We start from the raw sequence: 56949 nt of genomic DNA, 5'->3' as shown, positions 1-56949 counted from the left end.
GACATCCACCTGTTCGGCATCCTCGCGCTCGACCACGGCGGTGCCGCGATCATCGGTGTCGGTGGCGAACCGCCGCGTGCCGTGTCGCTCGGCGCGGACGTCACGTCCGGCGCGAAGCTCGCCGAAGTCCGCCCCCGCTCGATCATCGTCGAGCGCAACGGCGCCCGCACCGAAGTCCAGCTGCCCGCCAATACGCCGTCCCCGGCGATCTACGTGCGCTGAAGCCGAAGGCGACGGCCCGACCTGCGGTCAGGCCGTCACTGCACCATGTTGTTCAGCTCGATGATCGGCAGCATCACGGCCAGCACGATCACGAGCACGATGCCCCCCATCGCCAGGATCAGCAGCGGCTCGAGCAGGCTCGTCAGGAACATCGTGCGACGCTCGAGCTCGCGCGCTTCGCCTTCGGCCGCGCGATCCAGCATCGTCGTCACGTCGCCCGTCGCTTCACCGGAACGGATCAGGTGCACGAGCACCGGCGGAAACGTCTTCACGTTGTTCAGCGCGCGCGACAGCGCGGAGCCTTCGCGCACGCGCACGATCGCGTCGTCGATGTTCGCGCGCATCGCGCGGTTCGACAGCGTCTCGCCGGCCGCCTGCAACGCGCGCAGGATCGGCACGCCCGCCGCGGTGAGGATGCCGAGCGTGCTCGCGAAACGCACCGTGTTGTAGCCGCGCACGAGCTTGCCCGCGAGCGGTGCGGTGAGCACCCAGCGGTCGAATGCGAGGCGCGGCCCGTCGCGCGACAGCGTCGCCTTCACGAACCACACGACGAGCACCACCGCGATCAGGATCGCCCACCACCAGTGCCGCACGAAATCCGACAGCGCCATCATCACGATCGTCAGCACGGGCAGCTGCTGCTTCGTGCTCGCGAATACGTTGACGACCTGCGGCACCACGTAGCTCAGCAGGAACGTGACGATGCCGAATGCGATCAGCGTGACGATCCCCGGATACGTGAACGCCAGCAGGATCTTCTGCTTCAGCGCGTTGCTCTGCTCGATGTAGTCGGCCAGGCGCGACAGCACGATGCCGAGCTTGCCGGTGTGCTCGCCGGCCGCGACGAGCGCACGATAGATTTCCGGGAAATCGCGCGGATGCTGGCCCAGCGCATTCGCGAGCGAATGGCCGCCGAGCACTTCGGCGCGGATCGCGGCCATCAGTTCGCGGATGTAGTCGCGCTCGGCCTGCTCGGTCAGCACGCCGAGCGCCTCGTCGAGCGGCAGCCCGGCGATCAGGAGGCTCGCGAGCTGGCGCGTGAGGATCGCCTGTTCGCGCTGCGACAGCTTGCGGCCGAACGCGAGCCGCTGCGACCGCGCCCCGCGCGTCGCGCTGGCGGCCGGCTCGACGACGAGCGGCGTGAGCCCCTGCGTACGCAGCTGGCCGCGCGCGGCACGTGCGCTGTCGGCATCGATGACGCCTTTCTGCGCGCGTCCCGCCGAATCGATTGCTTCGAAACGGAATGCCGGCATCGCGCTATGCGCCTCCCGTCACGCGCAGCACTTCCTCGAGCGACGTCGCGCCCGACGCGAGCCAGCGCTCGGCGTCGTCGCGCAGCGTGCGCATCCCTTCCGCACGGCCGGCGGCGAGGATCTCCGCGTCGGCCGCATTGCGGTGGATCAGCGAGCGGATCGACTCGTCGACCAGCAGCAGCTCGTACACCCCGCGCCGGCCCGAATAACCCGAATGCCCGCACTTGTCGCAGCCGACCGGATGCCACACGGTGCGGCCTTCTTCCTGGCGTTCTTCCTTGCAGACGGGGCAGAGCTGCCGCACCAGCCGCTGCGCGAGCACGCCGAGCAGCGACGACGCGAGCAGGTAGGGTTCGACGCCCATGTCGGTCAGACGCGTGACGGCCGAGGCCGCATCGTTCGTGTGCAGCGTCGCGAGCACGAGGTGGCCCGTCAGCGATGCCTGCACCGCGATCTGCGCGGTTTCGAGGTCGCGGATTTCGCCGATCATGATCACGTCCGGATCCTGGCGCAGGATCGAGCGCAGCGCACGGGCAAAGGTCATCCCGATCCGCTCGTTCACCTGCGTCTGGCCGATGCCGCCGAGGTCGTATTCGATCGGGTCCTCGACGGTCATGATGTTGGTCGTCGCGGTTTCGAGCCGCGACATCGACGCATACAGCGTGGTCGTCTTGCCCGAACCCGTCGGGCCCGTGACGAGCACGATGCCGTGCGGGCGCGCGATCAGCTTGTCGAACTGCACGAGCGTGTCGCGGCCCATCCCGAGCGCTTCGAGGTTCAGCCGCTGCGCATCCTTTTCCAGCAGACGCAGCACCGCGCGCTCGCCGTGCCCGGTCGGCAGCGTCGACACCCGCACGTCGACCGGCCGCCCGCCGACGCGCAGCGTGATGCGGCCGTCCTGCGGCAGGCGCTTCTCGGCGATGTCGAGCTGCGCCATGATCTTGATCCGCGAGATCAGCGCGCCGTGCAGCGCCTTCTTCGGCCGCACGACGTCGCGCAGCGTGCCGTCGACGCGAAAGCGCACGACCGAGGCGTTCTCGAACGGCTCGATGTGGATGTCCGACGCCTGTTCGCGCGCCGCTTGCGTGAGCAGCGCGTTGATCATCCGGATGATCGGCGCGTCGTCTTCCGATTCGAGCAGATCCTCGACTTCGGGGATGTCCTGCATCAGCCGCGACAGGTCGACTTCGCCTTCAACCTCGCCGACCACCTGCGCGGCGCTGCCGTCCTGGCGTGCGTACGCATGGTTGATCGCCTGCGCGAGCTCGTCGGCCGGCACGCGATGCACGGAGATCGAGCCGAAGTTGCGCGCGATTTCCGCGAGCGCGGCGTCGCTCGTGCGTTCGCTGATCCACACCTCGAGCGTGTCGTCGAGCTGGTGCGCGATCAGCACCTGGCCGCTCTTCGCGAAGCCGTACGGCAACAGTCGCGCAGCGAGCGGCGACGGCGGCTGCCGTTCGCCCGGCGCGCCGTCGTGGGCGGAAGAGGCGTGCACGTCGCTCACTGCGACGCTCCCGGCGTCGCCGTCAGCGGCTGTTGCGGCACGGCCTGCTGCGGCACGCTCTGCGGCTGCGCGGGCGTCGCTTCCGGCAACGGCTGGGCCGGCACCGGCGCCACCTGGCGCTGCAGCTGCTGGCGACGCATCTTGTCGAGATCGAACAGGTTGCCAGCCGGCGTGCCGCCCTGGCTCGGACCGATCGGCATCGGCGGGACGACCGGATCATCCTTGTCGCGGATCACGTTGTTGTCCGACTTGTACGCGCCCGACACGCCCTGGATATAGTCGTAGCGGTTGGCCGTGACTTCCTGCGCGGTGCTGCGGTCGGAGATGATCACCGGGCGCAGGAACACCATCAGGTTGGTTTTCGCGCGTAGCTTCGATTCCGAACGGAACAGCTGACCGATCCACGGAATGTCGCCGAGCAGCGGCACCTTGCTGTTCGATACCTGGTAGTTGTCCTGCATCAGGCCGCCGAGCACGATGATCTCGCCGTTGTCGGCCAGGATCGTCGACTGGATCGAGCGCTTCGTGAAGGTCGGGCCGGTCTGCGCGTTCGTCGTGCCGCTGACGACCGCCGAATCCTCGGTATAGAGCTGCAGCTTCAGGATCCCGCCGTCGGTAATCTGCGGCTTCACGTGCAGCGTCAGGCCGACGTCGCGACGGTCGTAGGTATTGAACGCATTGTTCGTATTGCCGCTCGTCAGGTTCGAATACGAGCCGGTCGGGATCGGCACGTTCTGGCCGACGACGATCTTCGCTTCCTCGTTGTCGAGCGTGATCAGGTTCGGCGTCGACAGCACGTTCGCGTCGTTCACGCCCGCGAAGTATTGCAGCAGCGCGCCGAGCCCCTGCACGCCGAACATGTTGTGCAGCCAGCCGATGTTGAGGCCTGGGGTCAGCGTAGCCAGGTTGGCCGCCAGGCCGGCCCCGGTGGTGCCCGCCGAGCCCGTCGTCAGATTGACGATGCTATTGCCCATACCCAGCTGGGGGCTCAGGTTCGTGCCGCCGAGAAACTGGCCGCTCGCGACCTGCCACTGGATGCCGAGGTTGCCGGACGTATTCGAGTTCAGCTCGACGATCAGCGCTTCGATATAGACCTGCGCGCGCCGTGCGTCGAGCTGGTCGATCACCGAGCGCAGGTTCCGGTACACCGGATCGGACGCGGTGATGATCAGCGAGTTGGTGGCCGAGTCGGCCTGGATCATCCCGCCCGGCTGGTTGTCGTCGCCGCTCTTGTCCTTGTCGCCGCCGAGCAGGCCGCCGGTGCCGAGGCCACCGCCGGACGAGCCGCCGCCATACCCGGACGAGGACGACGAGCCGCCGAGGCCGCCCGACGGCAGCGGCGGGGTGCCGGACGTGCCGGTCGAGAAGTTGCCGCTCGACGACGAGCCGCCGCTCTGGTTGAAGCTGTTCGCATCGTTGGACGACGCCGACGAGCCGCTGTCGCTGCCGCCGCCCTTGCCGAGCATCCCGCGCAGCGTCTTCGCGAGCTTCACCGCATCGGCGTTGCGCAGCGGCACGACGTGCATGTTGCCCGGCACGCCGCTCGGCGCGTCGAGCTGCTGCACGAGCCGCTTGGCGGCCGCGAGGCGCGACGCGCTCGATGCGCGCAGCATCAGCGAGTTGGTGCGTGGGTCGGCCGTGACCGACACCTTCAGCGTGGCGTCGCTGTTGCCGATCGCGCCCGGGTCGAGCATTTTCTGCAGTTGCGCGGCGAGGTCGATCGCGTTCGCGTTGCGCAGCGGAACGACCTGCACCTGCGCGCCCGCGGCGCTGTCCACGCCGGCGATGATCTGCGCGATGCGCCGCACGTTGTCCGCGTAGTCGGTCACGACGATCGTGTTGTTCGCGGGATAGGCGGTGACCGTGTTGTTCGGCGAGATCAGCGGCCGCAGCACGGGCAGCAGGTTGTTCGCCGATTCGTTGTGCAGCTCGAATACCTGCGTGATCACCTGGTCGCCGCGCGCCTGCGGCGCATTGCCGACGTAGGTCGGCACGCCTTGCAGTTTCGCGTCGGCCTCGGGCACGACCTTCAGCACGCCGTGATCCTGCACGAGTGCGAAGCCCTGCATGCGCAGCGCCGACTGCAGCGTCTTCAGCGCCTGGTCTTCCGGCACCGGCCGTTCGGCCACGAGGTTGAGCTGCCCCTTCACACGAGGGTCGACGATGATGGTCTTGCCGGTTGCGGCGCCGATCGCCTTGGCGACCTGGTCGATATCCGCATTCACGAAATTGAGCGTGACCTGAGCGTAGGCGGCCTGCGAAACGATGATGCCGGCGACGATCAGGGTCGTGGCGACACGCCGCATAACGAAGCGATTTCTTGTCATGGATGAATGGGTCGATGCCGGCTCAGGCCACTTCCGGCGGTAGTGCTGGGATCCAAGTCCGAAAGAGGCGACATTAGCAGTTTTTCATGTCCGAAATATCACATTGATCCGAGGACTGTCTCACATACGACATGTATCCGGCGAACCGTATGCAATCTGTAAGATTCGACGCTATTCTCGGCGCATGCGGTCCTCGCCCCCATTTCACGATGAACCGACACGGAAATGCGGTATAACCGGGCGGCCGTATTCCTGTATGTCGCAAGCTGACGGACTGCCGGTATGATACGGGCGGCACGTTTCTCGTCGCACGAATAACAGGCACGGGTTTTCCCGACCCTCACGCATTTTCTTGTCGATTTCGCACCATGAACAGACGGTTCGTTTCGATCGTGTTGATCGCCGCCGGCGGGTATTTCGCCAGCGCGAACGCTCGCGCGGACTGTTTCGACGAAGCAGCTAAATATCAGCAGGTCAATCCGCTGATCCTGCGCGCGATCGCGTGGCAGGAGTCGCGCAACCGGCCCGGCGCGCTGAACAAGAACACGAACGGCTCGGTCGACTACGGCCTGATGCAGATCAATTCGATCCACCTGCCGACGCTGTCGCGCTATGGGATCGGCCGCGACACGCTGATGGAGCCGTGCAAGAACGTCTATATCGCCGCGTGGCATCTCAAGCAGAAGATGAACCGTTACGGCAACACGTGGCAGGCGGTCGGCGCCTATCATTCGGAAACCCCGTCGCTGCGCGACAAGTATGCGCGGCAGATCGCCGGCATCCTGACGCAGTGGAAGCTGCTGCCGCCCGTGCAGTGACGCCGCGCCGCAGCGCGGCCTGACCCGGTACCGGCCGGCCGGCGCGCGTTTGATGCACAATGCGGATCTCACGCCGCATTTCGCCCGCCCGCGGGACGATCGCGCCCCGGAAGGGCGTCGCGGCCGCTTTTTCAATTTTTCCGTTGGTGCATATCGCTATGAATCCGGCAATGAACCAGCCGTTGCCCGTCACCGTGCTGTCCGGTTTCCTCGGCGCCGGCAAGACCACGCTGCTCAATCACATCCTCGCGAATCGCGCGGGCCTGAAAGTCGCCGTGATTGTCAACGATCTCGCGGCGGTCAACATCGATGCCTCGCTCGTGCGCGACGCGCAGGCGCTGTCGCACGTCGAGGAACGCCTCGTCGAGATGTCGAACGGCTGCATCTGCTGCACGCTGCGCGACGACCTGCTCGTCGAGATCCGCACGCTCGCGTCGGAAGGCCGCTTCGACGCGATCATGATCGAATCGACCGGCATCGCGGAGCCGATGCCGATCGCCGAAACCTTCACGTTCGTCGACGATGACGGCACGTCGCTGTCGAAAATCGCGCGGCTCGACACGCTCGTCACCGTGGTCGATGCCTACAACTTCCTGCGCGACTACGGCTCGGATGATGCACTCGCGACGCGCGGCATCGCCGCATCGGAAGAGGACGACCGCACGCTCGTCGAGCTGCTGATCGAGCAGATCGAATTCTGCGACGTGCTGGTGATCAACAAGGCCGACCTCGTCGCCGCGGACGACCTTGCCCGCCTGCAGCACATCCTCGCGCGACTCAACCCGCGCGCGCACCAGGTCGTGTCGACGTTCGGCAACGTGCCGCTCGACGAAGTGCTGAACACGGGCCGTTTCGATTTCGACGAGGCCGCGAACGCGCCGGGCTGGCTCGCGTCGCTCGATCACGATCGCACGCATTGCGACGACCCCGACTGCCATGACGAACATCATGCGCACGTGCACGGCGAAGCCGACGAATTCGGGATCGGCAATTTTGTTTACCGCGCGCGCCGGCCGTTTCATCCGGCGCGACTCTGGGCACTGCTGCATCAGGAGTGGCCGGGCGTGCTGCGCAGCAAGGGCTTCTTCTGGCTCGCGACGCGCAACGACATCGCGGGTTCGCTGTCGCAGGCGGGCGGCGTATGCCGGCATGGCCCGGCGGGGCTTTGGTGGGCCGCGCAGGATCGCGCGGAATGGCCGGACGACGACGAGCTGCTCGGTGAAATCCGCGCCGAATGGCACGGCGATCTCGACGATCGCGCAGTGGGCGATCGCCGGCAGGAACTCGTGCTGATCGGCATCGCGCTCGACGCGGATGCATGGCGCGCGAAGCTCGATGCATGCCTACTGACCGATGCGGAATTCGCGCTCGGCGCGGCCGGATGGCAGGCGTTCGACGACCCGTTCCCGGCGTGGGATGTCGATTCGCACGACGACGACGATCACGGCGACACGCAGATCGTGCACGCGTAACGCGTTGTAAAAAACAACCGTTAAATCTTGCAAGAGGGGCGCGGACTGTGGCGAAAATGCTGCGTGCGCCCAACAAAAAACCCGCCGAAAGGCGGGTTTTTCTTGGAACAGGCGCTGGTTTAACGCTTGTTGACGGCGTCCTTGAACGCCTTGCCAGCCGTGAACTTGACCGTCTTGGCTGCCGGGATCTTGATGGTTTCGCCGGTCTTCGGGTTGCGGCCCGTACGTGCTGCGCGCTTGCCCGAACCGAAGCTGCCGAAGCCGATCAGCTGAACCGCATCACCCTTCGACACGGCCTTCTTGATGACTTCGAGCAGCGTGTCCAGCGTTTCGCCGGTTTGAGCCTTGCTGGCGCCCGTTTGGGCGGCGACGGCGTCGATCAGTTCCTGTTTGTTCATTAAGGTTCCTTTATCAGGTTAGGTTGACACGAACAGCGCGAACGCGCCGATTATACGTGCGCGAACCGTGCCGTCGAGAGTCAGACTCCGACGACACAGCGCCGAATCCTGGCCCGCGCGACGCGCCCTCCGGTGAGCCGGTGGCCACCCCGCGGTACGGCGTTGCTATGATAGCGCAGCGCAAACCCAATAACGACAAGGGTTTCAAAGATTTTCATTGGTATTTCGCCGAATGAATCACTGACTGCCCGTTTTTTGACCAGCGCCAACCGGACAGGATACGCAGCGTGGTCCGCCCGTGCGCCGCGCCGTTGGCTTTTTCCAACGACCGGTCGGACGGCCCCGCGCAATCCCTTGCCAGGCTTGGCTGCCACGTTTTTTGTTTCGCATGACCGACCGACTTGTTCCCGCCACGCTCGCGCGCCGCGACGACGGCACGCTCGTCTCGCCCGAGTTCGCCGATCTCCATCGCGGCGCATCAGGCGCGCTCGCGCATCGCATGTTCGTCGCGGGCAACGGGCTGCCGGCACGCTGGCAGGGCCGCCGCACGTTCACGATCGTGGCGACCGGATTCGGCGCGGGCGGCAGCTTCCTCGCGGCCTGGGCCGCATGGCGCGACGATCCCGCGCGCTGCGAGCGGCTGCATTTTGTCGCAGTCGAACCGCATCCGTTCTCACGCGACGACCTGCGCCGCGCCGCTTTGCATATCGTTGCGGACACAACCATATCGACGGATGTCGATGCACTTGCCGACGCGTGGCCGATGCTCGTACCGGGCCTTCATCGGCTCGAATTCGACGAAGGGCGCGTGGTGCTCACGCTTGCGTTCGGCGATGCGATCGACATGCTGGGGAAGATCGTCGCGCGCGCCGACGCGTTCTGTCTCGACCGCTTCGCGTCCTCGAGCGACGCGGATCTCCCATCGGCCGACGTGGTCCGCGTGCTCTCGAAAATCGCCGGCGAACATGCCACGTTTGCAGCGCATGCGGGTTCGAACGCGTTGAAGCACGCACTCGGCCAATCGGGTTTCACGTATCGCGAGGTCGACGATCTGCTCGTCGGCGAATATGCGCCGCGCTGGCGCGCGCGCCGGCACGAGCCGCCGCTCGCGCTGCCTGTTGCGACGCGCCGCGCGATCGTGATCGGCGCGGGGCTGGCGGGCTGCGCGGTCGTCGAGCGTCTGGCCGCGCGCGGCTGGGAAGTCACGCTGATCGAGCGGCACGAGCGGATCGCGAGCGAAGCGTCGGGCAATCCGGCCGGTGTATTCCACCCGCTGATGACACGCGACGACAACGTCGCGAGCCGGCTCACGCGCGGCGGCTTCCTGCACGCGATCGCACGCTGGCGCGCACTCGAACGCGCGGGCCATGCATTCGCGCGCAGCACGCACGGGATGATCCATCTCGCGGAATCCGCTGACGACTTCGAACGGATGCGCGAGGCATTCGATGCGTTCGGTGCGCCGTCCGACTATGTCTCGCTGCTCGACGTCGAGGCCGCGCGCGCGCATCTGAACCTGCCGGTCGCGCAGGGCGGCCTGCTGTTTCCGCACGGCGGCGCCGTCTGGCCGGCCGGCCTTTGCGCGGCCCAATACGCGGCGGCCGGCGAGCGTGTGCGCTTGCTCGCGTCCACCCGCGTTGCACGACTCGAACGGCGGGGCGACGCGTGGCATGCACTCGACGATGCGGGCGGCACGCTGGCCGAAGCGCCCGTCGTCGTGCTGGCGAATGCCGGCGACGCCGCGCGTCTCGCCGGGCTGCAACATGTCGCGCTGCAACCGGTGCGCGGCCAGCTCACGTTGCTGCCGGCCGGCAGCACGGCACCGCTGCCGTGCCCGACGATCGGCGACGGTTACGCGGTGCCGCTCGACGACGGCACGCTGCTGATCGGCGCGACGTTCGAACCCGACGACGTCGATGCCGCGATGCGCGCGGCCGGCCACCTCGAAAATATCGAGCGCGTACGGCATCTGCTGCCGGGCCTGATCGGCGACCTGCCGGATCCCGACACACTGCGTGGCCGCGTTGCGTTCCGCTGGGTCGTCGGCGACCGCCTGCCGCTGCTCGGCCCGCTCGCGGACGAAGCGGGCGCCATCGCCAAGGCACGCGCGCTGATCGGTGCGCAGGCGCGCGACCTGCCACGCATGCCCGGACTCTACGGCGCATTCGGCTTCGGCTCGCGCGGCCTCGTATGGGCGGCACTCGGCGCCGAACTGATCGCCTCGCAACTCGAAGGCGAGCCTTGGCCGCTCGAACGCGAACTTGCCGATGCCGTCGACCCCGCACGCTTCCTGATCCGCGCGTTGCGCGCGCGCCGCGTCGGCCAGGCCGGCTGACCGCTCACCCGAGCCGCTCACAGTTTCCCGACTTTTTCGCGCAAGGTTATCCACTCGACGCTGTGGATAACCGCGCGAAATCCGCGCGCGCTTCGTGTGTAATCACAGTGGACGTAAACTGGGCAACTCGGCACAGCTTTGAAGAGGCCCGAAAGTTGCTCAACTCAAACCTCTGTGCACGAACAGTCTGTGCAACGGGTTATCGGCTCTGCAACGCCTTGATCTGTCGACGTAAACCGAAGTTATCCACAGAACTGTGCGTCCTTTGTTAACTTCTACTACGTATATATACAAGTAAACCTTTGAAACCAAAGACCTGCGGTGCCGCACAGCGCCGCGAGTCGATTCAATGGGTTCCAGACCGAAAAAGCTGTGGCACAATCGGTTTCCTTCGCGTTCATCCGGCCAGGCGCCGGACATGCTTCAATGGAACGGTCGGCACGATTTCGAATCTGAATCTTCGAGACTGCGCAGTCCGTTCACACACCAGGCCGACAATCCAGATCGGCAACCTGAACGACTTTCCGCCCTGTGGTGGAAAAGGCGGATCCCATGTCCCGCCGTCGTCGACACAACAATCACATTCGGGGCGATACCCAGCCGGCGCGTATCCATTTCTGACGCTTGACCCCGCGTCGCTGGCGGTTGCTTCCAAAGGAGAAGTCACCACGATGAAGTCGGCGTTCTCATTCCTGCCCAACTGGCCGCTTACGCCGGATGCCGTGTTCTGGGCCGGGCTCGCGTTGTTTGCGGCCGGCCTGTGTGGCGAGCTTTGCTATCGCGCATGGCGTCTGCCTCGCATCACCGGTTATGCGGTGATCGGTCTCATCGCCGGATCGTTCGGGTTCGGCGTGATCGATGCAAGCACCGACGAAACGTCCCGGTTGCTGATCGACGTCGCGCTCGGCCTCTTGCTGTTCGAGCTCGGCAGCCGTCTCGACCTGCGCTGGATCCGGCGCAATCCGTGGCTCGTCGCGTCGAGCCTCGCCGAAGCCACGCTGACGTTCGTGCTGGTGCTGTTCGTGATGCTCGGGCTCGGTGTGTCGGGGATGGTCGCGTTGGTGCTGTCGGCGATCGCGATCGCGACGTCGCCGTCGATGGTGATCCAGCTGAAGACCGAACTGCGCGCGGAAGGGCAGGTGTCGCAACGCCTCATCACGCTCACCGCGCTCAACAGCGTCTATGCGATCGTGCTGACCAAGCTGGTGACGGGCTGGCTCCACCAGGAAGCGTACGGCAACGTTTTCGCGACGATCCTGCAGCCGCTCTACCTGCTCATCGGTTCGTTCATCGTCGCGTATGTCGTTGCGCGTTCGTGCAACTACCTGTTCCGCCACATGACCGCGACGATGCGCGACGAGCATTCGTTCGTTGCGTTGTTCGGGCTCGTGATGCTCGCGATCGCCGTCGCCCAGGCGCTGAAGCTGTCGACGCTGCTTACGCTGCTGCTCGCCGGCATCATCGTGAAGAATCTCGAAGCACGTCCGCAACTGTGGCCCGAGCACTTCGGCACGGCCGGCTGGCTGCTGACGGTGGTCCTGTTCGTGCTCACGCTCACGTCGTTCACGTGGGGCGACATCGCGCTCGGCGGGCTGCTCGCGATCGTGCTGATCGTCACGCGGCTCGTCGCGAAGCTGGCCGGCGTCGTCGCGTTCGCGAAGCCGAGCGGCATCGGGATGAAGCAGGGCATCGCGCTCGGCATCGCGCTCACGCCGATGTCCGCGCTGTCATACCTGCTCGTCGACGACACCTACCAGCTCTATCCGAATTTCGACCCGCACCTGCGCGCGATCGTGATGTGCACGATCGTGATCCTGCAGCTCGTCAGCCCGTTCATCGTGTACCGCTGCCTGTCGGCGGTCGGTGAACGCAGCGACGGCAACTGATTCCGGAACCTGCCATGGCACTCGAAACCTTCGTCAATTCCGAGCCGTTTACGTTCGGCGTCGAACTGGAGATCCAGGTCGTCAACACGCACAACTACGACCTGACCAAAGCGGCCTCCGACCTGATGCGCCTGATCCAGGGCGAGACCTTCCCGGGCAACATCACGCCGGAAATCACCGAGAGCATGATCGAGCTGTCGACCGGCATCTGCCATTCGCACGAGCAGGCGGTGAGCGAGCTGCATGCGATCCGCGACGTGCTCGTGAAGGCGGCCGACCAGCTCAACGTCGGGCTGGCCGGCGGCGGCACGCATGCGTTCCAGCAATGGAGCGACCGGCAGATCTACGATGCGCCGCGCTTCCAGTACATCTCCGAGCTGTACGGCTATCTCGCGAAGCAGTTCACCGTGTTCGGCCAGCACGTGCACATCGGCTGCCCCGATCCCGACAGCGCGCTGTTCCTGCTGCACTCGATGTCGCGCTTCATTCCGCACTTCATCGCGCTGTCCGCGTCGTCGCCGTTCGTGCAGAACGTCGACACCGGCTTCCATTCGGCACGCCTGAATTCGGTGTTCGCGTTCCCGCTGTCGGGCCGCGCGCCGTTCGTGCTGACCTGGGACAGCTTCGAGGAGTACTTCACGAAGATGGTGAACACCGGCGTCGTCAACTCGATGAAGGACTTCTACTGGGACATCCGGCCGAAGCCCGGCTACGGGACGATCGAGGTGCGCGTGATGGACACGCCGCTGTCGGTCGACCGCGCGGCGGCGATCGCCTGCTACATCCAGACGCTCGCGCGCTACCTGCTGACCGACCGGCCGCTGAAGCTGTCCGAGGACGACTACCTCGTCTACACGTTCAACCGTTTCGAGGCGTGCCGCTTCGGGCTCGAGGGCACCTGCGTGAATCCTCAGACGGGCGAGCGCCGCACGATCGCCGAAGACATCCTCGACACGCTCGACCGGATCGCGCCGCATGCTGCCGCGCTCGGCTCGCGTGCGGCGCTCGACGAGATCGGCGCGCTCGCCAAGGCGCGCGTGAACGACGCATCGTGGTTGAGAACCGTTTTCAAACAGGAAAAATCGCTCAATGAGACGGTCCGCCAGCAGTGCTTACGGTGGCGCGAGTGAAAAAATGTTTTGCAGATTACGGGGTCGACCGAATCGCGATTCACTGAACGACCGGCGGCCGCGATTGCCGCCGAAATCGTTGCCGGTTGTCCTGAAAATCTGTGGATAACTGGATATTCCGCTGCAAAGTCAACGATCTGTGCACGGGATAACCCGGTGGATCATTGCGGTTGGCCCGATGGCCGATCCGAACAGGAAAATGCCCTCGTGCACCGTTCGGCGGGCGTTCGACATTGCAGGCACAACGAAAAATTTTGGTTATCCAGTGATTTTCCACAGAATGAAGGGGATAACTTAGCTGTGCGATTTTCCGCTCTCGCTTAGAATGTCGGCTTTGCGGACACCGGAACGACGCGTGTCTTACCGGTCGCCGCGAACGCGACCGCCGCGTGTGCCCTCGCGACGGCCGTGCTGACATACTCGCAAGAGCATGTCTGTTTTGAGATAGACATTCGATCTCCACACTACGGCCGCTCGGCAAACCGGGCGGCGGCAAAGCGAAAAGACTATGAGCGAAGGCGTTTACGGGAATCAGGCTTCGGGACGTGTGACCCACAGCCTGCTGCGGTTGAGTACGGCCATGCGAAGCCAGGCATGGGATTGGGCGGAAGGCGCAGGCCTCACGCCGACGCAGGGCGAGATTCTCGTGCTGCTGCTGCAGCGCAAGGGCCCGATGCGGCTCGGCGAGATCGCGCGCGAGACGCAGCTGACCGCGGCGACCACGAGCGATGCGGTGAGCACGCTCGAGACGAAGGGTCTCGTCGAGAAGCGCCGTGCGCTGGACGACGGCCGCGCACTGGCCGTGCGCCTGTCGGCCCGTGGCCGGACGGCCGCGAAGAAGGCGCTGCAATGGCCTGAATTCCTGACGAAAGCGGTCGGCAAGCTCGGCGCGGACGAGCAGGGCACACTGTATCGCGCGCTGCTGAAGACGCTGCGCGAACTGCAGGTGGCCGGTGCGACGCCGCCGCAGCGCATGTGCTTGACGTGCGCCCACTTCCAGCCGGGCAAGCTGTCGAAGAAGACCGTGCATCACTGCGCGGCGCTCGACATCTCGATGTCCGACAGCGATCTGCGTCTCGACTGCTCGGTGCAGGAAGAGGCCGACGCGGCGACGCAGAAGAAGACCTGGAAGATTTTCGCCGGCTGACGTCCGTCGATCGACCGGGAGGCCGATGATGAACGCTGAAGTCGTGGCGATCCGCCACGTGCATTACGAGGATCTCGGGAGCTTCGAGCAGGTGCTCGGCGAACGGGGCCGGCGGGTGCGCTACGTCGACGTCGGGTCGTCGCGGGTCGAGGTGCTCGACGTGCTCGAGCCGTCGCTACTCGTCGTGCTCGGCGGGCCGCTCAGCGTGTACGACGATGCGCAGTATCCGACGATCGCGCCGCTCGCGGCGCTCGTGCGCAAGCGCATCGACGCCGGGTTGCCGATCCTCGGGATCTGTCTTGGTTCGCAGTTCATCGCCCGGGCGCTCGGTGCGCGCGTCTATCCGGCCGCGCAGCACGAACTCGGCTGGACGCCGCTGACGCTCACCGATGCCGGTCGCGCGTCGCCGCTGCGTCATCTCGATGGTGCGGCGACGTCGATGCTGCATTGGCATGGCGACACGTTCGACCTGCCGGGCGGGGCGATTCATCTTGCCTCGACCCCGGCCTGCCGTCACCAGGCGTTCGCATGGGGCCAGCACGTGCTGGCGCTGCAATGCCATCCGGAAATCCGCACCGACCGATTCGAGCCGTGGCTGATTGCGAACGCCGGCGAAATCGCGGCGACGCCCGGGATCGACGCGCGCCAGTTGCGCGCCGATACCGCGCAGCACGGCCCCGCGCTCGAGGCGGCCGCGCGACGCATGTTCGCGGAGTGGCTCGACAGCGTCGGACTCTGACGCCGCCAGCGGCGCCGCCGTTCGCCGCGAAGGGATTGCTCGGCCCGCATTCGTTGCAGGCCGGCGCATCGCCGTATGCGTTGCCTTTTCTCCATTGCCGGCAACCGGCCGCCGGCCGGACCTGACCATCCGCTTACTGCCGGGTGCGCCATCTGCACGCTTGCCGCCTGCGTGCTACGCTCGTTCGCTCTTTCCTTTCCTGGCGAGCGGCCTCCATGACTGCGCTGTTTTCCCCGTTCACGCTGCGCGGCGTGACCCTTCCGAACCGGATCGTGATCTCCCCGATGTGCCAGTATTCGGCCGAACGCGGCGAGGCGACCGACTGGCACATGATTCACCTCGGCCATCTCGCGCTGTCGGGCGCGGGGCTGCTCTGCATCGAGGCGACCGCCGTGGAACCCGACGGGCGCATCACGCATGGCGACCTCGGCCTCTGGGACGACGTGACCGAAGCCGCGCTGAAGCCGGTGCTGGCCGCGATCCGCAAGCATTCGCCGGTCCGCATCGCGATGCAGTTGTCGCATGCGGGGCGCAAGGCGTCGAGCAACGTGCCGTGGCAGGGCGGTCAGCTCGTGTCGGTCGCCGACGGCGGCTGGTTGCCGCATGCGCCGTCGGCCGTGCCGCACAAGGATGGCGAGACGCCGCCGCTCGCACTCGATGCCGCGGGCCTGAACCGGATCCGCGAAGCGTTCGCGGCGTCGGCGAAGCGGGCCGCACGGCTCGGCATCGACGCGATCGAGGTGCACGCGGCCCACGGCTACCTGCTGCACCAGTTCCTGTCGCCGCTCGCGAACCGGCGCACCGACGAATACGGCGGCTCGCTCGAAAACCGCATGCGCTTTCCGCTCGAGATCTTCGAGATCGTGCGTGCGGCGTTTCCGGAAGACCGGCCGGTCGGCGTGCGCGTGTCCGCGACCGACTGGGTCGAAGGCGGCTGGGAGCTCGACGATACGATCGCGTTCGCGCACGAACTGAAGCGCCGCGGCTGCGACTGGATCGACGTGTCGTCCGGCGGCGTGTCGCCGCTGCAGAAGATTCCGCTGTCGCCCGGTTACCAGGTGCCGTTCGCGCAGGCGGTGAAGCGCGCGGTCGGCATGCCGACGATCGCCGTCGGCCTGATCAACGAGCCGGCGCATGCGAACCGGCTCATCGAGGCCGGCGATGCCGATTTCATAGCGATGGCACGTGCGATGCTGTACGACCCGCGCTGGCCGTGGCATGCGGCGGCCGAGCTCGGCGCGCAGGTGACGGCGCCGCCGCAATACTGGCGCTCGCAGCCGCGCGAGCACAAGGCGTTGTTCGGCGACATCGCATTCGGCCAGCGTTGAGCACCGCGCGCGCAATATTGCGCGTGATGTTGAACGAAGCAATCGTGAACGTGTAGGATGCGGGTGATTCGCCGCATGCCCCGACGCGGCACCAACCGGTGCCGCGTTTTCGTTTTGCGCGGCGCCAGGCCGTGACCGCGGCCGTCTTCCATTCAAGTCGTCTTCACAAGGATTCGTTCGATGAGTTCACGCAGGATCGCGGTGCGCCGCTCGGGAGTACACGGCAAAGGCGTGTTCGCCGTGGCGCCGATCAAGGCCGGCGAGCGCGTAGTGGAATACAAGGGCGAACGAATTTCATGGAAGGAGGCGCTGCGCCGCCACCCGCACGACCCGAGCGAACCGAACCATACGTTCTACTTCGCACTGGACGAGGGCGGGGTGATCGACGGCAAGATCGACGGCAACAGCGCGCGCTGGATCAACCACTCGTGCGCGCCGAACTGCGAAGCCGAGGAAGTCAAAGGCCGCGTGTACATCCATGCGCTGCGCGACATCGGGCCGGAAGAGGAACTGTTCTACGACTACGGCCTCGTGATCGACGCGAAGCTGACGAAGGCGCTCAAGCGCGAGTACGCGTGCCATTGCGGTGCGGCGTCGTGCCGCGGCACGCTGCTCGCGACGTCCGACGAGGGCGGGAAGAAGAAAAAGAAGAAGGACAAGAAGGACGCCAAGTCCGAGTCCCGGTCGAAAGACAAGAAAAGCAAGAAGTGACGCAGGCGGCGGCGCATCGTGCGCTGCCGCTGCCGTTTCTGCAGACGGCTGCCGCATCGTGCAGCCGTGCTTCCCGCCTTCCTCGTCCGGCGCGCGGCCCGCTCAGCGGCCGCCCGCCGCGAGTCCCTCGGTCTCTCAGTGCGTCGATGCGGCGGCCGGTGTTTCGCTGGCCGGCTGCTCGGTGCGCGCGACCAGCGGCACCCTCACCACGAAGCGCGAGCCGCCTTCGGATGCATCCTCGTACGACACGGTGCCGCCGTGCATCGCGATGATGTCGTGCACGATCGCGAGGCCGAGCCCGGCGCCCGTCTCGACACCGTTGCCGCTTTGCGCGTCGCCGCGGAAGAAGCGCTTGAACAGGTCGGCCTGCTGGTTGGCGGGCACGCCGGGGCCGTTGTCCTCGACGACGATCTCGGCGGCCGGCTGGCCGTCCTCGAGTGCGCCGCGCGCAACGTTCACGGTGATCCGTGCGCCGTCCGGCCGCGCGAGCGGGACGTACTTCAGCGCATTGTCGAGCAGGTTCGCGATCACCTCGCGCAACAGCACGGGGTTGCCGCGCACGAACAGCTTCTCGTCGTCACCCGGATCGTCGGTGCGCTGGAAGCCGAGGTCGACGTGCGACGCAAGGGCGCGCGGCACCCATTCGGCACCCGTCTCGAACGCCATCGCCGCGAGGTCGACGTCGACGAACCGCGCAGCCTGTTCGCCCGGCTCGGCACGGGCGAGCGACAGCAACTGGTTGGACAGCCGCACCGCACGGTCGGCGGCCGCGCGCAGTTCGCGCACCGCGGCGAAGGTCTGGTGCGGGTCGCGCGCCACGGCTGCCTGCTCCGCGTGCAGCTTCACGGCCGTGAGCGGCGTGCGCAACTGGTGTGCGGCATCGGCGATGAACTTGCGCTGCGCGTCGAGCGCGGTCTTCAGGCGACCGAGCAGCGCGTTCATCGCGCTCGTCAGCGGCCGGATTTCCAGCGGCACCTCGGTTTCGTCGACCGGTTCCAGCGACGTGTGGGTCTGCCGGTTCAGCGAATCGGCCAGGTGCGTGAGCGGGCCGAGCTGCTGGTTCACGACGCGCCACACGATGCCCCAGCCCGCGAGCAGCAGCAGCAGCAGCGGCATCATGATCGCGACGAGGAACTCGGCCGCGATCCGGTAGCGGTGCCGCACCGGCTGTGCAACCTCGACGACCATCGGCTTGCCGCCTTCGACGTCGTCGACGCGCACCTGCGCAACCCGCACCGCACGGTTGTCGTATTCGGCCTCGAACACGTACGCGTGATGCATGCGGCGCACGTTGATGCCCTGGAGCGGCAGCTTCGGATCGCCGGCGAGTTCCTGTTCGCCGTCGCTGATCCGGTAGATCAACGCTTCGGCGGGATCGGAGAACATCGCCTGCGCAAGCGGCGGCACCGTGAACGGCGCGTCGGGGCCGGCGATCTGGATCTGTTTGGAGATGGCGGTCGCGAGATCGGCGAGCGAGCGGTCGATCACGTGCTGCGTGTATTGCCACGCGAGCCAGTAGGCGATCAGGCCGCTCATCAGCGCGAGCATCGACAGCGGGGCGGCGAGGCGCCGAAGCAGCGAGCGGCGCAGGCTGGTGGTCACAGCCGGATCAGGAGACATTTCGACGGGCAAATGGATAAACGCCGCTCACGGGGAGCGGCGCGGTCGTGCGCCGGGCGGCGACGCGGAGCAGCGCGCACACGCGGGCGGCACGGGGCCGCCCGGCGTGCGGTGCCGCGCTCAGACGCTCGCCGTCTGGCGGATTTCCTGCAGCAGGTAGCCGAAGCCGCGCACCGTGACGATTTCGACACGGCACTGCTCGAGTTTCTTGCGCACGCGGTGGACGTAGACTTCGATCGCGGTGTCGCCGAGATCGCCGCCGAAGTGCGTGAGGTGATCCTGCAACTGGGCCTTGCTGACGACGCGGCCGTGACGCAGCAGCAGCATCTCGAGCACCGCGAATTCGCGCGGCGACAGTTCGAGCGGCTTGTCGTCGTTGAAGATGCGGCGATCGACGCCCGACAGGCGGACGCCACCGAGCGACACTTCCGGACGCGGCATGTCGCTGTGCGGGCCGCTGCGGCGCATCACCGCGCGGATGCGCGCTTCGAGCTCGGCCGGCTCGAACGGCTTGAGCATGTAGTCGTCGGCGCCGGAGTTCAGGCCCTGGATCCGGTCGTTCAGCTCGTCGCGTGCGGTCAGCACGATGACGGGCGTGTGGCGGTTGGTCTGGCGGAAGCGCGTGAGCAGTGTCATCCCGTCGATGCCCGGCAGGCCGAGGTCGAGGATCACGAGTTCGTGGCGGTTCTGTGCCAGCGCCTGTTCGGCAAAGATGCCGTCATGCACCATGTCGACGGTGAAGCCAGCCTGCTCGAGGCTGCTCTGGATACCGCGTGCGATGGGGCGGTCGTCTTCAATCAGAAGGAGTCGCATGAAGTTCGCTCAAGTACAATGGGTTGGCGGTTCAGGCACGCGGACAGCACGACGCCGTTTCCACAGGGGCGCCGCAACACCTGACATCAAGCATGGCGGCCAGCGAACGATTAAATCCAAACATGTCCGATATTTCGATCAACGACCTAGAAGCCGCGATCAATTTCTGGCGCGCCCGCTCGCCGTCGAGCGGCGACGAACTCAAACTCTGCGAAGAGGCCAGCGCGCTTTCCAAGCCGTATGCGCTGCTGATTGTACAGCGCGAAAGCGCGCTGCAACTGGAAGGTTTGGACCCCAAGGCACGGAAAGCCTACGAGGCTTACGTGCGCCTTAAGGATGGCTTGGAAAGCTGAAGGCTTCCGCTGACTACATCCTAGAAAACGTTCATCGAAATGAAAAGTTGACGCGCCGCGCATCGAAAGACGCGCGGCGGTAGAGGAATGCCTCAGGCGGCGGGTTGCGCGTGTGCGCCGGCACGGTCGATGAACAGTGCCAGTTCGATGTCGCGTTCGGTCAGGCCGTCGGCATCGTGGGTCGACAGCGTGACGTCGACACGGTTGTACACGTTGAACCATTCCGGATGGTGGTTCATTTCCTGCGCCTTGATCGCGACGCGCGTCATGAAGCCGAACGCTTCGTTGAAATCGGCGAAGCGCAGGCTGCGCTGGATCGCATCGCGGCCCGGGACGGCCGTCCAGAGCGGCAGGCCTTCGAGCCGGGTCTTGCGTTCTTCTGATGTGAGCTTGTGGATCATCTTGCACCTCTCGGTCGGTAACGGCGCCCGCGCGCGGCTGCGCCGCGCGGCGAAGCCGGCATCGGTCATTGTTTCATAGTTGTGGGACGGCCATCCGGGGACGGCCATCCGGCGACGGGTATCCGGGGAAGGCGATCGGGAGACCGCCCGCGGCGCGTCCCGGCGCCCTCGAACGTCACGCGTCGGCGTCGTCCGGCCAGCCTTCGCCCGTGCCGCGATGCAGCACGCGATCGGTATCGAGCACCGCGCCGGCCGCGAACTCGGGCAGCGCCGCCAGCCGATCGGCGAGCGCACGGCCGTCGACGTCGGCGAGCGCGAACAGCTGCGCGAAATCGTCGATCACGAAGTAAGTTTTCTGGAACGTGTCGATCCGGTACTTCGTGCGCATCACGCGCTCGAGGTTGAAGCCGAGCCGGTTCGGCGCCGCGCTTTCGAGGCTGTACAGGCTTTCGCCCTTGCTCGACACGATCCCGGCGCCATAGATGGACAGCCCGTTCGTGCCGCTCGGGTCGCGAATCAGCCCGAATTCCACCGTATACCAGTAGAGCCGTGCGAGGCGTGCCAGCGCCGCTTCATCGTCGGCGACCGCGAGCGCGGTGCGGCCGTACGCCTGCATGTAGTCGGCGAACACCGGGTCGATCAGCAGCGGCACGTGGCCGAACAGGTCGTGGAAGCAGTCGGGTTCCTGCAGGTAGTCGAGCTGGTCGGGGCGGCGCATCCACCAGGTGACGGGGAAGCGCCGGTTCGCGAGATGCTCGAAGAACACGCGATCGGGCACGAGGCCCGGCACCGCGACGATCTCCCAGCCCGTTGCCGGCTTCAACTGGCGGTTCACGTCGGCGAACGACGGCACGCGATCGGCCGGCAGGTCGATCTTCCCGAGCCCCGCGACGAACGCGTCGCATGCGCGCCCGCGCAGCAGCGCCGACTGGCGTGCATAGAGCTGCTTCCACACCGCGTGGTCGACCTGGCCGTAACGCGCGAGCGGCTGGTCGATGGTGAAATCGGCGCGGGTTTCGAGGCCCGCATCGAACTGCTCCTGCAGTTTCGCGGTGACGACGGTGGACATGATCTGACTCTGCACGTGGCGGTTGGGAACCATGCAAGTGTAGAGCGGGCTGCACGCGGAATGGGCGCATAGTTGGCGTTGATTCGCTTGTTGATGCGATAATCACGCACCAAATCACGAATCAATGCGGAGAATACTCATGCTGGAGCTCGACCACTTCGATCTCGCACTACTGGACGTGCTGCAGCGCTTCGGCCGCGCGACGCACCAGCAGCTCGGCGAGGAGGTGCCGCTGTCGCCGTCGCAAATTGGCCGGCGGCTGCAGCGGCTCGAGGCGGCCGGCGTGATCGAAGGCTATCGCGTGATGCTGCGCCCCGAAAAGCTCGGGCTCGGCGTCACCGCGTTCACGAGCCTCAAGCTCAAGCACCACGGTGATTCGATCATCGAGCAGTTCCAGCAGCAGATCGACGTGCTGCCCGAAGTGCTCGAATGCCATGCGGTGGTGGGTGATGCCGACTACCTGCTGAGGATCGTTGCGCCCGACCTGAACGCGCTGTCGCAGTTCGTGATGAAGAAGCTGATGCGCGTGCCGGGCGTCGACAGCGTGCGCTCGAACATCGTGCTGACGACCTTCAAGCGCAACGGCGCGTTGCCGCTCGCGCACCTGGCGCCCGGCGCCGCCTGACGCGGCAACCGCGCGGCGGCAGGGTTGACGGTGGCGCGGGTTGCGCCGCCTTGGGGCAGGGGCCGGATCAGGCCGCTTCGTGCGGCGTGTCGGCGTTCAGCAGGTCGACGTACGCAACTGCGACGAGATCGTCCTGCGACACGCCGAGCTTCGCGAACACGTCGTGCGCTTCGGCTTCGCCGCCGGCTTCGTCGTCGTCGGGGCCGAGCACGACTTCCAGTTCGATGAAATCGCCGAGGCCGTCGACCCGGTCGAGGTGGATGCGCGTGCGGCCCGCGAGGTACACGTGCCGTTCCTTCGTCACGATCCCGCGCGTGGTCAGCGCGGTGGCGAGCAGCGCATGCATCGCGTCGGGGTTCGTCACCGGGCTGCGCGTGTAGTACGACGCCTTCGGGCCGTCGCGGTCGTCGCGCTGGTAGAAGATCAGCTCGGCCGGCGTGCCGTCCTCGAAGCGGCGCAGCTTCAGCCGGCCGCGCGGCACGTCATAGAAGAAATCCTGCTGGCGATAGAACAGCGGCGCTTCGGTCGCGAGCCTGGCCGCCTGTTCGCGCAGCTGGTCGAATTCGCGGGCGCGGGCTTTGATCTCGATGTTGCGGGCCATGCGGGTCTCCTTCAATCGGGGTCTCGCGGTGTGCGAACGCACAATCTAGCAAAAAGCCCGCGAAGGTGGCGTGACGACCGGCGGGACGCGGCGACACGATGCGGCCGGGAGGTTCGGCTCCGGGATTTCCCCGTTCACGCACACGCGATGTCCCGCACGGTCGCCGGCTGCCGACCGGCGACGTACCACCCGTTGACGCCCGGTGCGCGGCCGGCCCCGCTGCTATCAGCAGCACTCATATCGCCCACTGCGCTTCGATCAGCCGCAGCGCCGCCGCGATCGCCGGTTCGTCGCGCCGCTCCGCGAGCGTCACGAACGTCAGTTCGGTGGGCACCGTCACGGGCTCGACGATCGTCAGCGCATGCGCGTGCGCTTCGGCCAGCGCGGTCGAGTCGCGCGCGAGCGTCAACCCGATCCCCGATTTGACGAGATCGAGCATCGACTGCTCCTGGTCGACCTCGGCCACCTTGAGCGGTTGCGCGCCGGCTTCGGCGAAGCGCCGTGACAGCAGCCGGTGGTGCGCGGACGCCGGCGGCGTCCAGATCCACGGCAGCGTGGCAAGCGCGCGCCAGTCGTGCGCGCGCTGCACGCGCTCCTTCCAGCCGGCCGGCGCGAGGACGCGGTACTGGAAATGCGTGAGCGTGACGGTGTGGAACAGGGCGCCGTCGAGCGGATCGTCCTCGCCCGGCCGGCCGATGTAGTAGCCGACATCGAGCGCCCGCGTGCGCACCTGTTCGATCACCCAGCCCGACATCCCGTGCCGCAGCGCCGTCTCGATCTGCGGATGGGTTTCGACGAGCGCGCGCAGGAAGCCGCCGAGCCGCAGGAAGCCCGGATCGAGGATCGTGCCAATCCGCAGCCGGCCGCGCACCTCGTGCCGCAGCGCAGCAGCGGCGCGCTGCACGTCGGCGGCCGCGACGAGCGCGCGTTCCGCATGCGGCAGCAGCGTCTGGCCGTCGCGCGTGAGCGCGAGGCCGCGCGACGTGCGCGTGAACAGCGTGACGCCGAGCGTTTCCTGCAGATGCTTGATCTGCAGGCTGACTGCGGGCTGCGTCAGGTGCAGCTGCACGGCGGCGCGCGTCAGGTTGCCTTCGCGCGCGACCGTCGCGAACGCGCGGAGCAGGGTGAGATCCATCGTCGTGATATGAGCGCAGCTTATAACGCAGTTCAGCATAACTCATTGGATCGGCGGCCGGCGGCCGGAGTACGCTTCATCGGTCGCGGCGCGGGGCCGCAAGCGCGGCTCGCGACGCACTATGCTGAAAATGACGCGCGGCTTTGCGCCGCGTGACAGGAGACAAACCGTGACTACCCAACGCACGCTAGAAGGCGAATTCGATTACGTGATCGTCGGCGCGGGCACCGCGGGCTGCGTGCTCGCGAACCGCCTGACCGAGGATCCCGACATCCACGTGCTGCTGCTCGAAGCGGGCGGCAAGGACGACTATCACTGGATCCACATCCCGGTCGGCTATCTGTATTGCATCGGCAACCCGCGCACCGACTGGCTGTACAAGACGCAACCCGAAGCCGCGCTCAACGGGCGGGCGCTGTCGTATCCGCGCGGCCGGGTGCTCGGCGGCTGCTCGTCGATCAACGGGATGATCTACATGCGCGGCCAGCGCGAGGATTACGACAGCTGGGCGCAGGAAACCGGCGACGCCGGCTGGTCGTGGGACAGCGTGCTGCCGATCTTCAAGCGCAGCGAGGATCACCATGCGGGCGCGAGCGACGCGCACGGCGCGGGCGGCTACTGGCGTGTCGAGAAGCAGCGGCTGCGCTGGGAGATCCTCGAATCGTTCGCGCAGGCCGCGCAGCAGACGGGCATCCCGGCAACCGACGATTTCAACCGCGGCGACAATTCCGGGGTCGGCTATTTCGAGGTGAACCAGAAGCGCGGCGTGCGCTGGAATACGTCGAAGGCGTTCCTGCGGCCCGCGATGGCGCGCCCGAACCTGACCGTGATCACCGGCGCGCAGGCGCAGCGCGTAATCTTCGACGGGCGGCGCGCGGTCGGCGTCGAATACCACGGTGGCGGCACGGATTACGTCGCGCGCGCGCGTTCGGAGGTGCTGCTGACGTCCGGCGCGGTGAATTCGCCGCAGTTGCTCGAACTGTCGGGTATCGGTGATGGCCGGCGGCTGCAGGCGCTCGGCATCGACGTCGTGCAGGATCTGCCGGGCGTCGGCGAAAACCTGCAGGATCACCTGCAATTGCGGATGGCGTTTCGCGTCGAAGGCGTGCGCACGCTCAACACGCTGTCCGCGCACTGGTGGGGCAAGCTGATGATCGGCGCCGAATATGCGTTGCTGCAGCGCGGGCCGATGTCGATGGCGCCGTCGCAGCTCGGCGCATTCGCAAAATCCGATCCCGACGATCCCGCGCTCACGCGCCCCGATCTCGAATACCACGTGCAGCCGCTGTCGCTCGAACGCTTCGGCGAGCCGCTGCACAGCTTCAACGCGTTTACGGCGTCCGTGTGCCATCTGCGGCCGACGTCGCGCGGCAGCGTGCATATTGCGAGCGCCGATCCGGGCGCACCACCCGCGATTGCGCCGAACTATCTGTCGACCGACCACGATCGCCACGTCGCCGTGAACGCGCTGCGGCTCACGCGCCGGATCGCGTCCGCGCCGGCGCTCGCGCGCTATCGGCCCGAGGAGATCCTGCCGGGCCTGCAGTATCGAAGCGAAGCCGAGCTGATCGAGGCGGCCGGCGCCGTCGGCACGACGATCTTCCATCCGGTCGGCACCTGCCGGATGGGGCGTGCCGACGATGCGCGCGCGGTGGTCGACAGCCGGCTGCGCGTACGCGGCATCGCCGGGCTGCGAATCGTCGATGCATCGGTGATGCCGTTCATTACATCGGGCAACACCAATTCGCCGACGCTGATGATCGCCGAGCGCGCGAGCGACATGATTCGTGCCGATCGCCGTGCGGCGCGCGAAGCGACGCCGGTGCGCACGGAGCAGGCGGTGACAGCCGCGTGACGGAACGCTGACACGCACGACAGCGGGCCGTCATGATGACGCCCGCTGATTCGCTATGCGAAACAAGCTGCTGTTGCAGCGGCGGCCGATGGTGCCAATGGCACCGAATAACGCCGGTTCGCCCGGCAAGATCCATGCAAGCCGTGCCGCCGCACGGCTTTTTTGTTGCGTGCGTGCCGGGCCGTGCGGGTGGTCAACGCACGATGATGCACGTGTCAAAAAAACGGCGTGAAAAACCGTGCACAGCCGCGTGCGACATGGCGGCCAGCCCTATAAGTGCAAATCCCGATGATTGCACTGCACCAACGGCGAGACAATGTGGCGCAGTGTAGAGACGCGTCGGCGCGGGAGACCACCCTCGAGGCGTAACACGGCGCCCGGGGCAGACCGCTCATCCGCTGACCTGTTTCGCGGACGCTTCTCGCGAATCTTCCCGGTGCTTCGCCTGACTTCGTACGGAAGGGAACATGATTCTCGGCGACACGATTCTGGAAACACGCGGACTGACCAAGGAATTCAGGGGTTTCACGGCCGTCAACGGCGTGAACCTGCGTGTGCGTCGCGGTGCGATCCATGCGCTGATCGGACCGAACGGCGCGGGCAAGACCACCTGCTTCAACCTCCTCACCAAATTCCTGACGCCGACGGCCGGCCAGATCGTCTTCAACGGCATCGACATCACCGACGAGCGGCCCGCGCAGGTCGCGCGGCGCGGCATCATCCGCTCGTTCCAGATCTCGGCCGTCTTCCCGCACCTGACCGCGCTGCAGAACGTGCGCATCGGGCTGCAGCGCGCGCTCGGCACCGAATTCCATTTCTGGCGCAGCGAACGCACGCTGAAGCGGCTCGACGACCGCGCGATGGACCTGCTCACGCAGGTGGGCCTCACCGATTTCGCGCAGGTGCCGACCGTCGAGCTCGCGTACGGCCGCAAGCGCGCGCTGGAGATCGCGACCACGCTCGCGATGGAGCCCGAACTGATGCTGCTCGACGAGCCCACGCAGGGGATGGGCCACGAGGACGTCGATCGCGTGACCGCGCTGATCAAGAAGGTCGCGAGCGGCCGCACGATCCTGATGGTCGAGCACAACATGAACGTGATCGCGGGCATCTCCGACACGATCACCGTCCTGCAACGCGGCGAGGTGCTGGCCGAAGGCTCGTATGCGGAAGTGTCGAAGAATCCGCTCGTCATCGAGGCCTACATGGGCAGCGCCGACGCGGCGCTCGCGGGGGCGCACGCATGAAGCACAGCGAACGGGAGGAACGCGAATTGAGCGGCGTCGAAAGCGGTACGCCCGCGCTGGAGATCACGGGCCTGGAGGCCTGGTACGGGGAATCCCACATATTGCACGGTGTCGACCTGACGGTGCATCGCGGTGAAGTCGTCACGCTGCTCGGCCGCAACGGCGCGGGCCGCACGACGACGTTGCGCGCGATCATGGGCCTCACGGGCCGCCGCAGCGGGTCGATCAAGGTCGCGGGCAACGAGACGATCGGCCTCGCGACGCACCGCATCGCGCATTACGGCATCGGCTACTGCCCGGAGGAGCGCGGGATCTTCTCGAGCCTGTCGTGCGAGGAGAACCTGATGCTGCCGCCGCTGATCGGGCCGCGCGAGCACGCGATGCCGATCGACGAGATCTACGCGATGTTCCCGAACCTCGCGTCGCGCCGGCAGAGCCAGGGCACGCGGCTGTCCGGCGGCGAGCAGCAGATGCTCGCGGTCGCGCGGATCCTGCGCACCGGCGCGAACCTGCTGCTGCTCGACGAGATCTCCGAAGGCCTCGCACCGGTGATCGTGCAGGCACTGGCGCGGATGATCGTCGCGCTGAAGGCGCGCGGCTACACGATCGTAATGGTCGAACAGAATTTCCGCTTCGCCGCGCCGCTCGCCGACCGGTTCTACGTGATGGAGCACGGCAGCATCGTCGAACATTTCCAGGCGGCCGAACTGGAAAGCAAGATGCCGACCCTGCACGACCTGCTCGGGGTATGACGCCGCCCCGTTTCCCTTGCCGCTAGCCGTGGCGGCCCTCGAACAACCACAACGCATCAGAACAACAGGAGACGTCAATGAAAATGAAGACCCTCGCACAGGCCTGTCTCGCACTCGCGACTGCCGCGTTCACCGCCGGCGCCGCGCAGGCCGCGGATACCGTGAAGATCGGCTTCATCACCGACATGTCGGGGCTTTACGCGGATATCGACGGGCAGGGCGGACTCGAGGCGATCCGCATGGCAGTGGCCGACTTCGGCGGCAAGGTGCTCGGCAAGCCGATCGAGGTCGTCTATGCCGATCACCAGAACAAGGCCGACATCGCCGCATCGAAGGCGCGCGAATGGATGGACCGCGGCGGGCTCGACCTGCTGGTCGGCGGCACGAACTCGGCCACCGCGCTGTCGATGAACCAGGTCGCGGCCGAGAAGAAGAAGGTCTACATCAACATCGGCGCGGGCGCCGACACGCTGACCAACGAGCAGTGCACGCCGTACACGGTCCACTACGCATACGACACGATGGCGCTCGCGAAGGGCACCGGCTCGGCGGTGGTGAAGCAGGGCGGCAAGTCGTGGTTCTTCCTGACGGCCGACTATGCGTTCGGCAAGGCGCTCGAGAAGAACACGTCCGACGTCGTGAAGGCGAACGGCGGCCAGGTACTCGGCGCGGTGCGTCACCCGCTGTCCGCGTCGGATTTCTCGTCGTTCCTGCTGCAGGCGCAATCGTCGAAGGCGCAGATCCTCGGCCTTGCAAACGCGGGCGGCGACACGATCAACTCGATCAAGGCCGCGAAGGAGTTCGGCATCACGAAGACGATGAAGCTCGCCGCGCTGCTGATGTTCATCGACGACGTGCACAGCCTCGGCCTCGAGACGACGCAGGGCCTGGTGCTGACCGACAGCTGGTACTGGAACCGTGACGCGGCGTCGCGCCAGTGGGCGCAGCGCTACTTCGGCAAGATGAAGAAGATGCCGTCGAGCCTGCAGGCGGCCGACTACTCGTCGGTGACGACCTACCTGAAGGCCGTCCAGGCCGCCGGCACGACCGATTCCGACAAGGTGATGGCCGAGCTGAAGAAGATCAAGATCAACGACTTCTACGCAAAGGGCTATATCCGCACGGACGGCAGCATGATCCACGACATGTACCTGATGGAAGTGAAGAAGCCGGCGGAATCGAAGGAGCCGTGGGATTACTACAAGGTGCTCGCGACGATTCCGGGCGAGCAGGCGTTCGGTACCAAGCAGGAGACGCGCTGCGCGTTGTGGAAGTAAGCAGGGCGTAGCGGCGCGCGCGGGCGCGCCGCTCGGTGGCGGCTGCAGCGATGTGCCCGCTGCGCCGCCCGCGTACGCGATGCATGAAGGTTGCGTACGCAACGAAACTCATTCTGACGGCTAAGTCGATGGAAATCTTTGGCATTCCGTTGCCGGCGATGCTGAGCCAGTTGCTGCTCGGGCTCGTCAACGGCTCGTTCTACGCGATCCTGAGCCTCGGGCTCGCGGTGATCTTCGGGCTGCTCAACGTGATCAACTTCGCGCACGGCGCGCTGTTCATGCTGGGCGCGATGCTCGCGTGGATGGGCCTGTCGTATTTCGCGTTGCCGTACTGGGCGATGCTCGTGATCGCGCCGCTGGTGGTCGGCGCGTTCGGGATCCTGATCGAACGCTCGATGCTGCGCTGGCTGTACAAGCTCGATCACCTGTACGGGTTGCTGCTCACGTTCGGGCTCACGCTGGTCGTCGAAGGCGTGTTCCGGTCGATCTACGGTTCGTCCGGCCAGCCGTATGACGTGCCGTCGCAGCTGTCCGGCGCCACCAACCTCGGCTTCATGTTCCTGCCGAACTACCGCGCGTGGGTCGTCGTCGCGTCGCTCGCGGTGTGTCTCGCGACATGGTTCGTGATCGAGAAGACGCGCTTGGGCGCGTACCTGCGCGCGGGCACCGAGAACCCGAAGCTCGTCGAGGCATTCGGCGTGAACGTGCCGATGATGATCACGCTCACCTACGGCTTCGGCGTCGCGCTCGCCGCGTTCGCGGGCGTGCTGGCCGCGCCGGTGATCCAGGTGTCGCCGCTGATGGGCCAGCCGATGATCATCACCGTGTTCGCGGTGGTCGTGATCGGCGGGATGGGCTCGATTCTCGGCTCGATCGTCACGGGCCTGCTGCTCGGCGTGATCGAGGGCTTCACGCGCGTGTTCTACCCCGAAGCGTCGGCCACGGTCGTGTTCGTGATCATGGCGATCGTGCTGCTGTTCCGCCCGGCGGGGCTCTTCGGCAAGGAAAAATGATGCAGAGAAAAGTGCTCTACGGCGTGCTGCTCGCCGCACTGCTCGCCGCGCCGTTCATCGGCGCGTATCCGGTGTTCGTGATGAAGGTGCTCACGTTCGCGCTGTTCGCGGCCGCGTTCAACCTGCTGATCGGCTATACGGGGCTGCTGTCGTTCGGCCATGCGATGTTCCTCGCGACCGCCGGCTATGCGACCGGTTATTCGATGCAGACGCTCGGTTTCACGCCGGAGCTCGGCGTGCTGGTCGGCACCGTTGCCGCGACGCTGCTCGGGCTCGTCGTCGGGCTGTTCGCGATCCGGCGGCAGGGCATCTACTTCGCGATGATCACGCTCGCGTTCGCGCAGATGGTCTACTTCATCTACCTGCAGGCGCCGTTCACGCACGGCGAGGACGGGCTGCAGGGCGTGCCGCGCGGCCACCTGTTCGGGCTGCTCGACCTGTCGAACGACGTCGCGCTGTACTACGTCGTGCTCGCGGTGGTGGTCGCCGCGTGTGCGTTCATCGTGCGAGTCGTGCATTCGCCGTTCGGCCAGGTGCTCGTCGCGATCAAGGAGAACGAGGCGCGCGCGATCTCGCTCGGCTACGACACCGACCGCTTCAAGTTGCTCGCGTTCATCCTGTCGGCGGGCATCGCGGGGCTGGCCGGCTCGCTGAAGGTGCTCGTGCTCGGCTTCGAGACGCTGTCGGACGCGTACTGGACGATGTCGGGCCTCGTCGTGCTGATGACGCTCGTCGGCGGGATGGGCACGCTGTTCGGGCCGCTGCTGGGCGCGGCGCTGATCGTCGCACTGGAAGACCGGCTCGGCGACATCGGCGAATGGCTCGCGTCGACGACGGGCGTCGCGTGGTTCCATTCGCTCGGCGAATCGGCGACGATCGTCACCGGGCTGATTTTCATCGCATGCGTGCTTGCATTCCGGCGCGGCATCGTCGGTGAAATGGTCGCGCGGATCAAGCCGCTCAGGGCGTCCTGAATGCGTGCGGTAGGCGTCACCGGGCGGTTGATGCGAAGCACCATCCGGCATGCTCCGGAAGGGCGTCGCAACGGGCTCGGGCCGGCGCCGTGCGGCAAGCTGGTGCCCCATTTTCGTGCGGCGATGCACCATAGGGGTAAATGCTAAGTTGTCGCACCGTGAAAGGTCCTTTAATCTTCGTCCTAGTTCTGATGCACCGCGAAACGAATTTGCAGGTGGAGAACGAGGAGACAATCGAGGCACAAAGTGCCCGGACCCCAAAGCGCTGTTGGACGGAATCCAACAGCGCTTTTTCATTTGCGTGCACGGATTTCCGCTGTTGGTGCATCGGCCTGCGCAGTGGCCGTATTCCGCGCTTGCGTTCGCACCGCGCTTCTTCCGCGCTCCGCCGCGTCCCTCCGTTTTCCGGTTTTCCGCTTTCCCACGATTCGTTCGCAGCCGATGCTCAGCCGTACGCTGGCCGTTCGGGCTAACCCGGTTGGCGTGCGCAAAACGCGTCCGTTACACTCAGCTTTCGCCGACCGAGCGGTCGGGAAAATCGGTCGGCAGTTCTCCTACAAGCAGAATGCAGAAGAGGGAGTACGGTTGGATGAGCAGCGCAGGACGATGGATCGGGGCAGGAAGGGCGGCGGGTGCCGTTCGTTCGTCGTGGGGTTGGGCTGCTGTCACCGCGGCCTTCCCGAGCCGTTCTACGGCCTGTAGGCGCGTTCCGGCGTCATCGCCGGTCGTTGCGTGCGCATCCGTATCGATATTCGCGTCCGCGTCCGCATTCGCATGAGCAACCGGCTTCCCGATCATGCGCCGCTCGCGGGCCTGGCCGCATCAGGCCGGATCGACATGCCTTTCCTTGATCGTTGCGCATGCATCGATTGCCCGCACGATTCCGCCTTTCTCCGCTTTCTTCATCCAGACGACACCGCTGTTGCGCATCGTGACGGTCGAACGACCGTTTCGACCGCGGGCCGGTGCGTCCGCGCGCGGTGCCGTCCGGGTGTCGTTGCGGGTGCGGCGTTTCACGGGAAAACGAGCGTAGGCGTGGCAAGGCGAGATAGTTAAATTATTAACTTGTTTGGGGAACCGGGAGCCGTCCGAGCGTCCCGTGGCTTTTTCGAGCAGCGTTTGGAGACAACGTAAATGAAGATGAATCGATGGATGGAGGCCGTGCTCGCCGCGGGCCTCGTGTGTGCGGCGGCAACGGCGTCGGCGCAGGTGAAGATCGGCGTGACGCTGTCGGCCACCGGGCCGGCCGCGTCGCTCGGGATTCCGGAAAAGAACACGATCGCGCTGCTGCCGAAGGAAATCGCCGGCAAGAGCGTGCAGTACATCGTGCTCGACGACGCATCCGACACGAGCCGCGCGGTGCAGAACGTGCGCAAGCTGATCGATGAAGATCACGTCGACGCGATCATCGGCTCGTCCGTCACCCCGAATTCGCTCGCGATGCTCGACCCCGTGTCGCAGGGCAAGACGCCGACGATCTCGCTCGCGGCGAGCGCCCAGATCATCTCCCCGATGGACGCGAAACGCGCATGGATGTTCAAGGTGCCGCAGAACGACCAGCTGATGGCCGATGCGATCGCCGGCTACATGGCGAAGCACGGCGTGAAGACGGTCGGCTTCATCGGCTTCGCCGATGCGTACGGCGACAGCTGGTACAAGACGTTCGACGCGGCGGCCGCGAAGAACGGCCTGAAGGTGGTGTCGAACGAGCGCTACAACCGCACCGACGCATCGGTGATGGGGCAGGTGCTGAAGCTGATGGGCTCGAATCCGGATGCGGTGCTGATCGCCGGCTCGGGCACGCCGGCGGCGCTGCCGGCGAAGACGCTGAAGGAGCGCGGCTACAAGGGCAAGGTGTACCAGACGCACGGCGTCGCGAACAACGACTTCCTGCGCGTGTGCGGCAAGGATTGCGAAGGCGAGATCCTGCCGGCCGGCCCCGTGCTCGTGACCGACCAGCTGCCCGATTCGAACCCGGTGAAGAAGCCGGCGCTCGGCTACAAGGCCGCTTACGAGAAGGCATACGGCGCGGGCTCGCTGGCGACGTTCGGCGGCCATGCGTGGGACGCGGGGCTGTTGCTGCAGCGTGCGATTCCGGAAGCACTGAAGAAGGGCCTGCCGGGCACCGAGGCGTTCCGCGAGGCGCTGCGCGCGTCGATCGAGAACGTGAAGGACCTGCCCGTGTCGCACGGCGTGATCAACATGACGCCGACCGACCACAACGGCTTCGACACGCGTGCGCGCGTGATGGTGCAGATCGTCGACGGCAAGTGGAAGCTGCAGGCCGAGTAAGCATCACGTGAAACCGGCATGCGCGGTGCGATTGGCGCCGTGCATGCCGTCGGCAGGGCGGCGGGCCTGACGGCCCCGCGACCGTGCCGTCTGGAACCGCCGGGGCCGCCTGCATGGCGCCCGATGCGTCGACCTTGCCGTCCGCGCCCCGGCCGTCCCGTCGTTCGTTTCTCCGCAGCATTCTCGATACACGAAACGTATGGATCTCTCGATTGCAGCGATCCTCGCGCAAGACGGCATCACGACCGGCGCCATATATGCATTGCTGTCGCTGGCGCTCGTGCTGGTGTTTTCCGTCACGCGGGTGATCTTCATTCCCCAGGGCGAATTCGTCGCCTACGGTGCGCTGACGCTTGCCGCGTTGCAGGCGCAGAAATTTCCCGCCACCTGCTGGCTGCTGTTCGTGATGGGCATCGCGTGCTTCCTGCTCGAAGTCGGCGGCCTGATCCGGCATCGCGAACGGCGCCATCAGCTCGGCCGCACGCTCGCGACACTCGGCAGCCGCTACGTCCTGCTGCCGCTCGCGGTGTTCGCGATCACGCGCAGCTTTGCCGCGCAGCCGCTGCCGATGCTTGCGCAGATCGCACTGACGCTCGCGATCGTCGTGCCGATGGGGCCGTTCGTCTACCGGCTCGTCTACCAGCCGATCGCGGAAGGCACGACGCTGCTGCTGCTGATCGTGTCGGTCGCCGTCCACTTCGCGATGGTCGGCCTCGGGCTCGTGATGTTCGGCGCGGAAGGCTCGCGCACCAACGGCTTCTCGGACGCGTCGCTGTCGATCGGCAGCATGACCGTGTCGGTGCAGAGCATCCTGGTCGTCGTGACGGCGCTCGTGCTGATCGGCGCGCTGTACGTGTACTTCGGCCGCACGATCGCCGGCAAGGCGCTGCGCGCGACGTCGGTGAACCGGCTCGGCGCGCGGCTCGTCGGCATCGGCACGACCGAGGCCGGGCGGCTCGCGTTCACGTTCGCGGCGGGGCTCGGCGTGCTGTCCGGGATTCTCGTCGGCCCGCTGACGACGATCTACTACGACTCGGGCTTCCTGATTGGCCTGAAGGGGTTCGTTGGCGCGATCATCGGCGGGCTCGTCAGCTATCCGCTCGCGGCCGCCGGCTCGCTGCTCGTCGGCGTGCTCGAATCGTATTCGTCGTTCTGGGCGAGCGCCTACAAGGAGGTGATCGTGTTCACGCTGATCATTCCGGTGCTGCTGTGGCGGAGCTTCGCCACGCCGCACACGGAAGAGGAAGAGGAGTGACACGATGAAGACGATGGTACGCAACAAGACCTTCTGGGTGTTTCTCGTGGTGCTGTTCGCGCTGCCGGTGCTGCCCGGCGCGCTGCAGGTGCCTGAATACTGGATCACGCTGCTGAACTACATTGGCCTCTACGCGATCGTCGCGATCGGGCTCGTGCTGCTCACGGGCGTCGGCGGAATGACGAGCTTCGGGCAGGCCGCGTTCGTCGGCATCGGCGCCTATGCGACCGCGCTCCTGACGACGCGCTACGGCGTGTCACCGTGGTTCGCGCTGATCGTCGGCGTCGTGCTGACGGCGCTCGTCGCGCTCGTGCTCGGCGCGGTCACGATGCGGCTGTCCGGCCACTTCCTGCCGCTCGGCACGATCGCGTGGGGCCTCGCGCTGTTCTACCTGTTCGGCAACCTCGAGCTGCTCGGCAAGTACGACGGGATCAACGGGATTCCGGCACTGAACCTGTTCGGTATCGAACTCGGGAGCGGCCGCAGCCTGTACTTCCTGATCTGGGCCGTCGTGCTGGCCGCGATCGTGTCGGTTCAGAACCTGCTGAACAGCCGCCCGGGCCGCGCGATCCGCGCGCTGCGCGGCGGCGGCGTGATGGCCGAGGCGATGGGCGTGAACACGGCTTGGATGCGCGTCGTGATCTTCGTCTATGCAGCCGTGCTCGCGGCCATCTCGGGCTTCCTTTACGCGCACCTGCAGCGTGCGGTGAACCCGACACCGTTCGGGCTGAACCACGGGATCGAGTTCCTGTTCATGGCCGTGGTGGGCGGCGTGTCGCACGTGTGGGGCGCCGTGCTCGGCGCGGCGATCCTCACCGTGCTGCAGGACTACCTGCAGACGCTGCTGCCGAAGCTGCTCGGTTCGGAAGGCAACTTCGAGATCATCGTGTTCGGCGTGCTGATGGTGCTGCTGCTGCAGTACGCGCGCCAGGGTGTGTGGCCGTTCGTCGCCAGGCTGTTCCCGCGCGGGCCGCGTGCCCATGTGCCCGAGCACGCCGATCCGTTGCCGCAACGCCCGAAGCCGACGGCCGGCGAACCGCTGCTCGTCGTCGACAACGCGCGCAAGCAGTTCGGCGGGCTCGTGGCGGTCAACGACGTCAGCTTCGACGTGAAAGCGGGGCAGATCATCGGGCTGATCGGCCCGAACGGCGCCGGCAAGTCGACCACGTTCAACCTCGTGACGGGCGTGCTGAAGCCGACGGGCGGCACGATCACGTTCCGCGGCGAGCGCATCGACGGGCTCACATCGCGCCAGATCGTCCGCCGCGGCATCGGCCGGACGTTCCAGCACGTGAAGCTGTTGCCGGCGATGACGGTGCTCGAGAACGTCGCGATCGGTGCGCACCTGCGCGGCCGTACGGGCGTGTGGCGCAGCGTCGCGCGGCTCAATGCCCACGAGGAAGCGCAACTGCTGGCCGAGGCCGCACAGCAGATCCGCCGCGTCGGACTCGAAAAGCACATGTACGACGAAGCGGGCAGCCTCGCGCTGGGCCAGCAGCGGATTCTCGAAATCGCGCGGGCGCTGTGCTGCGACCCGACGCTGCTGCTGCTCGACGAGCCGGCCGCCGGGCTGCGTTACCAGGAGAAGCAGCAACTCGCCGACCTGCTGCGGCGGCTGAAGGCGGAAGGCATGAGCGTGTTGCTCGTGGAGCACGACATGGATTTCGTGATGAATCTCACCGACCGGCTGGTGGTGATGGAATTCGGCACGCGGATCGCGGAAGGGCTGCCGCAGGACGTGCAGCAGGATCCGGCGGTGCTCGAAGCGTATCTGGGCGGGGTGGAGTGATGACGGACACGACGATGCCGATTCTCGACGTGCGCGGGCTGGCGGTCCGGTACGGGAAGGTGGAGGCGCTGCACGGCGCGGCGATCAAGGTCGGTGCAGGGCAGATTGTCAGCGTGATCGGGCCGAACGGAGCCGGCAAGTCGACGCTGCTGAACGCGATCATGGGCGCGCTGCCGGTGACCGGGCATGCGTCGGGCGCGGTCGTGTATCGCGGTCACGATGTCGGTGCATTGCCGGTCGAGCAGCGCGTCGCACGCGGGATGTGCCTCGTGCCGGAAAAGCGTGAGCTGTTCAGCACGATGACGGTTGAGGACAACCTCGTGCTGGGCGCGTATCGGCGCAAGCTGGCCGGTGAAGCGAACTTCCTCGACCAGCTCGATCACGTGTTCGCGCTGTTTCCGCGTTTGAAGGAGCGCCGCAAGCAGGCGGCCGGCACGCTGTCCGGTGGCGAGCGGCAGATGCTCGCGGTTGGCCGCGCGTTGATGGGCAAGCCAGACCTGCTGATGCTCGACGAGCCGAGCCTCGGGCTGGCGCCCCTGATCGTGAAGGAGATCTTTCATATCATCAGTGCGTTGCGCGGTACGGGCGTGGCGACGCTGCTGATCGAGCAGAACGCACGGGCGGCGCTGCAGATCTCCGACTACGGCTACGTGCTGGAGACTGGCGAGTTTGCGCTGGAAGGGCCGGCAGCCGACCTCGCACAGAATCCGCGTGTGATCGAAACGTACCTCGGGTTGGCTAAGAAAACGGCTTGATCGGTGGCACGGTTGGCGGGGAACGGGCGGCGTGTTTCACGTGAAACACGCCGTTTTTGTTTTGGGGTCGAGATCTGACTCCAAAGCGTCGGCGGTTAACAACCAGGGGATAAGTACCGGAGGAACAATCAAACGATCTGTGCAGTGGCGGCGGGTCGAGGTATCCACCACAGTGCAGATGGCGATCCGGTTTGTCGTTCGGAGTCGGTCGGTCGTTCCGCAAGCCGACCAGGTGCGGCGTCACAGGGGGATAAGTGTCGAGCGGACCGACGGAAATTCTGTGAGGAAGAGGGGCACAGGGTGTTTCGTCTGAGTGTTGGGCGGGACGCAGGCCTCGAACGCGTTATATGTTCCACGTGAAATTTCCCGACAGATGGATCTCTGCACAGGCGCAACGATGTGCGGCGGGCGGGCCGGAAGCTTCGCAGGCGTCGGCGCCGAACCACAGATTCATCGGTCCAACGTCGAAAAATCGTCGAAATGCACAGACCCTACCATTCGGACGGCATTCGGGTGAAAAGCGAACCCGCTATAATTCGCCCCATACATTTCTCTGATAGGTTCGTACGCAGCCCTGCGTGCGGAATCCACCATGCTTTTTCCCACAGAATTTGACGTCATCGTCGTCGGTGGCGGTCATGCCGGCACCGAAGCCGCGCTGGCGTCCGCCCGCATGGGCGCAAAGACACTGCTGCTGACCCACAACATCGAAACGCTTGGGCAGATGAGCTGCAATCCGTCGATCGGCGGCATTGGCAAGGGCCATCTGGTCAAGGAAGTCGATGCGCTGGGCGGCGCAATGGCGGCCGCAACGGACGAGAGCGGTATCCAGTTCCGGATCCTCAATTCGTCGAAGGGTCCCGCCGTGCGCGCGACGCGTGCGCAGGCCGACCGCATCCTGTACAAGGCCGCGATCCGCCACCGGCTCGAGAACCAGCCGAACCTCTGGCTGTTCCAGCAGGCCGTCGACGACCTGATGGTCGAAGGCGATCGTGTGGTGGGTGCCGTCACGCAAATCGGCATCCGCTTCCGCGCACGTGCGGTCGTGCTGACCGCCGGTACGTTCCTCGACGGCAAGATCCACGTCGGCCTGAACAACTACACGGGCGGTCGCGCGGGCGATCCGGCGGCCGTGTCGCTGTCGTCGCGCCTGAAGGAGCTGAAGCTGCCGCAGGGCCGCCTGAAGACCGGTACGCCGCCGCGTATCGACGGCCGCTCGATCGATTTCTCGCAGCTGACCGAACAGCCGGGCGATCTCGATCCGATCCCGGTCTTCTCGTTCCTGGGCCGTGCGGAGCAGCATCCGCAGCAGCTGCCGTGCTGGGTCACGCACACGAACGAGCGCACGCACGACATCATTCGTGGCGGTCTCGACCGTTCGCCTATGTATACAGGCGTGATCGAGGGCGTCGGGCCGCGCTATTGCCCGTCGATCGAGGACAAGATTCACCGGTTCGCATCGAAGGAATCGCACCAGATCTTCCTGGAACCGGAAGGGCTGACGACCAACGAGTTCTACCCGAACGGGATCTCGACGAGCCTGCCGTTCGACGTCCAGCTCGAGCTCGTGCACTCGATGCGCGGCCTCGAGAACGCGCACATCTTGCGCCCCGGCTACGCGATCGAGTACGACTACTTCGATCCGCGTGCGCTGAAGGCGTCGCTCGAGACGAAGGCGATCAACGGGCTGTTCTTTGCGGGCCAGATCAACGGGACAACCGGCTATGAAGAAGCGGCCGCGCAGGGTCTGCTGGCCGGCCTCAATGCGGGCCGCTACGTGCAGGAGAAAGATGCGTGGTGCCCGCGCCGTGACCAGGCCTACCTTGGCGTGCTGGTCGACGATCTCGTGACGCGTGGCGTGGCCGAGCCGTACCGGATGTTCACGAGCCGCGCCGAGTATCGCCTCAGCCTGCGTGAAGACAATGCCGACATGCGCCTGACCGAGATTGGCCGCGAACTGGGGCTCGTCGACGACGCGCGCTGGGACGCATTCAGCCGGAAGCGCGACGCTGTTTCACGTGAAACCGAACGCCTGAAGTCGACGTGGGTCACGCCGAAGACGTTGCCGGCGGAAGAGGCGACCGCGCTCCTCGGCAAGGCGATCGATCACGAATACAGCCTCGCCGAGCTGCTGCGCCGCCCGGGTATCAGCTACGACGGCGTGTGTGGACTGAAGGGCGGCGAGTGCGGCCCCGCAGAGCCGCTGGCCGACGATCCGGTGATGCTCGAGCAGATCAAGGAGCAGGTCGAGATCGGCATCAAGTATCAGGGCTATATCGAGCGCCAGGCCTCCGAGATCGAACGCAACGACGCGAACGAGAACACGCGCCTGCCGGACAGTATCGATTACCGCGAAGTCCGCGGCCTGTCGTTCGAGGTGAGCCAGAAGCTCAACGAGTTCCGGCCGGAGACGATCGGGCAGGCGTCGCGCATCTCGGGTGTCACGCCGGCAGCGATCTCGCTGCTGATGGTGCACCTGAAGCGCCGCGGCCTGGGTCGCCGTAATGGCACTGCCGCAGAGGCAACGGAGCAGGGGGACGGCGCCGTCCCGACGCAACAATGACGGCGCGTCGCGCGCCGGCGGTTAATCGGGACGTACTGGAACAGATGCTCGTCGAAGGCACGACGGCGCTCGAACTCACCCTGACGGATGCACAACGCGACCAGCTGCTCGACTATGTCGCGCTGCTCGGCAAGTGGAACGCGGTCTACAACCTGACCGCGATCCGCGACCCGAAGCAGGTGCTGATCCAGCACATCCTCGATTCGCTCTCCATCGTCACACATCTGCGTGGCCGTGCATCAGCCCGCGTGCTCGACGTGGGCTCGGGCGGCGGGTTGCCCGGTATCGTGCTGGCAATCGTCGAGCCGGACTGGCAGATCACGCTGAACGATATCGTGCAGAAGAAGTCTGCATTCCAGACTCAGATGCGTGCGGAGCTGAAGCTCGCGAACCTGTCGGTGGTCACCGGTCGGGTCGAATCGCTGCAACCGGGTGTCGAAGTGCCGGAAAAATTCGACATGATCGTATCCCGCGCTTTCGCGGATCTATCCGACTTCGTTAAACTTGCTCGACATCTGGTCGCGCCCGGCGGATCGATCTGGGCGATGAAGGGCGTCCATCCGGACGACGAGATTGCGCGATTGCCGGAAGGCAGCCGCGTGAAGCAGACGATACGGCTGGCGGTGCCGATGCTCGATGCCGAACGGCATCTGATCGAAGTGGCCGTCGACGAGGCGAATTGAAGGGCAGGCGCGCAGTAGCGCGCCGTTTGTTTGAAGGTAAAGGGAACACACCAACGATGGCAAAGATCTTCTGCGTTGCGAACCAGAAGGGGGGCGTCGGCAAGACGACGACATCGGTCAATCTCGCCGCAAGCCTTGCAGCGCAGGAGCAACGAGTCCTGCTGATCGATCTCGACCCGCAGGGTAACGCGACGATGGGCAGCGGGATCGACAAGGCTGCTTGCGAAGCGACCGTGTACGAGGTGCTGGTCGACGGCGTGTCGGTGACCGACGCGCGCATCCGTCCCGACGGTGTCACTTACGACGTGCTGCCCGCGAATCGCGAGCTGTCCGGTGCCGAGATCGAACTGATCAGCATCGACAACCGCGAGCGCCGACTGAAGGCTGCGCTCGAGCGCGTGTCCGACGACTACGACTTCGTGCTGATCGACTGTCCGCCGACGCTGTCGCTGCTGACGCTGAACGGGCTATGCGCGGCGCACGGCGTCGTGATTCCGATGCAGTGCGAGTACTTCGCACTGGAGGGGTTGTCGGACCTCGTCAACACGATCAAGCAGGTTCACGCGAACATGAATCGCGACCTGAAGATCATCGGCTTGCTGCGCGTGATGTTCGATCCGCGCATCACGCTGCAGCAGCAAGTCTCCGATCAACTGAAAGCGCACTTCGGCGACAAGGTGTTCGACGCGGTGATTCCGCGCAACGTGCGTTTGGCGGAAGCGCCGAGTTACGGGTTGCCGGGCGTCGTGTTCGATCGCAGCTCGCGCGGCGCGCAGGCGTATATCCAGTTCGGTGCCGAGATGATCGAGCGCGTGCGTGCGTTCGAGGTGTCGTGATACGGACATGAGCGAAGCGAGGAAGAAAGACATGAACGCGGTACCAAAGAAGAAGGGCTTGGGACGTGGCCTCGAAGCGCTGCTCGGCGGCAGTGCCGATATCACCGAAGCGGTGAAGATCGAAGGGGCACCGAACACGCTCGCGCTCGGCAAGCTGCAGGCCGGCAAGTACCAGCCGCGCACGCGGATGGACGAAGGCAGCCTGCAGGAGCTCGCGGCAAGCATTCGCGCACAGGGCGTGATGCAGCCGATCCTGGTACGGCCCATTTCATCAGACAAATACGAGATCATCGCCGGCGAGCGCCGTTTCCGCGCGGCGCGCCTGGCGGGCCTCGATGAAGTGCCGGTGCTCGTGAAGGACGTATCGGATCAGGCCGCCGCGGCGATGGCGCTGATCGAGAACATCCAGCGCGAGGATCTGAACCCGCTTGAAGAAGCGCACGGTATCCAGCGCCTGCTCGACGAGTTCGGTTTCACGCACGAACAGGCGGCCGAATCGGTCGGCCGTTCGCGCAGCGCGGTATCGAACCTGCTGCGTCTGCTGAACCTGGCTTCGCCGGTACAGACGATGCTGCTGGCCGGTGATCTCGACATGGGGCATGCGCGCGCGCTGCTCGCCGTCGATGCGGCCACGCAGATCACGCTTGCCCATCAGGTCGTCAACAAGCGCATGTCGGTGCGTGAGACCGAGAAGCTCGTCGCGCACACGACGAAGGAAGTGCCGGCCGTGAAGGCGCGTGCGAAGGACGATGGCGGTCGCGATACGCGCCGTCTCGAGGAGGAGTTGTCCGACCTGCTCGCGTCGACGGTGAAGATCAAGCTCGGCCGCCGCGGGCGAGGGCAGGTGACGATCGACTTCGGCAACCTCGACGCACTCGAAGGCATTCTCGTGCGACTGCGCGGCAACGTCGCAACCGAAGAGTAAAGGGCGGCGCATGGCGGAGACGGGCGCACCGGCGCCGCGCCGGTGGTTGGGGTGGCTTGCGCAGGAGCCCGTGCTATCGGTGCTTGTGCTTGGGCTGATTGTGCTGCAATGGGTGCGTCCGCAACCATTTTCCGTATTGGCCGATCGTGTCGATTGGCAGACGGTCGCGACGCTCGCGGGCCTGCTGATGCTGACCAAGGCGCTCGAGTTGTCCGGCTGCCTGATGTGGCTCGCACACCGCATCGTGCATCACGTGCACTCCGAACGCGGGCTCGCGATGCTGCTCGTTGGGTTCGCCGCGCTGCTGTCGATGTGGCTCACCAACGATGTCGCGCTGTTCGTCGTCGTGCCGCTGATGGTGTCGCTGCGTGCGCTGACGCCACTGCCGTTCCGGCGGCTCGTGATCGTCGTCGCGCTGGCCGTCAACGCGGGGTCCGTCGCGACGCCGCTCGGCAATCCCCAGAATCTTTTCCTGTGGCAATTGAGCGGCGTGTCGTTCGGCCGTTTCGTGGTCACGCTCGGGCCGCTCGCGATCGCGCTGATGGCGCTGCTGCTCGTGCTGACCGCGTGCGCGTTTCGCGCGAAACCGCTCGACCTGTCCGGCGACGTCGTCGCCATTCCCGTACAACGCATGCACGCGCTGATCGCGGCGGTGCTGTTCGCGGCCTTCGTGCTGCTCGCCGATGCGCACCATCCGCTGCCGGGCCTGCTTGCCGTCGCGATCGTGCTGCTCGTCGTCAAACGTCACGCAGTCCTGAAGATCGACTGGCTGCTGCTGCTGATCTTCGTGCTGATGTTCGTCGTGCTGCGCAGCGCGGCTGTGCTGCCCGTCGTCCATGACGCGATTGCGCACGCGAATCTCGATTCACCGCTGCGCATCTTTGCGGCCGGTGCGGTGCTGTCGCAGGGCATCAGCAACGTGCCGGCCGCGATCCTGCTGTCGGAGTTCACGCATGACTGGCGTGCGCTCGCGTTCGGCGTATCGGTCGGCGGATTCGGTTTCGCGATCGGCTCGCTGGCGAACCTGATCGCGGTGCGTCTCGCGAAGGAGCCGCGCATGTGGCTGCCGTTCCACCTGGTTTCGATTCCGTTCGCGCTCGCCAGCGCGGCACTCGGCGCGTGGCTGCTCGTTCACGGCTGAACGATGCGGATGCGTGTGGCACAGGCGTGCCATTCGGGTGGCGGGGAGGGCGCACAGCATTCGCGCTGGTGCGGGGCTGTTGATAAGTGCCGCAATCCACAGTCGATCGACTGTGGTGGCATGACAACTGATTGGATAATTCGCTGCATCGGCGTCGGTCCGGATTTCATGCATCCGGCGCGGTCGGGTGACCACAGTGTTTCGCCTGCTTGGGGTTGGGTGCTGGGCTCGAGCCCGGGGCCGCGTCACAGCATGGATCCTGGGTGGTGATCGTGCCGCCCCGCCGGCGCCCGCGCCGGGCATCGTTTCCTCGACATTCCCTCGTCGCCGGACTTTTTCGAGCAAGAAATACCGGTGCAAAAAAGCGACCTTACAACTGTCATCGTACGTCGTCGAATCGCCCGTTTTTTCACATGATGAGGCGTCGTTTTACGCAGGTTTTTGTCGCGTCTAAAGCCTTGAATCACTTGCAACTATCGCTTACAATCGCCCGGATTTGTTAGCTAGGCACCCCTGAAAGCTTTCAGAAAGCTTGGGGCCGGGTTCAAGGATTTTGCGGAAGATTGCGATGGCGGGTCAGGCGCCGGACGACAGGCACGATGATCAGCGCACGCAACGCACCGCTTCAGCGGCTGGCGAGCGGCGCGAATTCGATGATGACTGGGATGCCGAGCAGCAAGATAACAACATCGTTCCGCTCACACGGGTAGAAGCCGAAAAGCTGTTCGGCCCGAACGTGAGCAAGCCCTCGCGCGTGACCCCTTATAAGGTGGTACTCGCGCAAGTGGTTCTGTCCCTGGTTGCAACGCTGGCGTGGTGGCTGTTTTCAAAGTCGCCGGGTGCCGCTGCGCAATCCGCGTTTCTGGGCGGAGCGATTGGCTGGGTGCCCAGTGCGGTTTTCGTGGCACGACTGAAGGCAGGTGGCTCGGCCACCGTGATGAGCTGGGTGATGGGCGAAGCCCTGAAGCTCGCTCTGACGATCGGGATGTTCACTGCAGTGGCGTTCGGCTGGTCCGGCGTGCACTGGGTGCCGTTCCTCGTCACGTACCTCGTCGTGCTGAAGACGTACTGGATCGCGCTGGCCTGGCGGTAAGGAACAAGCAGCGTGCGGTTTCGACAACGAACCGCACCAGCCCGTTCCCGCAATAGCGTGTTGCGGAACGGGCAAAACGATTTTCGACAATTTGGGTGGCATTAACGATATGGCAGCTAGCGAAGGCACGCGCGGTCCGGATCCGTCCGAGTACATTGCGCACCACTTGCAGAATTTCTCCACCTCGCATCAGACGTCGATTTTCGACATCCACGTCTGGAATCTCGACACGCTGTTCTGGTCGATCGTTTGCGGCATCGTGACGATCCTCCTGCTGCGTCTGGCTGCCCGCAAGGCGACGTCGGGCGTGCCGGGCCGTTTCCAGTGCGCGATCGAGATGCTCGTCGAGATGGTCGAAGACCAATCGAAGGCCATCGTTCACGGCAATCGTACCTTCATCGCTCCGCTCGCACTCACGGTGTTCGTGTGGGTCGCGCTGATGAACTCCCTCGACTTCCTCCCCGTCGACCTGCCGGGCCGCGTGATCGGCCTGCTCGGTCTGTCGGACGTGATTTCCCACCATCGCATCGTCCCGACGGCCGACCTGAACGGCACGCTCGGCATCGCGCTCGGCGTGTTCGTCCTGATGATCTACTACAGCATCAAGATCAAGGGCGCGGGCGGCTTTGTGCATGAGCTGCTGTCGGCACCGTTTGGCGCCCACCCGCTGCTGTGGATCCCGAACCTCGCGCTCAACATCGTCGAATATCTCGCGAAGACCGTCTCTCTCGGTATGCGGTTGTTCGGCAACATGTACGCGGGTGAGCTGTTGTTCCTGTTGATCGCCCTGCTCGGCAGCATGTGGAGCTTCGGTGGCGACGCAACGTTCCTCGGCTTCGTTGGTCATGTGATCGCGGGTAGCGTCTGGGCAATCTTCCACATTCTGATTGTTCTGTTGCAGGCATTCATTTTCATGATGCTGACGCTGGTGTATCTCGGCCAGGCGCACGACAAGCACTAAGCGCGGCGTGCAAGAAAGAGTTTCCGTTTTAGTTTTTTAAATCTCAGTTCCAAGTCTTTTCACAAAGGAGTGATCATGCAAGCTTACATCGCCAACATCCAGGGTCTGACCGCCATCGGTATCGGCATCATCATCGGCCTGGGTGCAATCGGCGCCTGTATCGGTATCGCGCTGATGGGTGGTAAGTACATCGAAGCCTGCGCACGTCAGCCGGAACTCATCAACCCGCTGCAAACGAAGATGTTCCTGCTGGCTGGTCTGATCGACGCGGCATTCCTGATCGGCGTGGGTGTTGCAATGCTGTTCGCGTTCGCGAACCCGCTCCTGTCGAAGCTCGTCGCAGGCTAAGGTTCCACGGAAATTTGCGTCCGGCGTGAGCCGGCGCAGGGCGGAACGGAGACTTGGGGCGCTGATCGAATGCAACTCGATGAGCGCCTTACCGTTTCATTTTTCCGGAATAGCAGATAAGGAAACACCGTGAATCTCAACGCAACTCTGTTTGCGCAAATGGTCGTGTTCCTGGTCCTCGCGTGGTTCACGATGAAATTCGTGTGGCCGCCGTTGATCAACGCCCTCGACGAACGTTCGAAGAAGATCGCCGACGGCCTCGCCGCCGCCGAGAAGGGCAAGGCAGAACTCGACGCAGCGCACAAGCGCGTGGACCAGGAACTCGCGCAGGCCCGCAATGACGGCCAGCAACGCATCGCCGACGCTGAAAAGCGTGCCCAGGCGGTCGCCGAGGAAATCAAGGCCAACGCCCAGGCTGAAGCCGCCCGCATCATCGCCCAGGCGAAGGCGGAAGCAGAACAGCAAATCGTGAAGGCGCGCGAAGCGCTGCGTGGCGAAGTCGCTACGCTGGCCGTGAAGGGCGCCGAGCAGATCCTGAAGCGCGAAGTCGATCAAACGGCCCACGCCCAACTGCTGAATCAACTGAAAGCCGAGCTCTGATCATGGCCGAACTTGCAACCATCGCCCGCCCTTACGCAGAAGCGCTGTTCCGCGTGGCCGAGGGCGGTGACATCGCCGCCTGGTCCACGCTCGTGCAAGAGCTGGCCCAGGTTGCGCGTCTGCCGGAAGTCCTGTCGGTCGCGTCGAGCCCGAAGGTGACGCGCACGCAAGTAGCCGAGTTGCTGCTTGCTGCGGTGAAGTCGCCGCTCGGAGCTGGCGCCGAAGCGAAGAACTTCGTGCAGATGCTGGTCGACAATCATCGCATCGCGCTGCTGCCGGAAATCGCCGAGCAGTTCGAGGCGCTCAAGAACGAACGTGAAGGTGCAGCCGACGCCGAGATCGTGAGCGCGTTCCCGCTGAACGGCACGGATCTCGAGAGTCTCGTCTCGGGCCTCGAACGCAAGTTCAAGCGCAAGCTGAAACCGACGGTCGCAGTCGATTCGTCGCTGATTGGCGGCGTGCGCGTGACGGTCGGCGACGAAGTGCTCGACACCTCGGTTCGCGCGCGCCTCGCATCGATGCAGGCTGCGTTGACCGCCTGAGCGCCACGCCGGCACGCAACAGAATTGACTATCAGGAGCGAATAATGCAACTCAATCCCTCTGAGATCAGCGAGCTGATCAAGAGCCGGATCCAGGGCCTTGAAGCGAGCGCAGACGTTCGCAACCAGGGCACCGTGATCTCCGTGACCGACGGTATCGTGCGTATCCACGGCCTGTCGGACGTGATGCAGGGCGAAATGCTCGAGTTTCCGGGCAACACATTCGGCCTCGCGCTGAACCTCGAGCGCGACTCGGTCGGCGCGGTGATTCTCGGCGAATACGAACACATCTCGGAAGGCGACATCGTCAAGACGACGGGTCGCATTCTCGAAGTCCCGGTTGGTCCGGAACTCGTCGGCCGTGTGGTCGATGCGCTCGGCAACCCGATCGACGGCAAGGGCCCGGTCAACGCCAAGCTGACCGACGCGATCGAAAAGATCGCCCCGGGCGTGATCTGGCGTAAGTCGGTGTCGCAGCCGGTGCAGACGGGCATCAAGTCGATCGACGCAATGGTGCCGATCGGCCGTGGCCAGCGTGAGCTGATCATCGGCGACCGTCAGTGCGGCAAGACCGCGGTGGCGCTCGACGCGATCATCAACCAGAAGGGCAAGGACCTGATCTGTATCTACGTCGCGATCGGCCAGAAGGCTTCGTCGATCATGAACGTGGTTCGCAAGCTCGAAGAAACGGGCGCGATGGAATACACGATCGTCGTCGCCGCTTCGGCTTCGGATTCGGCAGCGATGCAGTACCTCGCACCGTACGCCGGCTGCACGATGGGCGAATACTTCCGCGACCGCGGCCAAGATGCGCTGATCATTTATGACGACTTGACCAAGCAAGCCTGGGCATACCGTCAGATCTCGCTGCTGCTGCGCCGCCCGCCGGGCCGTGAAGCTTACCCGGGTGACGTGTTCTATCTCCACTCGCGTCTGCTCGAGCGTGCTGCTCGCGTGTCGGAAGAGTACGTCGAGAAGTTCACCAACGGCGAAGTGAAGGGCAAGAGCGGTTCGCTGACGGCACTGCCGGTCATCGAAACGCAGGCTGGCGACGTGACCGCGTTCGTTCCGACGAACGTGATCTCGATTACCGACGGCCAGATCTTCCTGGAAACCGACCTGTTCAACGCAGGCATCCGCCCGGCAATCAACGCCGGCGTGTCGGTGTCGCGAGTCGGTGGCGCCGCTCAGACGAAGGTCGTGAAGAAGCTGTCGGGCGGTATCCGTACCGACCTCGCGCAGTATCGTGAACTGGCGGCATTCGCCCAGTTCGCATCGGACCTCGACGAAGCGACCCGCAAGCAGCTCGAGCGCGGCCGCCGCGTGACGGAACTGCTGAAGCAGCCGCAGTACCAGCCGCTGCAGGTCTGGGAACTGGCCGTGTCGCTGTACGCCGCAAACAACGGCTACCTCGACGATCTCGACGTCAAGCAAGTGCTGTCGTTCGAGAAGGGCCTGCGCGAAAACCTGAAGACCAGCCACGCTGACCTCATCAAGCGCATCGAAGACACCAAGGATCTCTCGAAGGACGACGAAGGCGCACTGCGCTCGGCGATCGAATCCTTCAAGAAGTCCGGTGCCTATTGATCCGCGAGTGACACACTGAGGCCGCGCGGGTGCTGATGCGCCCGCGCCGCTTCGGTCAAGGAGCAAGCTATGGCTGGAATGAAGGAAATTCGCGGCAAGATCAAGAGCGTGCAGAACACGCGCAAGATCACGAAGGCGATGGAGATGGTGGCCGCATCGAAGATGCGCCGCGCGCAGGAACGCATGCGCGCCGCTCGTCCGTATGCGGACAAGGTCCGTGCCATCGCCGCGCACATGAGCCGCGCGAACCCGGAGTACCGCCACCCGTTCATGGTGGCGAACGAAGGCGCGACGACGGCCGGCATCATCCTTGTCACGACGGACAAGGGGCTGTGCGGTGGTCTGAACACCAACGTGCTGCGTGCGACGGTGCAGAAGTTCAAGGAGCTGGAAGAGAAGGGCCAGAAGGTCGAAGCCACCGCGATCGGTAGCAAGGGCCTCGGGTTCCTGAACCGCTTCGGCGCGAAGGTGATGTCGCAGGTCGTGCACCTCGGCGACACCCCGCATCTGGACAAGCTGATCGGCGCCGTGAAGACGCAGCTCGATCTGTACTCGGAAGGCAAGCTGTCGGCGGTTTATATCGCTTACACGCGCTTCGTCAACACGATGAAGCAGGAAGCCGTGATCGAGCAGTTGCTGCCGCTGTCGTCGGAACACTTCGAAGCCGATGACGGTACGCCGGCGACGTCGTGGGACTACATCTACGAGCCGGACGCGCAGGCAGTCGTCGACGAACTGCTCGTGCGTTACGTCGAGGCGCTGGTGTACCAGGCCGTCGCGGAAAACATGGCGTCCGAGCAATCGGCGCGCATGGTCGCGATGAAGGCCGCGTCCGACAACGCGAAGACGGTGATCAGCGAACTGCAGCTCGTATACAACAAGAGCCGTCAGGCCGCGATCACGAAAGAACTGTCGGAGATCGTCGGCGGCGCAGCCGCTGTTTAAGCGCGCGCCCGGGACGACAACTGCGCCTTTGCGCGAGTAAAGAATCAGGTATTTAAAGGAAAAGCGATGAGTACTGCTGCTTTGGTAGAAGGCAAGATCGTACAGTGCATCGGCGCCGTTATCGACGTGGAATTCCCGCGCGACAGCATGCCGAAGATCTACGACGCGCTCATTCTCGATGGCTCGGAACTGACCCTCGAAGTCCAGCAGCAGCTGGGCGACGGCGTTGTCCGTACCATCTGTCTGGGTGCATCCGACGGCCTGCGCCGCGGCCTGACCGTGAAGAACACGGCAAAGCCGATCTCGGTGCCGGTCGGCAAGCCGACCCTCGGCCGAATCATGGACGTGCTCGGCCGTCCGATCGACGAAGCTGGCCCGATCGAAAGCGAAACGACGCGTTCGATCCACCAGAAGGCTCCGGCGTTCGACGAACTGTCGCCGTCGACCGAACTGCTCGAAACGGGTATCAAGGTTATCGACCTGATCTGCCCGTTCGCAAAGGGCGGCAAGGTTGGCCTGTTCGGCGGTGCTGGCGTGGGCAAGACCGTCAACATGATGGAGCTCATCAACAACATCGCGAAGGAACACGGTGGTTACTCCGTGTTCGCGGGCGTGGGCGAGCGTACCCGTGAAGGGAACGACTTCTACCACGAAATGAAGGACTCGAACGTTCTCGACAAGGTCGCGCTGGTGTACGGCCAGATGAACGAGCCGCCGGGCAACCGTCTGCGCGTCGCGCTGACCGGCCTGACGATGGCCGAGCACTTCCGTGACGAAGGCCTCGACGTGCTGTTCTTCGTCGACAACATCTACCGTTTCACGCTGGCCGGTACCGAAGTGTCGGCACTGCTCGGCCGTATGCCGTCGGCAGTGGGCTATCAGCCGACGCTGGCTGAAGAAATGGGCAAGCTGCAAGAGCGCATCACGTCGACCAAGAAGGGCTCGATTACGTCGGTCCAGGCCGTGTACGTCCCTGCGGACGACTTGACCGACCCGTCGCCGGCTACGACCTTCGGCCACCTGGATGCAACCGTCGTTCTGTCGCGTGACATCGCTTCGCTGGGTATCTACCCGGCGGTCGACCCGCTCGACTCGACGTCGCGCCAGATCGACCCGAACGTGATCGGTGAAGAGCACTACACGATCACGCGTCGCGTTCAGCAGACGCTGCAGCGCTACAAGGAACTGCGCGACATCATCGCGATTCTGGGCATGGACGAACTGTCGCCGGAAGACAAGCTGTCGGTCGCACGTGCGCGTAAGATCCAGCGTTTCCTGTCGCAGCCGTTCCACGTTGCTGAAGTGTTCACGGGCTCGCCGGGCAAGTACGTGCCGCTGAAGGAAACGATCCGCGGCTTCAAGATGATCGTCGACGGCGAGTGCGACCACCTGCCGGAACAGGCGTTCTACATGGTCGGCACGATCGACGAAGCCTTCGAAAAGGCCAAGAAGATCTCGTAAGGATCGGGTGAGTCGCACGGCGCGTCCTAGTCGGGATTAGCAGTCGGACTGATAATCCCGGCCGGTCGCGCCGACCGCAACACGCTCAATCCGCCGTGCATGGGATCGGCGCAGGCGCGCAAGCGCCCGCTCCGATCGACAGGAGTCGATATGGCAACCATCAAAGTAGACGTCGTCAGCGCGGAAGAGCAGATCTTCTCGGGCGAGGCGAAATTCGTCGCGCTGCCGGGCGAAACGGGTGAGCTGGGCATTCTGCCGGGCCACACGCCGCTGATCACGCGGATTCGTCCGGGTGCGGTGCGCATCGAAGTCGAGGGCGGCAACGACGAATTCGTGTTCGTCGCGGGCGGCATTCTCGAAGTGCAGCCGGGCGCCGTGACGGTGCTCGCCGATACCGCGATCCGCGGCAAGGACCTCGACGCGGCGAAAGCCGAGGAAGCACGCAAGCGTGCCGAGGAAACGCTGCAGAACGCGAAGTCGGATCTCGACCTCGCGAAGGCGCAATCCGAGCTCGCGACCGCGATGGCGCAGCTCGAGGCGATCCAGCGTCTGGCGAAGATCCGCAGCCGGCACTGAGCCGCGCCGCGTATCCCGCGAAAGAAAGCAGCCTTCGGGCTGCTTTTTTTTCGTCCGTCGTTTTCGTCTGTTTTTTTGCGTGCCGGATCATACCGTCCGGTCGTGCTATTTCATCCGTCCGCCGCGATTTGCTGTCAGAGTATCGTCAGCCGCGCGCGTCATCATCGGTGTGGAGGCTGTTCGTCGCGAGTGCGCGGCGGAGGCGGGCGCCGAAGGCGCGTGCAGGCCGACCAGACAAAAAGGACGGAGACATTCATGGCAGCAGACCTTGGCGTGGGCGCGCTGATCGCGCCCGAAAACGGCTTGTCGTACGTGCGCGGCACGACCGACGTGCCGCTCTCCGAAGCGACGATCGGCCGGTTCCTGCTCGACACGGCCGGGCGCTTTCCCGATCGTCCGGCCGTCGTGTTCCGCGAGCAGCAGGTGCGCTGGACCTGGCGCGAGTTCGCGAACGAGGTCGACGTGCTGGCCGCGGGCCTGGCCTCGCTCGGCATCGTGAAGGGCGATCGCGTCGGCATCTGGTCGCCGAACCGCAGCGAATGGCTGCTCACGCAGTTCGCCACCGCGCGGATCGGCGCGGTGCTCGTCAACATCAATCCGGCCTACCGGCTGTCGGAGCTCGAATACGCGCTGAACAAGGTCGGCTGCAAGGCCGTGATCGCCGCCGAGCGCTTCAAGACGTCCGCGTACGTCGAGATGCTGCAGACCATCGCGCCGGAGCTCGCGACCGCGACGCCGGGCGACCTGCATGCGGCACGCGTGCCGAGCCTGCGCACGGTCGTGTCGATGGGCGACGTCGCGCCCGCCGGCATGTTCCGCTTCGCGGACCTGATGGCGCGCGGCCGCCAGGCCGTCGATCCCGCATTGCTCGATGCGATCGGCGCGACGCTCGCGGCCAACGAGCCGATCAACATCCAGTTCACCAGCGGCACGACCGGCAGCCCGAAGGGCGCGACGCTCACGCACCGCAACGTCGTCAACAACGGGCGCTCGATTGCGACGGCGATGCGTTTCACCGAGCAGGACACGCTGTGCATCCCGGTGCCGCTGTATCACTGCTTCGGGATGGTGCTGGCCGTGCTCGCGTGCGTGTCGAAGGGCGCGGCGATGGTGTTCCCCGGCGAAGCGTTCGACCCGGTCGCGACGCTCGCGGCGGTGGCCGACGAGCGCTGCACCGCGCTGCACGGCGTACCGACGATGTTCATCGCCGAGCTCGATCACCCCGAGTTCGCGAAGTTCGACCTGTCGACGCTGCGCACCGGGATCATGGCCGGCTCGCCGTGCCCGATCGAGACGATGAAGCGTGTCGTGTCGCAGATGCACCTGTCTGAGATCACGATCGCGTATGGGATGACGGAAACGAGCCCGGTGTCGTTCCAGAGCTCGACCGACGATCCGCTCGAGAAGCGCACGACGACCGTCGGGCGCATCCAGCCGCACCTGGAAGTGAAGATCGTCGATCCGAGCGGCGCCATCGTGCCTGTCGGCACGACGGGCGAGCTGTGCACGAAGGGCTATTCGGTGATGCTCGGCTACTGGGACGACGACGCGAAGACGCGCGAGGTGCTGGTGGACGGCTGGATGCATACGGGCGACCTTGCGACGCTCGATGCGGACGGCTACTGCAACATCGTCGGCCGGCTGAAGGACATGGTGATTCGCGGCGGCGAGAACGTCTATCCGCGCGAGATCGAGGAATTCCTGTTTCGGCATCCGAAGATCCAGAGCGCGCAGGTATTCGGTGTGCCCGATGCGAAGTACGGCGAGGAGCTGTGCGCGTGGATCGTGCTGCGCGCGGACGAGCAGATGACCGAGGACGACGTGCGTGCGTTCTGCAACGGGCAGATCGCGCACTACAAGATCCCGCGCTACATCCGCTTCGTCGACGAGCTGCCGATGACGGTGACGGGCAAGGTGCAGAAGTTCGTGATGCGCGACCGGATGATTGAGGAGCTGAAGCTCGACGTGCAAAAGACCGCGTAGCGCGGCATGAAGGCGGGAAAAACGCGGCGGCCTGCGGGCCGTTGCACTTTCGATGGACGAAAAAAAGCGGGCTTATTAGCCCGCTAAAAACCACACGCTACGGGGTTAGCGCGAGGAGACCAAAGATGAAACCGAGTCCGGCGGGGGGCCGGAAACGACTCCAACAGGGATGCCCCTCGGAAGGGCTTCGGTACGTGACCGACTGGCTCGCAGCGCTTCGCGTCCGCTCACACTTGGCACACGAGACCGCATCCGTGTTGAAACCGTTGAGGCCATTGTGGGCGAATTAATGCCCCCTCGCGGTAACAAAGTGTTTCAGGTTGTAACGCCCGCCAGATAAGGCTTTCCGGGATTTTTTGCTGTTTTTGAAGGGTCGAAAAAGGTCATTTTTACCCATATTTTCCACAGCGTTTTCAGCGCATGCGCACAATGCGTTTTTCATGCGTACCAGGCTCGACGAATTGTCGATTTGCACGCGAGAAAATGCGCCTTTCGGCCGATACCGCGCATGACGATTCATTCGTCAGAAAGATTTTGAAACGTGATTGGCATGCGCGGAAGTCGGCCGTTCGGCCAATTCGGTGGCTTCGGGGCGACTTTCCGGGCGTCGGCGCGCTGCACCGAAGTGTAACGGCGGCGATTGGGCCACCGCCGCACAAGCGACTTTTGCGGGCGGCGGATGCGGGGTCGATGTCCGCTATCGGCCGCCACGCACGAGCCTGCTTACTTCAGCCATTTATCCGAAATCGCCTGGTATTCGCCGGTCGACAGCGCGAGATGCAGCCACTGATCGACGTACTGCTGGAACGCGACGTCGCCGCGCGGCACCATGTACGCCTTCTCGCCGAACTGGAACGGCTTGTCCGGATGCACCGAGCACAGGCCCGGATTCAGCTTTTGCTGCAGCAGCGTCTCGGACGCATCCGTCACCATCACGTCCGCCTTGCCGGCGAGGATCTGCTTGAAGATCGTTACGTTGTCCGGATAGACGGTGAGGTTTGCGTGCGTGAAATACTGCTTCGCGAAACGCTCGTTGGTACCGCCCGGGTTCACGATCACGCGTGTTTCCGGCCGGTCGATCTGCGCGACGGTCTGGTATTTGTCGGCGTCCGCGCAGCGCACGATCGGCGTCTTGCCGTCGACCACATAAGGCTGCGTGAAGAACACGCGCTTCTGGCGCTCGAGCGTCGTCGACACGCCGCCCACCGCGATGTCGCATTTCGCGACGAAATCGCCGGTCAGGTTCGGCCAGCTGGTCTTCACGTAGTCGGTCTTCACGCCGAGCGACTTCGCGAGCGATTCGGCCATGTCGATGTCGATGCCCTCGAAGCGGCCGTCCGCGCGGTAGTACGAGTACGGCTTGTAGTCGCCGGTCGTGCACACGCGCAGCGTGCCGCGCGCGAGCACGTCGTCGAGCCGCGAGCCGGCGCCCGGTGCGGCGGCAGTGGCGCCCGCGCCGGTCTGTGCGTGCGCGGCGGCGCAGCAAAGCAACCCGGCGGCGGCGAGCGTGGCGAGTGTCTTCATTGGTCTCCTCCTTCGTTTCGTTCGATATGAGCGTCCGATCATAACGGAGCCATCGCGCGCGTCATATGGCCGCCATCGCGTCGGCATGCGCAGCCTGAGGGCGGCTGTCCGGTAAAATGCCGCTTTGCTCTCGCATCGTCGCTCCTACCGTGGCCCATACCCTGCTCAACGACACCTTCCTGCGTGCGCTTCTGCGCGAGCCGACCGACTACACGCCGATCTGGCTGATGCGCCAGGCCGGCCGCTACCTGCCCGAATACAACGCGACGCGCGCGCGCGCCGGCAGCTTCCTCGGTCTCGCGAAGAATCCCGACTACGCGACCGAAGTGACGCTGCAGCCGCTCGAGCGCTTTCCGCTCGACGCCGCGATCCTGTTCTCGGACATCCTGACGATTCCGGACGCGATGGGGCTCGGCCTCGACTTCCAGGTCGGCGAAGGGCCGAAGTTCGCGCATCCGGTGCGTACCGAGGCCGACGTCGCGAAGCTCGCGGTGCCGGACATCGAAGCAACACTCGGCTACGTGACGGGGGCCGTGCGCGAGATCCGTCGCGCGCTCACCGACGCTCAGGGCCGGCAGCGTGTGCCGCTGATCGGTTTTTCGGGCAGCCCGTGGACGCTCGCGTGCTACATGGTCGAAGGCGGCGGGTCGGACGATTTCCGCACGGTGAAGTCGATGGCGTATTCGCGCCCCGACCTGATGCACCGGATCCTCGACGTGAACGCGCAGGCGGTCGCCGCGTACCTGAACGCGCAGATCGAAGCGGGCGCACAGGCCGTGATGATCTTCGATACGTGGGGTGGCGCGCTGGCTGACGGCGCGTACCAGCGCTTCTCGCTGGACTACATCCGCCGCGTGGTCTCGCAGCTCAAGCGTGAGCACGACGGCGAGCGCGTGCCGGTGATCACGTTCACGAAGGGGGGCGGGCTGTGGCTCGAGGAGATCGCGGCGACCGGCGTCGACGCGGTCGGGCTCGACTGGACGGTCAACCTCGGCAAGGCCCGTGAGCGCGTCGCGGGCAAGGTCGCGCTGCAGGGCAACCTCGACCCGACGATCCTGTTTGCGCCGCCGGCCGCGGTGCGCGAGCAGGCGCGCGCGGTGCTCGACAGCTACGGCAACCATCCGGGCCACGTATTCAACCTCGGGCACGGCATTTCGCAATTCACGTCGCCCGATCACGTCGCCGAACTCGTCGACGAAGTGCATCGCCACAGCCGCGCGATCCGTAGCGGAGCCGCCGGCTGAACGCAAGCGCTGTCATGCTGCACTGCGGGATGACAGCGTTTCGCTACCGGCACTAAACAGGGCGCAACCCTCCACCGGTTGCCGATTCAGTGCTTGTCAAGACTTGACTTATACACATTTTCCACGTTGCAGCGCGGTAGAGCCCTGTATCGGTCAATTTGTCTCGCTATGGTTCGGTAATTTGAATAGCAGCCTTATGGCATAAGGCTCCGCGGGGCACCGCAACACGCGGCGAAAATCAGCGCAAAGCGCGGCCCCGCGCGCGTTGCGGCCAGTGAGCGCCGAGTTCTCAACAAAGTTATCCACAGGCTGGGCAGGGTATACGGCGATTCCTAATGCGAATCCAAAACTTAGCGCCGAATCTGAAGTTTTACTTTAAGTTCGCTGCCCCGATGCGGGCGCGGATGTCGGCCGCCCATGCCCATGCGGCGCATGCCGCCGCCGGAGCGCGGGGATGAGCGGTACCTATTTGCGCGTCGCGCTCGACCATCCGCTCGCCACCCTGTTCGACTACCGCTGCGACGCGCAACCGGCGCCGGGGCCCGGCACGCTCGTGCAGGTGCCGTTCGGCAAGCGGCAGGCCGTCGGGCTCGTCTGCGAAGTGACGACTCACACCGACGTGCCGCCGTCGCGGCTGCGCGCGATCGACGCGATCTGCACCGACCTGCCGCCGTTGTCGCCGGACTGGCTCGCGCTCGTATCGTTCGCCGCGGATTACTACCAGCGCGGGCGTGGCGAGGTCGCGCTGCCGGCGCTGCCGCAGGCGCTGCGCGATGCCGGGCGCTGGGGGCGGCTGCTCGCGCCCGAGGTGCGCTACCGGCCGACGGAAGCCGGCCGCGCGG

General features: G+C 65.3%; 50 protein-coding genes and 1 pseudogene (1 of these 51 only partly in view). 39 read left to right on the top strand and 12 right to left on the bottom strand.

Annotated elements, in window-relative coordinates; translation table 11 throughout:
- A protein-coding gene (locus tag F3J15_RS13720) for a type II secretion system protein N (protein ID WP_046550055.1) crosses the window boundary here: on the top strand, positions 1 to 222 show its 3' portion. Its footprint begins 189 nt before the window's first position; 222 of the gene's 411 nt are visible here — the last part of the coding sequence; the start codon falls outside the window, past its left edge; it ends in the stop codon at positions 220 to 222.
- Positions 223 to 257: 35 nt separating this feature from the next.
- Here F3J15_RS13720 and gspF read toward each other — a convergent pair whose 3' ends face one another.
- Genes gspF through gspD form a run of 3 tightly spaced genes read right to left on the bottom strand, consistent with a single transcriptional unit; the run spans position 258 to position 5306 of the window.
- Positions 258 to 1475, bottom strand: coding sequence for a type II secretion system inner membrane protein GspF (gene gspF / locus F3J15_RS13715; protein ID WP_069246748.1), 1218 nt, complete (start codon positions 1473 to 1475; stop codon positions 258 to 260).
- A gap of 4 nt (positions 1476 to 1479) precedes the next feature.
- Entirely contained in the window at positions 1480 to 2979 is a 1500-nt protein-coding gene (gene gspE, locus F3J15_RS13710; protein ID WP_069246749.1) for a type II secretion system ATPase GspE, read from the bottom strand.
- Positions 2976 to 5306 (bottom strand): type II secretion system secretin GspD, encoded by a 2331-nt coding sequence (gene gspD, locus F3J15_RS13705; RefSeq protein ID WP_069246750.1) that lies wholly within the window; start codon positions 5304 to 5306, stop codon positions 2976 to 2978. The genes gspE and gspD overlap by 4 nt, the downstream gene beginning before the upstream one ends.
- A gap of 368 nt (positions 5307 to 5674) precedes the next feature.
- Between gspD and F3J15_RS13700 the strand changes: the two genes are divergently transcribed.
- Entirely contained in the window at positions 5675 to 6124 is a 450-nt protein-coding gene (locus tag F3J15_RS13700; RefSeq protein WP_069246751.1) for a lytic transglycosylase domain-containing protein, read from the top strand.
- A gap of 158 nt (positions 6125 to 6282) precedes the next feature.
- A complete protein-coding gene (locus tag F3J15_RS13695; RefSeq protein ID WP_069246752.1) occupies positions 6283 to 7596 on the top strand; it encodes a GTP-binding protein in 1314 nt (437 codons plus the stop codon).
- Positions 7597 to 7715: 119 nt separating this feature from the next.
- Here the strand turns inward: F3J15_RS13695 and F3J15_RS13690 are convergent, their stop codons facing one another.
- The gene (locus F3J15_RS13690; protein ID WP_006401505.1) at positions 7716 to 7994 is read right to left on the bottom strand and encodes an HU family DNA-binding protein; all 279 of its coding nucleotides are present in this window, start codon (positions 7992 to 7994) and stop codon (positions 7716 to 7718) included.
- A gap of 388 nt (positions 7995 to 8382) precedes the next feature.
- On the opposite strand from F3J15_RS13690, the gene mnmC reads away from it, so the two are divergent.
- The 7 genes from mnmC to F3J15_RS13655 all read left to right on the top strand — a co-directional run bounded on the left by mnmC (position 8383) and on the right by F3J15_RS13655 (position 17270).
- Entirely contained in the window at positions 8383 to 10329 is a 1947-nt protein-coding gene (mnmC, locus tag F3J15_RS13685; RefSeq protein WP_166891649.1) for a bifunctional tRNA (5-methylaminomethyl-2-thiouridine)(34)-methyltransferase MnmD/FAD-dependent 5-carboxymethylaminomethyl-2-thiouridine(34) oxidoreductase MnmC, read from the top strand.
- Positions 10330 to 11000: 671 nt separating this feature from the next.
- Entirely contained in the window at positions 11001 to 12215 is a 1215-nt protein-coding gene (locus F3J15_RS13680; RefSeq protein ID WP_089444734.1) for a cation:proton antiporter, read from the top strand.
- A 14-nt stretch (positions 12216 to 12229) separates the two neighbouring features.
- Positions 12230 to 13345: a YbdK family carboxylate-amine ligase gene (locus tag F3J15_RS13675; RefSeq protein ID WP_006490006.1), complete on the top strand. Its 1116-nt coding sequence runs from the start codon at positions 12230 to 12232 to the stop codon at positions 13343 to 13345.
- A gap of 508 nt (positions 13346 to 13853) precedes the next feature.
- Positions 13854 to 14492, top strand: coding sequence for a MarR family winged helix-turn-helix transcriptional regulator (locus F3J15_RS13670; RefSeq protein WP_034188191.1), 639 nt, complete (start codon positions 13854 to 13856; stop codon positions 14490 to 14492).
- 28 nt (positions 14493 to 14520) lie between these two features.
- Positions 14521 to 15231: a glutamine amidotransferase gene (locus F3J15_RS13665; protein WP_166891647.1), complete on the top strand. Its 711-nt coding sequence runs from the start codon at positions 14521 to 14523 to the stop codon at positions 15229 to 15231.
- Positions 15232 to 15446: 215 nt separating this feature from the next.
- The gene (locus F3J15_RS13660; RefSeq protein WP_166891645.1) at positions 15447 to 16559 is read left to right on the top strand and encodes an NADH:flavin oxidoreductase/NADH oxidase; all 1113 of its coding nucleotides are present in this window, start codon (positions 15447 to 15449) and stop codon (positions 16557 to 16559) included.
- A gap of 180 nt (positions 16560 to 16739) precedes the next feature.
- Entirely contained in the window at positions 16740 to 17270 is a 531-nt protein-coding gene (locus F3J15_RS13655; protein WP_166891643.1) for an SET domain-containing protein-lysine N-methyltransferase, read from the top strand.
- Between the two features lie 135 nt (positions 17271 to 17405).
- On the opposite strand, the gene F3J15_RS13650 is transcribed toward F3J15_RS13655, so the two are convergent.
- The gene (locus F3J15_RS13650; protein ID WP_166891641.1) at positions 17406 to 18890 is read right to left on the bottom strand and encodes a sensor histidine kinase; all 1485 of its coding nucleotides are present in this window, start codon (positions 18888 to 18890) and stop codon (positions 17406 to 17408) included.
- A gap of 120 nt (positions 18891 to 19010) precedes the next feature.
- Positions 19011 to 19703 carry a response regulator transcription factor gene (locus F3J15_RS13645; RefSeq protein ID WP_006401494.1) on the bottom strand — a complete coding sequence of 231 codons (693 nt, stop codon included), beginning with the start codon at positions 19701 to 19703 and terminating at the stop codon, positions 19011 to 19013.
- Positions 19704 to 19825: 122 nt separating this feature from the next.
- On the opposite strand from F3J15_RS13645, the gene F3J15_RS13640 reads away from it, so the two are divergent.
- Positions 19826 to 20056 (top strand): DUF3717 domain-containing protein, encoded by a 231-nt coding sequence (locus tag F3J15_RS13640; protein ID WP_069246758.1) that lies wholly within the window; start codon positions 19826 to 19828, stop codon positions 20054 to 20056.
- 92 nt (positions 20057 to 20148) lie between these two features.
- On the opposite strand, the gene F3J15_RS13635 is transcribed toward F3J15_RS13640, so the two are convergent.
- Together F3J15_RS13635 and phhA are read right to left on the bottom strand one after the other, a co-directional pair.
- Positions 20149 to 20457, bottom strand: a complete 309-nt coding sequence (locus F3J15_RS13635) for a 4a-hydroxytetrahydrobiopterin dehydratase (protein WP_039352208.1) — start codon at positions 20455 to 20457, stop codon at positions 20149 to 20151.
- A 175-nt stretch (positions 20458 to 20632) separates the two neighbouring features.
- Entirely contained in the window at positions 20633 to 21526 is an 894-nt protein-coding gene (gene phhA / locus F3J15_RS13630) for a phenylalanine 4-monooxygenase (protein ID WP_240158921.1), read from the bottom strand.
- Between the two features lie 139 nt (positions 21527 to 21665).
- Between phhA and F3J15_RS13625 the strand changes: the two genes are divergently transcribed.
- The gene (locus tag F3J15_RS13625) at positions 21666 to 22151 is read left to right on the top strand and encodes an Lrp/AsnC family transcriptional regulator (RefSeq protein ID WP_006408082.1); all 486 of its coding nucleotides are present in this window, start codon (positions 21666 to 21668) and stop codon (positions 22149 to 22151) included.
- Positions 22152 to 22218: 67 nt separating this feature from the next.
- Here F3J15_RS13625 and F3J15_RS13620 read toward each other — a convergent pair whose 3' ends face one another.
- Both F3J15_RS13620 and F3J15_RS13615 read right to left on the bottom strand, forming a co-directional pair.
- Positions 22219 to 22752, bottom strand: a complete 534-nt coding sequence (locus F3J15_RS13620; RefSeq protein WP_069246759.1) for a class IV adenylate cyclase — start codon at positions 22750 to 22752, stop codon at positions 22219 to 22221.
- Positions 22753 to 22987: 235 nt separating this feature from the next.
- Positions 22988 to 23887 (bottom strand): LysR family transcriptional regulator, encoded by a 900-nt coding sequence (locus F3J15_RS13615; protein ID WP_069246760.1) that lies wholly within the window; start codon positions 23885 to 23887, stop codon positions 22988 to 22990.
- Positions 23888 to 24056: 169 nt separating this feature from the next.
- Between F3J15_RS13615 and F3J15_RS13610 the strand changes: the two genes are divergently transcribed.
- From F3J15_RS13610 to F3J15_RS13585, 6 genes are all read left to right on the top strand, one after another.
- Positions 24057 to 25742: a GMC family oxidoreductase N-terminal domain-containing protein gene (locus tag F3J15_RS13610; protein WP_166891638.1), complete on the top strand. Its 1686-nt coding sequence runs from the start codon at positions 24057 to 24059 to the stop codon at positions 25740 to 25742.
- A 467-nt stretch (positions 25743 to 26209) separates the two neighbouring features.
- Positions 26210 to 26989: an ABC transporter ATP-binding protein gene (locus tag F3J15_RS13605; RefSeq protein ID WP_021160426.1), complete on the top strand. Its 780-nt coding sequence runs from the start codon at positions 26210 to 26212 to the stop codon at positions 26987 to 26989.
- Positions 26986 to 27741, top strand: a complete 756-nt coding sequence (locus tag F3J15_RS13600) for an ABC transporter ATP-binding protein (RefSeq protein ID WP_039351472.1) — start codon at positions 26986 to 26988, stop codon at positions 27739 to 27741. Before F3J15_RS13605 ends, F3J15_RS13600 begins: the two co-directional genes overlap by 4 nt.
- A gap of 77 nt (positions 27742 to 27818) precedes the next feature.
- Complete coding sequence (locus F3J15_RS13595; protein WP_069246762.1) at positions 27819 to 29018, top strand: ABC transporter substrate-binding protein; 1200 nt, start codon at positions 27819 to 27821, stop codon at positions 29016 to 29018.
- 128 nt (positions 29019 to 29146) lie between these two features.
- Entirely contained in the window at positions 29147 to 30031 is an 885-nt protein-coding gene (locus tag F3J15_RS13590; RefSeq protein ID WP_069246763.1) for a branched-chain amino acid ABC transporter permease, read from the top strand.
- The gene (locus F3J15_RS13585; protein WP_039351467.1) at positions 30031 to 31005 is read left to right on the top strand and encodes a branched-chain amino acid ABC transporter permease; all 975 of its coding nucleotides are present in this window, start codon (positions 30031 to 30033) and stop codon (positions 31003 to 31005) included. Before F3J15_RS13590 ends, F3J15_RS13585 begins: the two co-directional genes overlap by 1 nt.
- A gap of 507 nt (positions 31006 to 31512) precedes the next feature.
- On the opposite strand, the gene F3J15_RS13580 is transcribed toward F3J15_RS13585, so the two are convergent.
- On the bottom strand, positions 31513 to 31803 hold the full coding sequence (locus F3J15_RS13580; protein ID WP_166891617.1) for a hypothetical protein: 291 nt from the start codon (positions 31801 to 31803) through the stop codon (positions 31513 to 31515).
- 336 nt (positions 31804 to 32139) lie between these two features.
- Here F3J15_RS13580 and F3J15_RS13575 point away from each other — a divergent pair, with 336 nt between their 5' ends.
- The 19 genes from F3J15_RS13575 to F3J15_RS13485 all read left to right on the top strand — a co-directional run bounded on the left by F3J15_RS13575 (position 32140) and on the right by F3J15_RS13485 (position 53339).
- Positions 32140 to 33297, top strand: coding sequence for an ABC transporter substrate-binding protein (locus tag F3J15_RS13575; protein ID WP_166891636.1), 1158 nt, complete (start codon positions 32140 to 32142; stop codon positions 33295 to 33297).
- Positions 33298 to 33496: 199 nt separating this feature from the next.
- Positions 33497 to 34552 carry a branched-chain amino acid ABC transporter permease gene (locus F3J15_RS13570; RefSeq protein WP_166891633.1) on the top strand — a complete coding sequence of 352 codons (1056 nt, stop codon included), beginning with the start codon at positions 33497 to 33499 and terminating at the stop codon, positions 34550 to 34552.
- 4 nt (positions 34553 to 34556) lie between these two features.
- Entirely contained in the window at positions 34557 to 36341 is a 1785-nt protein-coding gene (locus F3J15_RS13565; protein ID WP_166891630.1) for a branched-chain amino acid ABC transporter ATP-binding protein/permease, read from the top strand.
- Positions 36341 to 37096 carry an ABC transporter ATP-binding protein gene (locus F3J15_RS13560; RefSeq protein ID WP_069246767.1) on the top strand — a complete coding sequence of 252 codons (756 nt, stop codon included), beginning with the start codon at positions 36341 to 36343 and terminating at the stop codon, positions 37094 to 37096. The genes F3J15_RS13565 and F3J15_RS13560 overlap by 1 nt, the downstream gene beginning before the upstream one ends.
- Positions 37097 to 37688: 592 nt before the next feature.
- Positions 37689 to 39659 carry a tRNA uridine-5-carboxymethylaminomethyl(34) synthesis enzyme MnmG gene (mnmG, locus tag F3J15_RS13555; RefSeq protein ID WP_166891628.1) on the top strand — a complete coding sequence of 657 codons (1971 nt, stop codon included), beginning with the start codon at positions 37689 to 37691 and terminating at the stop codon, positions 39657 to 39659.
- Complete coding sequence (gene rsmG / locus F3J15_RS13550; protein ID WP_166891626.1) at positions 39656 to 40342, top strand: 16S rRNA (guanine(527)-N(7))-methyltransferase RsmG; 687 nt, start codon at positions 39656 to 39658, stop codon at positions 40340 to 40342. Before mnmG ends, rsmG begins: the two co-directional genes overlap by 4 nt.
- 56 nt (positions 40343 to 40398) lie before the next feature.
- Complete coding sequence (locus F3J15_RS13545) at positions 40399 to 41178, top strand: AAA family ATPase (protein WP_069246770.1); 780 nt, start codon at positions 40399 to 40401, stop codon at positions 41176 to 41178.
- Between the two features lie 31 nt (positions 41179 to 41209).
- Positions 41210 to 42103: a ParB/RepB/Spo0J family partition protein gene (locus F3J15_RS13540; protein ID WP_069249192.1), complete on the top strand. Its 894-nt coding sequence runs from the start codon at positions 41210 to 41212 to the stop codon at positions 42101 to 42103.
- 10 nt (positions 42104 to 42113) lie between these two features.
- The gene (locus tag F3J15_RS13535) at positions 42114 to 43244 is read left to right on the top strand and encodes an SLC13 family permease (RefSeq protein ID WP_166891624.1); all 1131 of its coding nucleotides are present in this window, start codon (positions 42114 to 42116) and stop codon (positions 43242 to 43244) included.
- Between the two features lie 568 nt (positions 43245 to 43812).
- A complete protein-coding gene (locus F3J15_RS13530) occupies positions 43813 to 44337 on the top strand; it encodes an ATP synthase subunit I (RefSeq protein WP_069246772.1) in 525 nt (174 codons plus the stop codon).
- Between the two features lie 109 nt (positions 44338 to 44446).
- On the top strand, positions 44447 to 45298 hold the full coding sequence (atpB, locus tag F3J15_RS13525; protein WP_039351439.1) for a F0F1 ATP synthase subunit A: 852 nt from the start codon (positions 44447 to 44449) through the stop codon (positions 45296 to 45298).
- A gap of 75 nt (positions 45299 to 45373) precedes the next feature.
- Complete coding sequence (atpE, locus tag F3J15_RS13520) at positions 45374 to 45646, top strand: F0F1 ATP synthase subunit C (protein ID WP_021160442.1); 273 nt, start codon at positions 45374 to 45376, stop codon at positions 45644 to 45646.
- A 129-nt stretch (positions 45647 to 45775) separates the two neighbouring features.
- A complete protein-coding gene (locus tag F3J15_RS13515; protein WP_039351436.1) occupies positions 45776 to 46246 on the top strand; it encodes a F0F1 ATP synthase subunit B in 471 nt (156 codons plus the stop codon).
- Between the two features lie 2 nt (positions 46247 to 46248).
- Positions 46249 to 46788, top strand: a complete 540-nt coding sequence (locus F3J15_RS13510; RefSeq protein ID WP_069246773.1) for a F0F1 ATP synthase subunit delta — start codon at positions 46249 to 46251, stop codon at positions 46786 to 46788.
- A 44-nt stretch (positions 46789 to 46832) separates the two neighbouring features.
- Entirely contained in the window at positions 46833 to 48374 is a 1542-nt protein-coding gene (gene atpA, locus F3J15_RS13505; protein WP_021160444.1) for a F0F1 ATP synthase subunit alpha, read from the top strand.
- 69 nt (positions 48375 to 48443) lie between these two features.
- Complete coding sequence (gene atpG / locus F3J15_RS13500; RefSeq protein WP_069246774.1) at positions 48444 to 49319, top strand: F0F1 ATP synthase subunit gamma; 876 nt, start codon at positions 48444 to 48446, stop codon at positions 49317 to 49319.
- A gap of 66 nt (positions 49320 to 49385) precedes the next feature.
- The gene (gene atpD / locus F3J15_RS13495) at positions 49386 to 50780 is read left to right on the top strand and encodes a F0F1 ATP synthase subunit beta (protein WP_069246775.1); all 1395 of its coding nucleotides are present in this window, start codon (positions 49386 to 49388) and stop codon (positions 50778 to 50780) included.
- 150 nt (positions 50781 to 50930) lie between these two features.
- Positions 50931 to 51356 (top strand): F0F1 ATP synthase subunit epsilon, encoded by a 426-nt coding sequence (locus tag F3J15_RS13490; protein WP_006477288.1) that lies wholly within the window; start codon positions 50931 to 50933, stop codon positions 51354 to 51356.
- 255 nt (positions 51357 to 51611) lie between these two features.
- Entirely contained in the window at positions 51612 to 53339 is a 1728-nt protein-coding gene (locus F3J15_RS13485; protein ID WP_166891623.1) for an AMP-binding protein, read from the top strand.
- A gap of 723 nt (positions 53340 to 54062) precedes the next feature.
- Here the strand turns inward: F3J15_RS13485 and F3J15_RS13480 are convergent.
- Positions 54063 to 54863: a transporter substrate-binding domain-containing protein gene (locus F3J15_RS13480; RefSeq protein ID WP_166891621.1), complete on the bottom strand. Its 801-nt coding sequence runs from the start codon at positions 54861 to 54863 to the stop codon at positions 54063 to 54065.
- A 149-nt stretch (positions 54864 to 55012) separates the two neighbouring features.
- Between F3J15_RS13480 and hemE the strand changes: the two genes are divergently transcribed.
- Positions 55013 to 56107 carry a uroporphyrinogen decarboxylase gene (gene hemE / locus F3J15_RS13475; RefSeq protein WP_345891544.1) on the top strand — a complete coding sequence of 365 codons (1095 nt, stop codon included), beginning with the start codon at positions 55013 to 55015 and terminating at the stop codon, positions 56105 to 56107.
- 454 nt (positions 56108 to 56561) lie between these two features.
- Positions 56562 to 56949: pseudogene (locus F3J15_RS13470) on the top strand (primosomal protein N'); the annotation flags it as partial.

Source organism: Burkholderia sp. Ap-955 (assembly GCF_011753045.1).
Taxonomy (GTDB): Bacteria; Pseudomonadota; Gammaproteobacteria; order Burkholderiales; family Burkholderiaceae; genus Burkholderia; species Burkholderia lata_D.
Note: the sequence above shows the minus strand (reverse complement) of the source record. Positions and strands in the feature narration are given on the sequence as shown.

What these genes read in the sequence shown, in the direction of transcription:
- F3J15_RS13585 (WP_039351467.1), top strand. Translation starts at nt 30,031, where the DNA reads ATGCAGAGAAAAGTGCTCTACGGCGTGCTGCTCGCCGCACTGCTCGCC.
- F3J15_RS13480 (WP_166891621.1), bottom strand. Translation starts at nt 54,863, where the DNA reads ATGAAGACACTCGCCACGCTCGCCGCCGCCGGGTTGCTTTGCTGCGCC.
- F3J15_RS13590 (WP_069246763.1), top strand. Translation starts at nt 29,147, where the DNA reads ATGGAAATCTTTGGCATTCCGTTGCCGGCGATGCTGAGCCAGTTGCTG.
- F3J15_RS13650 (WP_166891641.1), bottom strand. Translation starts at nt 18,890, where the DNA reads ATGTCTCCTGATCCGGCTGTGACCACCAGCCTGCGCCGCTCGCTGCTT.
- F3J15_RS13695 (WP_069246752.1), top strand. Translation starts at nt 6,283, where the DNA reads ATGAATCCGGCAATGAACCAGCCGTTGCCCGTCACCGTGCTGTCCGGT.
- F3J15_RS13580 (WP_166891617.1), bottom strand. Translation starts at nt 31,803, where the DNA reads ATGATCGGGAAGCCGGTTGCTCATGCGAATGCGGACGCGGACGCGAAT.
- phhA (WP_240158921.1), bottom strand. Translation starts at nt 21,526, where the DNA reads ATGTCCACCGTCGTCACCGCGAAACTGCAGGAGCAGTTCGATGCGGGC.
- F3J15_RS13570 (WP_166891633.1), top strand. Translation starts at nt 33,497, where the DNA reads ATGGATCTCTCGATTGCAGCGATCCTCGCGCAAGACGGCATCACGACC.
- F3J15_RS13485 (WP_166891623.1), top strand. Translation starts at nt 51,612, where the DNA reads ATGGCAGCAGACCTTGGCGTGGGCGCGCTGATCGCGCCCGAAAACGGC.
- F3J15_RS13575 (WP_166891636.1), top strand. Translation starts at nt 32,140, where the DNA reads ATGAAGATGAATCGATGGATGGAGGCCGTGCTCGCCGCGGGCCTCGTG.
- F3J15_RS13675 (WP_006490006.1), top strand. Translation starts at nt 12,230, where the DNA reads ATGGCACTCGAAACCTTCGTCAATTCCGAGCCGTTTACGTTCGGCGTC.
- atpE (WP_021160442.1), top strand. Translation starts at nt 45,374, where the DNA reads ATGCAAGCTTACATCGCCAACATCCAGGGTCTGACCGCCATCGGTATC.
- F3J15_RS13680 (WP_089444734.1), top strand. Translation starts at nt 11,001, where the DNA reads ATGAAGTCGGCGTTCTCATTCCTGCCCAACTGGCCGCTTACGCCGGAT.
- F3J15_RS13635 (WP_039352208.1), bottom strand. Translation starts at nt 20,457, where the DNA reads ATGATCCACAAGCTCACATCAGAAGAACGCAAGACCCGGCTCGAAGGC.
- F3J15_RS13490 (WP_006477288.1), top strand. Translation starts at nt 50,931, where the DNA reads ATGGCAACCATCAAAGTAGACGTCGTCAGCGCGGAAGAGCAGATCTTC.
- atpB (WP_039351439.1), top strand. Translation starts at nt 44,447, where the DNA reads ATGGCAGCTAGCGAAGGCACGCGCGGTCCGGATCCGTCCGAGTACATT.
- F3J15_RS13670 (WP_034188191.1), top strand. Translation starts at nt 13,854, where the DNA reads ATGAGCGAAGGCGTTTACGGGAATCAGGCTTCGGGACGTGTGACCCAC.
- F3J15_RS13615 (WP_069246760.1), bottom strand. Translation starts at nt 23,887, where the DNA reads ATGGATCTCACCCTGCTCCGCGCGTTCGCGACGGTCGCGCGCGAAGGC.
- F3J15_RS13605 (WP_021160426.1), top strand. Translation starts at nt 26,210, where the DNA reads ATGATTCTCGGCGACACGATTCTGGAAACACGCGGACTGACCAAGGAA.
- mnmG (WP_166891628.1), top strand. Translation starts at nt 37,689, where the DNA reads ATGCTTTTTCCCACAGAATTTGACGTCATCGTCGTCGGTGGCGGTCAT.
- F3J15_RS13640 (WP_069246758.1), top strand. Translation starts at nt 19,826, where the DNA reads ATGTCCGATATTTCGATCAACGACCTAGAAGCCGCGATCAATTTCTGG.
- F3J15_RS13565 (WP_166891630.1), top strand. Translation starts at nt 34,557, where the DNA reads ATGAAGACGATGGTACGCAACAAGACCTTCTGGGTGTTTCTCGTGGTG.
- F3J15_RS13530 (WP_069246772.1), top strand. Translation starts at nt 43,813, where the DNA reads ATGGCGGGTCAGGCGCCGGACGACAGGCACGATGATCAGCGCACGCAA.
- F3J15_RS13545 (WP_069246770.1), top strand. Translation starts at nt 40,399, where the DNA reads ATGGCAAAGATCTTCTGCGTTGCGAACCAGAAGGGGGGCGTCGGCAAG.
- rsmG (WP_166891626.1), top strand. Translation starts at nt 39,656, where the DNA reads ATGACGGCGCGTCGCGCGCCGGCGGTTAATCGGGACGTACTGGAACAG.
- gspF (WP_069246748.1), bottom strand. Translation starts at nt 1,475, where the DNA reads ATGCCGGCATTCCGTTTCGAAGCAATCGATTCGGCGGGACGCGCGCAG.
- mnmC (WP_166891649.1), top strand. Translation starts at nt 8,383, where the DNA reads ATGACCGACCGACTTGTTCCCGCCACGCTCGCGCGCCGCGACGACGGC.
- F3J15_RS13510 (WP_069246773.1), top strand. Translation starts at nt 46,249, where the DNA reads ATGGCCGAACTTGCAACCATCGCCCGCCCTTACGCAGAAGCGCTGTTC.
- F3J15_RS13700 (WP_069246751.1), top strand. Translation starts at nt 5,675, where the DNA reads ATGAACAGACGGTTCGTTTCGATCGTGTTGATCGCCGCCGGCGGGTAT.
- F3J15_RS13560 (WP_069246767.1), top strand. Translation starts at nt 36,341, where the DNA reads ATGACGGACACGACGATGCCGATTCTCGACGTGCGCGGGCTGGCGGTC.
- F3J15_RS13625 (WP_006408082.1), top strand. Translation starts at nt 21,666, where the DNA reads ATGCTGGAGCTCGACCACTTCGATCTCGCACTACTGGACGTGCTGCAG.
- F3J15_RS13600 (WP_039351472.1), top strand. Translation starts at nt 26,986, where the DNA reads ATGAAGCACAGCGAACGGGAGGAACGCGAATTGAGCGGCGTCGAAAGC.
- atpD (WP_069246775.1), top strand. Translation starts at nt 49,386, where the DNA reads ATGAGTACTGCTGCTTTGGTAGAAGGCAAGATCGTACAGTGCATCGGC.
- F3J15_RS13540 (WP_069249192.1), top strand. Translation starts at nt 41,210, where the DNA reads ATGAACGCGGTACCAAAGAAGAAGGGCTTGGGACGTGGCCTCGAAGCG.
- F3J15_RS13620 (WP_069246759.1), bottom strand. Translation starts at nt 22,752, where the DNA reads ATGGCCCGCAACATCGAGATCAAAGCCCGCGCCCGCGAATTCGACCAG.
- gspD (WP_069246750.1), bottom strand. Translation starts at nt 5,306, where the DNA reads ATGACAAGAAATCGCTTCGTTATGCGGCGTGTCGCCACGACCCTGATC.
- F3J15_RS13535 (WP_166891624.1), top strand. Translation starts at nt 42,114, where the DNA reads ATGGCGGAGACGGGCGCACCGGCGCCGCGCCGGTGGTTGGGGTGGCTT.
- F3J15_RS13665 (WP_166891647.1), top strand. Translation starts at nt 14,521, where the DNA reads ATGAACGCTGAAGTCGTGGCGATCCGCCACGTGCATTACGAGGATCTC.
- F3J15_RS13595 (WP_069246762.1), top strand. Translation starts at nt 27,819, where the DNA reads ATGAAAATGAAGACCCTCGCACAGGCCTGTCTCGCACTCGCGACTGCC.
- F3J15_RS13690 (WP_006401505.1), bottom strand. Translation starts at nt 7,994, where the DNA reads ATGAACAAACAGGAACTGATCGACGCCGTCGCCGCCCAAACGGGCGCC.
- F3J15_RS13655 (WP_166891643.1), top strand. Translation starts at nt 16,740, where the DNA reads ATGAGTTCACGCAGGATCGCGGTGCGCCGCTCGGGAGTACACGGCAAA.
- atpA (WP_021160444.1), top strand. Translation starts at nt 46,833, where the DNA reads ATGCAACTCAATCCCTCTGAGATCAGCGAGCTGATCAAGAGCCGGATC.
- F3J15_RS13660 (WP_166891645.1), top strand. Translation starts at nt 15,447, where the DNA reads ATGACTGCGCTGTTTTCCCCGTTCACGCTGCGCGGCGTGACCCTTCCG.
- F3J15_RS13645 (WP_006401494.1), bottom strand. Translation starts at nt 19,703, where the DNA reads ATGCGACTCCTTCTGATTGAAGACGACCGCCCCATCGCACGCGGTATC.
- atpG (WP_069246774.1), top strand. Translation starts at nt 48,444, where the DNA reads ATGGCTGGAATGAAGGAAATTCGCGGCAAGATCAAGAGCGTGCAGAAC.